Annotated in this window: 57 protein-coding genes, 4 tRNA genes and 1 pseudogene (1 of these 62 only partly in view); 12 read left to right on the top strand and 50 right to left on the bottom strand. The window is 68.7% G+C overall.

What is annotated here, in order from left to right; genetic code table 11:
- The 35 genes from rplP to KBX37_RS08975 all read right to left on the bottom strand — a co-directional run.
- Positions 1 to 310 carry the 5' portion of a 50S ribosomal protein L16 gene (gene rplP, locus KBX37_RS09145; protein WP_073834927.1) on the bottom strand. It extends 116 nt beyond the left edge of the window, so the window shows 310 of its 426 coding nt (coding positions 1-310); its start codon is at positions 308 to 310; its stop codon lies beyond the left edge, outside the window.
- A 3-nt stretch (positions 311 to 313) separates the two neighbouring features.
- Complete coding sequence (rpsC, locus tag KBX37_RS09140) at positions 314 to 1,198, bottom strand: 30S ribosomal protein S3 (protein ID WP_210775465.1); 885 nt, start codon at positions 1,196 to 1,198, stop codon at positions 314 to 316.
- Positions 1,198 to 1,656 carry a 50S ribosomal protein L22 gene (rplV, locus tag KBX37_RS09135; RefSeq protein ID WP_210775464.1) on the bottom strand — a complete coding sequence of 153 codons (459 nt, stop codon included), beginning with the start codon at positions 1,654 to 1,656 and terminating at the stop codon, positions 1,198 to 1,200. Before rplV ends, rpsC begins: the two co-directional genes overlap by 1 nt.
- A 40-nt stretch (positions 1,657 to 1,696) precedes the next feature.
- Positions 1,697 to 1,978 (bottom strand): 30S ribosomal protein S19, encoded by a 282-nt coding sequence (gene rpsS, locus KBX37_RS09130; RefSeq protein WP_200206245.1) that lies wholly within the window; start codon positions 1,976 to 1,978, stop codon positions 1,697 to 1,699.
- 12 nt (positions 1,979 to 1,990) lie between these two features.
- The gene (gene rplB / locus KBX37_RS09125) at positions 1,991 to 2,830 is read right to left on the bottom strand and encodes a 50S ribosomal protein L2 (RefSeq protein ID WP_088960254.1); all 840 of its coding nucleotides are present in this window, start codon (positions 2,828 to 2,830) and stop codon (positions 1,991 to 1,993) included.
- Positions 2,831 to 2,842: 12 nt separating this feature from the next.
- The gene (gene rplW / locus KBX37_RS09120; protein ID WP_073834931.1) at positions 2,843 to 3,145 is read right to left on the bottom strand and encodes a 50S ribosomal protein L23; all 303 of its coding nucleotides are present in this window, start codon (positions 3,143 to 3,145) and stop codon (positions 2,843 to 2,845) included.
- Positions 3,142 to 3,792 carry a 50S ribosomal protein L4 gene (rplD, locus tag KBX37_RS09115; protein ID WP_154941819.1) on the bottom strand — a complete coding sequence of 217 codons (651 nt, stop codon included), beginning with the start codon at positions 3,790 to 3,792 and terminating at the stop codon, positions 3,142 to 3,144. Before rplD ends, rplW begins: the two co-directional genes overlap by 4 nt.
- The gene (rplC, locus tag KBX37_RS09110; RefSeq protein ID WP_210775463.1) at positions 3,789 to 4,454 is read right to left on the bottom strand and encodes a 50S ribosomal protein L3; all 666 of its coding nucleotides are present in this window, start codon (positions 4,452 to 4,454) and stop codon (positions 3,789 to 3,791) included. Before rplC ends, rplD begins: the two co-directional genes overlap by 4 nt.
- 11 nt (positions 4,455 to 4,465) lie before the next feature.
- On the bottom strand, positions 4,466 to 4,774 hold the full coding sequence (rpsJ, locus tag KBX37_RS09105) for a 30S ribosomal protein S10 (protein WP_007073037.1): 309 nt from the start codon (positions 4,772 to 4,774) through the stop codon (positions 4,466 to 4,468).
- A 353-nt stretch (positions 4,775 to 5,127) separates the two neighbouring features.
- Positions 5,128 to 6,321 carry an elongation factor Tu gene (gene tuf, locus KBX37_RS09100; RefSeq protein WP_210775462.1) on the bottom strand — a complete coding sequence of 398 codons (1,194 nt, stop codon included), beginning with the start codon at positions 6,319 to 6,321 and terminating at the stop codon, positions 5,128 to 5,130.
- Between the two features lie 214 nt (positions 6,322 to 6,535).
- Positions 6,536 to 8,632, bottom strand: a complete 2,097-nt coding sequence (fusA, locus tag KBX37_RS09095; protein ID WP_210775461.1) for an elongation factor G — start codon at positions 8,630 to 8,632, stop codon at positions 6,536 to 6,538.
- 75 nt (positions 8,633 to 8,707) lie between these two features.
- A complete protein-coding gene (rpsG, locus tag KBX37_RS09090; protein ID WP_088647009.1) occupies positions 8,708 to 9,178 on the bottom strand; it encodes a 30S ribosomal protein S7 in 471 nt (156 codons plus the stop codon).
- Between the two features lies 1 nt (position 9,179).
- Positions 9,180 to 9,554 carry a 30S ribosomal protein S12 gene (gene rpsL, locus KBX37_RS09085; RefSeq protein WP_007465318.1) on the bottom strand — a complete coding sequence of 125 codons (375 nt, stop codon included), beginning with the start codon at positions 9,552 to 9,554 and terminating at the stop codon, positions 9,180 to 9,182.
- Positions 9,555 to 10,024: 470 nt separating this feature from the next.
- A complete protein-coding gene (locus KBX37_RS09080) occupies positions 10,025 to 10,447 on the bottom strand; it encodes a hypothetical protein (protein WP_210775481.1) in 423 nt (140 codons plus the stop codon).
- A gap of 523 nt (positions 10,448 to 10,970) precedes the next feature.
- Positions 10,971 to 11,339 (bottom strand): hypothetical protein, encoded by a 369-nt coding sequence (locus tag KBX37_RS09075; RefSeq protein WP_210775460.1) that lies wholly within the window; start codon positions 11,337 to 11,339, stop codon positions 10,971 to 10,973.
- 118 nt (positions 11,340 to 11,457) lie between these two features.
- A complete protein-coding gene (locus tag KBX37_RS09070; protein WP_210775459.1) occupies positions 11,458 to 15,345 on the bottom strand; it encodes a DNA-directed RNA polymerase subunit beta' in 3,888 nt (1,295 codons plus the stop codon).
- An 80-nt stretch (positions 15,346 to 15,425) separates the two neighbouring features.
- Positions 15,426 to 18,857 (bottom strand): DNA-directed RNA polymerase subunit beta, encoded by a 3,432-nt coding sequence (locus KBX37_RS09065; protein ID WP_210775458.1) that lies wholly within the window; start codon positions 18,855 to 18,857, stop codon positions 15,426 to 15,428.
- Between the two features lie 573 nt (positions 18,858 to 19,430).
- Positions 19,431 to 19,814 carry a 50S ribosomal protein L7/L12 gene (rplL, locus tag KBX37_RS09060; RefSeq protein ID WP_088960246.1) on the bottom strand — a complete coding sequence of 128 codons (384 nt, stop codon included), beginning with the start codon at positions 19,812 to 19,814 and terminating at the stop codon, positions 19,431 to 19,433.
- A 54-nt stretch (positions 19,815 to 19,868) separates the two neighbouring features.
- Positions 19,869 to 20,414 carry a 50S ribosomal protein L10 gene (gene rplJ / locus KBX37_RS09055; RefSeq protein ID WP_210775457.1) on the bottom strand — a complete coding sequence of 182 codons (546 nt, stop codon included), beginning with the start codon at positions 20,412 to 20,414 and terminating at the stop codon, positions 19,869 to 19,871.
- A gap of 392 nt (positions 20,415 to 20,806) precedes the next feature.
- Complete coding sequence (locus KBX37_RS09050) at positions 20,807 to 21,496, bottom strand: hypothetical protein (RefSeq protein ID WP_210775456.1); 690 nt, start codon at positions 21,494 to 21,496, stop codon at positions 20,807 to 20,809.
- Entirely contained in the window at positions 21,493 to 22,308 is an 816-nt protein-coding gene (locus tag KBX37_RS09045) for an ATP-binding cassette domain-containing protein (protein ID WP_210775455.1), read from the bottom strand. Before KBX37_RS09045 ends, KBX37_RS09050 begins: the two co-directional genes overlap by 4 nt.
- An 80-nt stretch (positions 22,309 to 22,388) precedes the next feature.
- Positions 22,389 to 23,105: a 50S ribosomal protein L1 gene (rplA, locus tag KBX37_RS09040; protein ID WP_210775454.1), complete on the bottom strand. Its 717-nt coding sequence runs from the start codon at positions 23,103 to 23,105 to the stop codon at positions 22,389 to 22,391.
- A gap of 83 nt (positions 23,106 to 23,188) precedes the next feature.
- Positions 23,189 to 23,620, bottom strand: coding sequence for a 50S ribosomal protein L11 (gene rplK, locus KBX37_RS09035; RefSeq protein WP_210775453.1), 432 nt, complete (start codon positions 23,618 to 23,620; stop codon positions 23,189 to 23,191).
- Positions 23,621 to 23,804: 184 nt separating this feature from the next.
- Entirely contained in the window at positions 23,805 to 24,527 is a 723-nt protein-coding gene (nusG, locus tag KBX37_RS09030; protein ID WP_210775452.1) for a transcription termination/antitermination protein NusG, read from the bottom strand.
- A 38-nt stretch (positions 24,528 to 24,565) separates the two neighbouring features.
- A complete protein-coding gene (secE, locus tag KBX37_RS09025) occupies positions 24,566 to 24,982 on the bottom strand; it encodes a preprotein translocase subunit SecE (RefSeq protein WP_210775451.1) in 417 nt (138 codons plus the stop codon).
- Positions 24,983 to 25,194: 212 nt separating this feature from the next.
- Positions 25,195 to 25,267 (bottom strand) — tRNA-Trp (locus tag KBX37_RS09020).
- A 127-nt stretch (positions 25,268 to 25,394) separates the two neighbouring features.
- Positions 25,395 to 25,787: a MaoC family dehydratase gene (locus KBX37_RS09015; RefSeq protein WP_210775450.1), complete on the bottom strand. Its 393-nt coding sequence runs from the start codon at positions 25,785 to 25,787 to the stop codon at positions 25,395 to 25,397.
- A gap of 1 nt (position 25,788) precedes the next feature.
- Positions 25,789 to 26,235, bottom strand: a complete 447-nt coding sequence (locus KBX37_RS09010) for a MaoC family dehydratase N-terminal domain-containing protein (protein WP_210775449.1) — start codon at positions 26,233 to 26,235, stop codon at positions 25,789 to 25,791.
- Positions 26,236 to 26,363: 128 nt separating this feature from the next.
- Positions 26,364 to 26,531: a 50S ribosomal protein L33 gene (rpmG, locus tag KBX37_RS09005; RefSeq protein WP_013288652.1), complete on the bottom strand. Its 168-nt coding sequence runs from the start codon at positions 26,529 to 26,531 to the stop codon at positions 26,364 to 26,366.
- Positions 26,532 to 26,663: 132 nt separating this feature from the next.
- A tRNA-Met gene (locus tag KBX37_RS09000) sits at positions 26,664 to 26,736 on the bottom strand.
- Positions 26,737 to 26,762: 26 nt separating this feature from the next.
- Positions 26,763 to 26,835, bottom strand: a tRNA-Thr gene (locus KBX37_RS08995).
- A gap of 96 nt (positions 26,836 to 26,931) precedes the next feature.
- Complete coding sequence (locus tag KBX37_RS08990) at positions 26,932 to 29,478, bottom strand: bifunctional diguanylate cyclase/phosphodiesterase (RefSeq protein ID WP_210775448.1); 2,547 nt, start codon at positions 29,476 to 29,478, stop codon at positions 26,932 to 26,934.
- Positions 29,479 to 29,567: 89 nt separating this feature from the next.
- A complete protein-coding gene (locus KBX37_RS08985; protein ID WP_210775447.1) occupies positions 29,568 to 29,714 on the bottom strand; it encodes a hypothetical protein in 147 nt (48 codons plus the stop codon).
- Positions 29,715 to 30,355: 641 nt separating this feature from the next.
- Positions 30,356 to 30,643, bottom strand: coding sequence for a DUF1905 domain-containing protein (locus tag KBX37_RS08980; RefSeq protein WP_210775446.1), 288 nt, complete (start codon positions 30,641 to 30,643; stop codon positions 30,356 to 30,358).
- Positions 30,644 to 30,734: 91 nt separating this feature from the next.
- Positions 30,735 to 31,931: an epoxide hydrolase family protein gene (locus tag KBX37_RS08975; RefSeq protein WP_210775445.1), complete on the bottom strand. Its 1,197-nt coding sequence runs from the start codon at positions 31,929 to 31,931 to the stop codon at positions 30,735 to 30,737.
- Between the two features lie 676 nt (positions 31,932 to 32,607).
- Between KBX37_RS08975 and KBX37_RS08970 the strand changes: the two genes are divergently transcribed.
- Together KBX37_RS08970 and KBX37_RS08965 are read left to right on the top strand one after the other, a co-directional pair.
- Entirely contained in the window at positions 32,608 to 33,252 is a 645-nt protein-coding gene (locus KBX37_RS08970) for a dihydrofolate reductase family protein (RefSeq protein WP_210775444.1), read from the top strand.
- A gap of 305 nt (positions 33,253 to 33,557) precedes the next feature.
- The gene (locus KBX37_RS08965) at positions 33,558 to 34,076 is read left to right on the top strand and encodes a hypothetical protein (RefSeq protein ID WP_210775443.1); all 519 of its coding nucleotides are present in this window, start codon (positions 33,558 to 33,560) and stop codon (positions 34,074 to 34,076) included.
- A 507-nt stretch (positions 34,077 to 34,583) separates the two neighbouring features.
- Here KBX37_RS08965 and KBX37_RS08960 read toward each other — a convergent pair.
- The 6 genes from KBX37_RS08960 to KBX37_RS08935 are packed head-to-tail and all read right to left on the bottom strand — an operon-like array spanning position 34,584 to position 39,309.
- Entirely contained in the window at positions 34,584 to 35,189 is a 606-nt protein-coding gene (locus KBX37_RS08960) for a GNAT family N-acetyltransferase (RefSeq protein WP_210775442.1), read from the bottom strand.
- Positions 35,190 to 35,215: 26 nt separating this feature from the next.
- Complete coding sequence (locus tag KBX37_RS35585; protein WP_210775441.1) at positions 35,216 to 36,652, bottom strand: tyrosine-type recombinase/integrase; 1,437 nt, start codon at positions 36,650 to 36,652, stop codon at positions 35,216 to 35,218.
- Positions 36,649 to 36,834, bottom strand: a complete 186-nt coding sequence (locus KBX37_RS08950) for an AlpA family transcriptional regulator (protein ID WP_030329852.1) — start codon at positions 36,832 to 36,834, stop codon at positions 36,649 to 36,651. The genes KBX37_RS35585 and KBX37_RS08950 overlap by 4 nt, the downstream gene beginning before the upstream one ends.
- Positions 36,831 to 38,585: a replication initiator gene (locus KBX37_RS08945; RefSeq protein ID WP_210775440.1), complete on the bottom strand. Its 1,755-nt coding sequence runs from the start codon at positions 38,583 to 38,585 to the stop codon at positions 36,831 to 36,833. The genes KBX37_RS08950 and KBX37_RS08945 overlap by 4 nt, the downstream gene beginning before the upstream one ends.
- Positions 38,582 to 39,124: a DUF2637 domain-containing protein gene (locus KBX37_RS08940; RefSeq protein WP_210775439.1), complete on the bottom strand. Its 543-nt coding sequence runs from the start codon at positions 39,122 to 39,124 to the stop codon at positions 38,582 to 38,584. The genes KBX37_RS08945 and KBX37_RS08940 overlap by 4 nt, the downstream gene beginning before the upstream one ends.
- The gene (locus tag KBX37_RS08935) at positions 39,121 to 39,309 is read right to left on the bottom strand and encodes a hypothetical protein (RefSeq protein ID WP_210775438.1); all 189 of its coding nucleotides are present in this window, start codon (positions 39,307 to 39,309) and stop codon (positions 39,121 to 39,123) included. Before KBX37_RS08935 ends, KBX37_RS08940 begins: the two co-directional genes overlap by 4 nt.
- Here KBX37_RS08935 and KBX37_RS08930 point away from each other — a divergent pair.
- From KBX37_RS08930 to KBX37_RS08920, 3 genes are all read left to right on the top strand, one after another.
- Positions 39,299 to 39,625, top strand: coding sequence for a hypothetical protein (locus tag KBX37_RS08930; protein ID WP_247657471.1), 327 nt, complete (start codon positions 39,299 to 39,301; stop codon positions 39,623 to 39,625). The two genes, KBX37_RS08935 and KBX37_RS08930, sit on opposite strands and share 11 nt — an antisense overlap.
- 57 nt (positions 39,626 to 39,682) lie before the next feature.
- Positions 39,683 to 40,072, top strand: coding sequence for a PIN domain-containing protein (locus tag KBX37_RS08925; protein ID WP_307849009.1), 390 nt, complete (start codon positions 39,683 to 39,685; stop codon positions 40,070 to 40,072).
- 112 nt (positions 40,073 to 40,184) lie between these two features.
- Positions 40,185 to 40,634, top strand: coding sequence for a hypothetical protein (locus KBX37_RS08920; RefSeq protein WP_210775437.1), 450 nt, complete (start codon positions 40,185 to 40,187; stop codon positions 40,632 to 40,634).
- 697 nt (positions 40,635 to 41,331) lie between these two features.
- Here KBX37_RS08920 and KBX37_RS08910 read toward each other — a convergent pair.
- Positions 41,332 to 42,111 carry an SDR family NAD(P)-dependent oxidoreductase gene (locus KBX37_RS08910; RefSeq protein WP_247657470.1) on the bottom strand — a complete coding sequence of 260 codons (780 nt, stop codon included), beginning with the start codon at positions 42,109 to 42,111 and terminating at the stop codon, positions 41,332 to 41,334.
- 471 nt (positions 42,112 to 42,582) lie between these two features.
- On the opposite strand from KBX37_RS08910, the gene KBX37_RS08905 reads away from it, so the two are divergent.
- Complete coding sequence (locus tag KBX37_RS08905) at positions 42,583 to 43,023, top strand: hypothetical protein (RefSeq protein ID WP_210775435.1); 441 nt, start codon at positions 42,583 to 42,585, stop codon at positions 43,021 to 43,023.
- On the opposite strand, the gene KBX37_RS34305 is transcribed toward KBX37_RS08905, so the two are convergent.
- The 5 genes and pseudogenes from KBX37_RS34305 to KBX37_RS08885 form a co-directional block, all read right to left on the bottom strand.
- Positions 43,013 to 43,306 (bottom strand): hypothetical protein, encoded by a 294-nt coding sequence (locus KBX37_RS34305; RefSeq protein ID WP_247657486.1) that lies wholly within the window; start codon positions 43,304 to 43,306, stop codon positions 43,013 to 43,015. The genes KBX37_RS08905 and KBX37_RS34305 overlap by 11 nt on opposite strands.
- A gap of 200 nt (positions 43,307 to 43,506) precedes the next feature.
- A pseudogene (locus KBX37_RS34300) lies at positions 43,507 to 43,791 on the bottom strand (glycosyltransferase); the annotation flags it as partial.
- Positions 43,779 to 44,411, bottom strand: a complete 633-nt coding sequence (locus KBX37_RS08895) for a GntR family transcriptional regulator (protein WP_247657469.1) — start codon at positions 44,409 to 44,411, stop codon at positions 43,779 to 43,781. The pseudogene KBX37_RS34300 and the gene KBX37_RS08895, both read right to left, overlap by 13 nt.
- Before the next feature lie 662 nt (positions 44,412 to 45,073).
- Positions 45,074 to 45,847: a DUF6338 family protein gene (locus KBX37_RS08890; RefSeq protein WP_307849008.1), complete on the bottom strand. Its 774-nt coding sequence runs from the start codon at positions 45,845 to 45,847 to the stop codon at positions 45,074 to 45,076.
- A gap of 312 nt (positions 45,848 to 46,159) precedes the next feature.
- Positions 46,160 to 46,243 (bottom strand) — tRNA-Tyr (locus KBX37_RS08885).
- A 148-nt stretch (positions 46,244 to 46,391) separates the two neighbouring features.
- On the opposite strand from KBX37_RS08885, the gene KBX37_RS08880 reads away from it, so the two are divergent.
- Positions 46,392 to 46,886 (top strand): YajQ family cyclic di-GMP-binding protein, encoded by a 495-nt coding sequence (locus KBX37_RS08880; protein ID WP_210775433.1) that lies wholly within the window; start codon positions 46,392 to 46,394, stop codon positions 46,884 to 46,886.
- A gap of 111 nt (positions 46,887 to 46,997) precedes the next feature.
- On the opposite strand, the gene KBX37_RS08875 is transcribed toward KBX37_RS08880, so the two are convergent.
- Together KBX37_RS08875 and KBX37_RS08870 are read right to left on the bottom strand one after the other, a co-directional pair.
- The gene (locus KBX37_RS08875; protein WP_210775432.1) at positions 46,998 to 48,278 is read right to left on the bottom strand and encodes an MFS transporter; all 1,281 of its coding nucleotides are present in this window, start codon (positions 48,276 to 48,278) and stop codon (positions 46,998 to 47,000) included.
- Positions 48,275 to 48,871: a helix-turn-helix transcriptional regulator gene (locus tag KBX37_RS08870; protein WP_210775431.1), complete on the bottom strand. Its 597-nt coding sequence runs from the start codon at positions 48,869 to 48,871 to the stop codon at positions 48,275 to 48,277. The genes KBX37_RS08875 and KBX37_RS08870 overlap by 4 nt, the downstream gene beginning before the upstream one ends.
- A gap of 903 nt (positions 48,872 to 49,774) precedes the next feature.
- Between KBX37_RS08870 and KBX37_RS08865 the strand changes: the two genes are divergently transcribed.
- Positions 49,775 to 50,953: a low temperature requirement protein A gene (locus KBX37_RS08865; protein ID WP_247657468.1), complete on the top strand. Its 1,179-nt coding sequence runs from the start codon at positions 49,775 to 49,777 to the stop codon at positions 50,951 to 50,953.
- 110 nt (positions 50,954 to 51,063) lie between these two features.
- Here KBX37_RS08865 and KBX37_RS35915 read toward each other — a convergent pair whose 3' ends face one another.
- On the bottom strand, positions 51,064 to 51,519 hold the full coding sequence (locus KBX37_RS35915; protein WP_374103709.1) for a hypothetical protein: 456 nt from the start codon (positions 51,517 to 51,519) through the stop codon (positions 51,064 to 51,066).
- Here KBX37_RS35915 and KBX37_RS08855 point away from each other — a divergent pair.
- The 4 genes from KBX37_RS08855 (at position 51,412) to KBX37_RS08840 (ending at position 55,070) form a co-directional block, all read left to right on the top strand.
- Positions 51,412 to 51,822 (top strand): tyrosine-type recombinase/integrase, encoded by a 411-nt coding sequence (locus tag KBX37_RS08855; RefSeq protein WP_374103708.1) that lies wholly within the window; start codon positions 51,412 to 51,414, stop codon positions 51,820 to 51,822. The genes KBX37_RS35915 and KBX37_RS08855 overlap by 108 nt on opposite strands.
- Positions 51,823 to 52,045: 223 nt before the next feature.
- Positions 52,046 to 52,402 (top strand): hypothetical protein, encoded by a 357-nt coding sequence (locus KBX37_RS08850; RefSeq protein WP_210775428.1) that lies wholly within the window; start codon positions 52,046 to 52,048, stop codon positions 52,400 to 52,402.
- The gene (locus tag KBX37_RS08845) at positions 52,359 to 52,847 is read left to right on the top strand and encodes a MerR family DNA-binding protein (protein ID WP_247657467.1); all 489 of its coding nucleotides are present in this window, start codon (positions 52,359 to 52,361) and stop codon (positions 52,845 to 52,847) included. Before KBX37_RS08850 ends, KBX37_RS08845 begins: the two co-directional genes overlap by 44 nt.
- Positions 52,848 to 53,486: 639 nt before the next feature.
- Complete coding sequence (locus KBX37_RS08840; RefSeq protein ID WP_210775427.1) at positions 53,487 to 55,070, top strand: serine/threonine-protein kinase; 1,584 nt, start codon at positions 53,487 to 53,489, stop codon at positions 55,068 to 55,070.
- Positions 55,071 to 55,194 lie beyond the last annotated feature (124 nt).

The raw sequence follows: 55,194 nt of genomic DNA, 5'->3' as shown, positions 1-55,194 counted from the left end.
CCCGCCCCGGCTTGACGTTGGCGACCCACCACTCGGGCGAGCCCTTACCGGAACCCATGCGGGTTTCCGCCGGCTTCTTGGTGAGGGCCTGGTCCGGGAAGATCGTGATCCAGACCTTGCCACCACGCTTGATGTGGCGGGTCATCGCGATACGGGCCGACTCGATCTGGCGGTTGGTCACGTACGCCGGCTCGAGAGCCTGGATCCCGAACTCGCCGAACACCACCCGGTTACCACCCTTGGACGCGCCGTGGCGGTCCGGGTGGTGCGGCTTGCGGAAGCCCTTCGGGGGCTTGCGCGGCATCAGCATCTGTCAGCCCTCCTGCTGCGTTTCTGCCGGCTGAGTAGCGGCGGGAGCGGACGCGGCCGACGCGACAGCGCCTGCGTCCACTGGCTCGCCGCTCGGCGTCTCGGCCTGCTGAGCGATGGTGGTCGCAGCAGCCCGGCCGGCCTCGGTGCCACCGGCGGTCGTGCCGGACGAACCCGACCGGCCACGGCGCGGCCGCTCGGGGCGGTCGCCGCGGTCACGGCGCGGGCGGGACGGACCGGCCTCGGCCGGAGCCTCCCGGCCCGGGACGGCGTCGCCCTTGTAGATCCAGACCTTCACGCCGATCCGGCCGAAGGTGGTACGGGCCTCGAAGAAGCCGTACTCGATGTTGGCCCGCAGCGTGTGCAGCGGAACGCGACCCTCGCGGTAGAACTCGGTCCGGCTCATCTCGGCACCGCCGAGACGACCCGACACCTGGACCCGGATGCCCTTGCAGACCGGGTTCTTCATCGCCGACTGCATCGCCTTGCGCATCGCCCGACGGAAGCTGACCCGGCTGGAGAGCTGCTCGGCGACGCCCTGGGCGACCAGCTGCGCGTCCGACTCGGGGTTCTTCACCTCGATGATGTTCAGCTGCACCTGCTTGCCGGTGAGCTTCTCCAGCTCGCCGCGGATCCGGTCGGCCTCCGCACCCTTGCGGCCGATGACGATGCCCGGCCGGGCGGTGTGGATGTCCACGCGGACCCGGTCACGGGTGCGCTCGATGTCGACCTTGGAAATGCCGGCACGCTCGAGGCCCTTGGACATCATCCGGCGGATCTTGACATCCTCGCCGATGTAGTCCTTGTAGAGCTTGTCCGCGAACCAGCGGGACTTCCAGTCGGTCGAGATGCCGAGCCGGAACCCAGTGGGGTGAACCTTCTGACCCATTACTCGGCGCCCTCCGTCTTGCTCTCCGTCTCAGCGGCCTCGGCCTGCTTCGCCGGGGCGGCCTTCTTCGCGGCGGCCTTCTTCGGCGCAGCCGGCGCGACCGCCTCGACCGCCAAGGTGATGTGGCAGGTGCGCTTGCGGATCCGGTACGCCCGGCCCTGCGCCCGCGGCCGGAACCGCTTCATGGTCGGGCCCTCGTCGACGAACGCCTCGCTGACGAGCAGCGCGTCGGGGTCCAGCCGCTCGTTGTTCTCCGCGTTGGCGATCGCGCTCGCGAGCACCTTGTACACCTGCTCGCTCGCAGCCTGCGGCGCGAACTGCAGCACCGTGAGCGCCTCCTTCGCGGGCAGGCCGCGGACGAGGTTGACCACCCGGCGCGCCTTCATCGGCGAGATGCGCACGTGCCGCGCAACCGCCCGCGCGCCCGGAAGCACCGGAGCGTCGCCCTTTCCTGGCATCGCTGTAACCCCTTGTTCCTCTATCCGTATGCCCGCGGCGTCAGCGCCGACGGCTCTTCCGGTCGTCCTTCTCGTGACCCTTGAACGTGCGGGTCAGCGCGAACTCGCCGAGCTTGTGCCCGACCATCGCCTCGGTCACGAACACCGGGACGTGCTTGCGTCCGTCGTGCACGGCGATCGTGTGACCCAGCATCTCCGGGATGATCGTCGAGCGCCGCGACCAGGTCTTAATGACGTTCTTCGAGCCCTTGTCGTTCTGCGTCTCCACCTTCTTGAGCAGGTGGTCGTCGACGAACGGGCCCTTCTTCACGCTGCGAGGCATGTCTTATCTCCCTCAGCCGCGCTTACGCGTGGCGTAGCGACGGCGGACGATCAGCCGGTCACTCGGCTGGCCCTTACGACGGGTGCGGCCCTCGGGCTTACCCTGCGGGTTGACCGGGTGGCGACCGCCGGAGGTCTTACCCTCACCACCACCGTGCGGGTGGTCGACCGGGTTCATCGCCACACCACGGACGGTCGGGCGCCTGCCCTTCCACCGCATGCGGCCGGCCTTGCCCCAGTTGATGTTCGACTGGTCGGCGTTGCCGATCTCGCCGATGCTGGCGCGGCAGCGCACGTCCACCCGCCGGATCTCACCGGACGGCATGCGGAGGGTCGCGTACACACCCTCGCGGCCGAGCAGCTGGATGCCGACGCCGGCCGAGCGGGCCAGCTTGGCGCCGCCGCCCGGACGAAGCTCCACGTTGTGGATCGTCGTACCGACCGGGATGTTGCGCAGCGGCAGGTTGTTGCCCGGCTTGATGTCGGCACCCGGACCGGACTCGACGCGGTCGCCCTGCTTCAGGTCCTTCGGCGCGATGATGTACCGCTTCTCGCCGTCGGCGTAGTGCAGCAGCGCGATGCGCGCGGTGCGGTTCGGGTCGTACTCGATGTGCGCGACCTTCGCCGGCACGCCGTCCTTGTCGACCCGCTTGAAGTCGATCAGACGGTACTGCCGCTTGTGGCCGCCACCGTGGTGCCGGGTGGTGATCCGGCCGTGGGCGTTGCGTCCGCCCTTCTTCGGCAGCGGAGCCAGCAGCGACTTCTCGGGCGTCGACCGGGTGATCTCGGCGAAGTCGGCGACGCTGGAGCCACGCCGGCCCGGCGTCGTCGGCTTGTACTTACGGATAGCCATTGTCTACACCCCTCAGCTGACCGGGCCGCCGAAGGCCTCGATACGGTCACCGTCAGCCAGCTTCACGATCGCCCGCTTGGTCGCCTTGCGCTGACCGAAGCCGGTCTTGGTGCGCTTGCGCTTGCCCTCGCGGTTGAGCGTGTTGACCGTCAGGACGCGGACGTTGAAGATCTGCTGGATAGCGATCTTGATCTCGGTCTTGTTGGCGTCCGGGTGCACCAGGAAGGTGTACCAGTTCCGGTTCAGCTCGCTGTAGCTCTTCTCCGAGACGACCGGCGCGACGATGATGTCGCGCGGATCGGCGATCGTGCTCACTTGCCACCCTCCTCGGTGGTCTCGGCGGGAACGCCCAGGAACTCGTCCAGGGCCTCCTTGGTGAAGACCACGTCGTCGGCCACCAGCACGTCGTACGTGTTGAGCTGGCCGGCCTCGATCAGGTGCACCCGCGGCTCGTTGCGCAGCGACACCCAGTTCAGCTCGTCGGCGCTGCTCAGCACGACCAGGACCCGACGGGCCTCGGTCAGCTTCGCCAGCGTGGCCAGAGCGGCCTTGGTCGACGGCTTCTCGCCCGAGACGAAGGCCTCGACGACGTGCACCTGGCCGGCGCGCGCCCGGTCGGAGAGGGCGCCACGCAGGGCGGCAGCCTTCATCTTCTTGGGGGTGCGCTGGCTGTAGTCACGCGGGACCGGGCCGTGCACCACGCCACCGCCGGCGAACTGCGGCGCGCGGATCGAGCCCTGCCGGGCACGACCGGTGCCCTTCTGCTTGTACGGCTTCTTGCCGCCACCGGCGACCTCGCCGCGGGTCTTGACCTTGTGCGTGCCCTGCCGGGCCGCCGCGAGCTGGGCCACCACGACCTGGTGCATCAGCGCGAGGTTGGCCTGGACGTCGAAGATGTCGGCCGGCAGCTCGACGGAGCCGCTCTTGGCGCCCTCGACGTTGCGGACGTCAACGGTGGTCACTTGGCCGCACCGCCCTTCTTCACCTTGGTCTTGGCCGCGGTACGGACCAGGACCAGCGCGCCCTTGGGGCCGGGGATGGCACCACGGACGAGCAGGAGGTTGTTCTCGGTGTCGACCGCCTGGACGGTCAGGTTCTGGACGGTGTAGCGCACGCCACCCATCCGGCCGGCCATCCGGGTGCCCTTGAAGACGCGACCCGGGGTGGCGCAGGCGCCGATGGAGCCCGGCGAGCGGTGCTTGCGCTCCACACCGTGGCTGGCGCGCAGACCGTGGAAGCCGTGCCGCTTCATCGGGCCGGCGTAGCCCTTGCCCTTGGTCTTGCCGGTGACGTCGATGGCGACGCCGGCCGGGAACTCCTCGACCGTGACCTCCTGGCCCGGCGAGTAGTCCGCGGCGTCCGAGGTGCGCAGCTCGACGATGTGCCGGCGCGGCGCCACGTCCGCCTTCGCGTAGTGCCCGCCCAGCGGCTTCTTGACCTTGCGCGGGTCGATCGTGCCGTAGGCGAGCTGGACCGCGGAGTAACCGTCCTTCTCGGCGCTACGAACCTGGCTGACGACGCACGGGCCGGCCTGAACCACGGTCACCGGGACAACGCGGTTGTTGTCCCAGACCTGGGTCATGCCGAGCTTTGCGCCCAGGATCCCCTTGACTTGCCTGTCCATTTGTCCGGTCCCTACAGCTTGATCTCGATGTCGACGCCAGCCGGCAGGTCGAGGCGCATGAGCGAGTCGACCGTCTTCGGGGTCGGGTCGATGATGTCGATCAGCCGCTTGTGCGTGCGCATCTCGAAGTGCTCGCGCGAGTCCTTGTACTTGTGCGGCGAGCGGATAACGCAGAAACGGTTGATCTCCGTGGGCAGCGGCACCGGGCCTGCGACCTGCGCCCCGGTACGCGTCACCGTCTCGACGATCTTCCGAGCCGAGGAGTCGACGACCTCGTGGTCATAGGCCTTGAGCCGGATGCGGATCTTCTGTCCCGCCATGGTGGCTTCTGTTCCTTCTCTCGATGCCGCTGTGTTGCGGGCGCCTGTACCGGCTGGTACAGGCCCACTTCGCCGACCCCCGCGGTCGGGCGTGTCGCGCCCTCGGGCCAGGCTCCGCCCCGGGACTCCGGAGCGATTCTCAGACCACACGGTGGGTCAAGGCGCCGATCGCATCACAGCGATCTGGACGCCGTGCGAGGGTGGTTGACCGCCAGGGGCGATCAACCACCCTACGCGCGACTGCTGGTCTCCCGGAGGTCCAGCTTTCACCGGACGCAGGTGACTAACCGTCGTTACGCAACCTGACTAGTATGCCGCACGACCGGCGGCCACGCTAATCGGGGTTACCCAGCTCACTTGAGGATGTTGGTGACGCGACCAGCGCCGACCGTACGACCACCCTCGCGGATCGCGAACTTGAGGTTCTCCTCCATGGCGATCGGCTGGATCAGCTTCACGGTCATGGTGGTGTTGTCGCCCGGCATGACCATCTCGGTGCCCTCGGGCAGCGTGACGACGCCGGTGACGTCCGTGGTCCGGAAGTAGAACTGCGGACGGTAGTTCTGGAAGAACGGGGTGTGCCGGCCGCCCTCCTCCTTGGAGAGGATGTAGACCGTCGCCTCGAACTCGGTGTGCGGGGTGCTGGTGCCCGGCTTGATGACGACCATGCCGCGCTCGACGTCCTCGCGCTTGATGCCGCGCAGCAGCAGACCGACGTTCTCACCCGCACGGGCCTCGTCGAGCAGCTTGCGGAACATCTCGATGCCGGTGCAGACCGTCTTCTGCGACTTCTCGCGGATGCCGACGATCTCCACCTCCTCGTTCGGCTTGAGGATGCCGCGCTCGGCGCGACCGGTGACGACGGTGCCACGACCGGTGATCGTGAAGACGTCCTCGATCGGCATGAGGAACGGCTTCTCGGTCTCGCGCTCCGGCTGCGGAATCGCGGTGTCGACAGCGTTCATCAGGTCCAGGAGCTTGCCGGTCCACTCGGGGTCACCCTCGAGGGCCTTCAGCGCCGAGACCCGGACGACCGGCAGGTCGTCACCCGGGTACTCCTGCGCCGACAGCAGCTCGCGGACCTCGAGCTCGACGAGCTCCAGGAGCTCCTCGTCGTCGACCATGTCGCTCTTGTTGAGCGCCACGACGATGTACGGCACACCGACCTGACGGGCCAGCAGCACGTGCTCGCGGGTCTGCGGCATCGGGCCGTCGGTCGCCGCCACCACCAGGATCGCGCCGTCCATCTGCGCGGCACCGGTGATCATGTTCTTGATGTAGTCGGCGTGACCCGGGCAGTCGACGTGCGCGTAGTGCCGCGCCTCGGTCTGGTACTCGACGTGCGCGATCGAGATCGTGATGCCGCGGGCCTTCTCCTCCGGCGCCTTGTCGATCTCGTCGAACGGCGTGTACGGGTTCAGGTCCGGGAACTGGTCGTGCAGGACCTTGGTGATGGCCGCCGTCAGCGTCGTCTTACCGTGGTCGATGTGACCAATGGTGCCGATGTTGACGTGCGGCTTAGTCCGCTCGAACTTCGCCTTCGCCACTGGTGTCCTCCTGTGGACTTCTTGGTTCGTTCGCCCCGGCGCGCCGATTGGCGCTTAGGACTCTGTCGACAGCCTTTCCGGCCTGGCGGCCGGAGAGCTTTGGTGGGTTCTGCGGCGATGAAGCCTACAGGCCCGGTCTCACGCAACCCGATCGTGGTGGCCGCGGGCGGGTGAAACCTCCCGCGACCGACCACGAATCACCTGCTCGGGGACGTTACTCGCCCGTTGCCTTCGCGATGATCTCCTTCGCGACGCTCTGCGGAACCTCGGCGTAGGAGTCGAACTGCATGCTGTAGCTAGCCCGGCCCTGGGTCTTCGACCGCAGGTCGCCGACGTAGCCGAACATCTCCGACAACGGCACCAGAGCCTTGACGATGCGGGCGCCACTGCGCTCCTCCATCGCCTGGATCAGGCCGCGGCGGGAGTTGAGGTCGCCGATGACGTCACCCATGTTCTCCTCAGGAGTGGTGACCTCAACGGCCATCATCGGCTCGAGCAATGCCGGGTCGGCCTTGCGGGCCGCGTCCTTCATCACCATCGAGCCGGCGATCTTGAATGCCATTTCCGACGAGTCGACCTCGTGGTACTGGCCGTCCAGCAGGGTCAGCTTGACACCGACCAGCGGGAAGCCGGCGAGGATGCCGTACTGCATCGCGTCCTGCGCACCCGCGTCCACCGATGGGATGAACTCCCGGGGGATACGGCCACCGGTGACGGCGTTGGCGAACTCGTAGGTCGGCGAGTCGTTGTCCAGCGGCAGCGGCTCGACGCTCACGATGACGCGGGCGTACTGGCCGGAACCACCGGTCTGCTTCTTGTGGGTGTACTCGACCTTGTCCACCTTGCGGCGGATGGTCTCGCGGTACGCCACCTGCGGCTTACCGATGTTGGCCTCGACGTTGAACTCGCGGCGCATCCGGTCGACCAGGATGTCCAGGTGCAGCTCGCCCATGCCGGAGATGACCGTCTGACCGGTCTCCTCGTCCAGCTTGACGCGGAAGGTCGGGTCCTCCTCGGCCAGCCGCTGGATGGCGGTGCTGAGCTTCTCCTGGTCGGCCTTGGTCTTCGGCTCGATGGCCACCTCGATGACCGGCTCGGGGAAGGTCATCGACTCGAGGATGACCGGGTTCGCCGGGTCGGACAGGGTGTCACCGGTGGTGGTCTGCTTGAGACCCTGCACCGCGATGATGTCGCCAGCCTGGGCCGAGCTGCGCTCTTCCCGCTTGTTGGCGTGCATCTGGTAGATCTTGCCGATCCGCTCCTTGCGGTCCTTGGTGGAGTTGACCACCTGGGTACCGGTCTCGACCACGCCGGAGTAGACCCGGACGTAGGTGAGCTTGCCGAGGTGCTTGTCGGTCTGGATCTTGAAGGCCAGGCCGGAGAAGGGCTCCGACTTGGACGGCTTCCGCTGCAACGGGGTCTCGCCGTCGGTGGCCGTACCCTCGATCGCCGGAACGTCCAGCGGCGACGGCAGGAAGTCGACGACGGCGTCAAGCATGGGCTGCACGCCCTTGTTCTTGAACGCCGAGCCGCAGAGCACCGGGTTGGCCTTGCTGGCGATGGTGGCCCGACGAATGGCGGCCTTGATCTCCTCGACGGAGATCTCCTCGCCCTCCAGGTACTTCTCCATCACCGAGTCGTCGACGTCGGCCAGGGTCTCCATCAGCTTCTCGCGCCACTCCGCCGCGGAGTCGGCCAGCTCGGCCGGGATCTCCTCGATGGCGTAGTCCTCACCCTTCTGGGTCTCCCCGCGCCAGGTGAGGGCGCGCATGCCGATCAGGTCGACGACACCGATGTGGTCGCCCTCGAGGCCGATCGGGATCTGGAGCACCAGCGGGGTGGCGTTGAGCCGGTCGATCATCATCTGCACGCAGCGGAAGAAGTCGGCGCCGGTCCGGTCGAGCTTGTTGACGAAGCACATCCGCGGGACGTGGTACTTGTCGGCCTGACGCCAGACGTTCTCCGTCTGCGGCTCCACGCCGGCGACACCGTCGTAGACCGCGACCGCACCATCCAGCACCCGCAGCGACCGCTCGACCTCGACCGTGAAGTCGACGTGACCGGGCGTGTCGATGATCTGGATCGTGTGGCCCTTCCACTCACACTTGGTGGCAGCGGAGGTGATGGTGATACCACGCTCCTGCTCCTGCTCCATCCAGTCCATGACGGCAGCGCCCTCGTGGACCTCACCGATCTTGTACGTGATACCGGTGTAGAACAGGATCCGCTCGGTGGTCGTGGTCTTACCGGCATCGATGTGCGCCATGATGCCGATGTTGCGTACGTTGGCGAGCGCGTCTGCGGCGGCCACTTCAATCCCTACTTATCGTCGTCTCGACTCAACTGGTGGCGGTTCCGGCGCCGGTCCGGCGCCGGAACCAGGGTGTTACCAGCGGTAGTGCGCGAAGGCCTTGTTCGACTCGGCCATCTTGTGCGTGTCCTCGCGCCGCTTGACGGCGGCACCCAGACCGTTGCTCGCGTCCAGCAGCTCGTTCATCAGCCGCTCGACCATGGTCTTCTCGCGACGGGCCTTGGAGTAGGTGACCAGCCAGCGCAGACCGAGGGTGGTCGCGCGGGCCGGACGCACCTCGACCGGCACCTGGTAGGTCGCGCCACCGACGCGGCGGCTGCGGACCTCGAGGGTCGGCTTGACGTTGTCCATCGCGCGCTTGAGCGTGACGACCGGGTCGGTGCCGCTCTTCTCGCGGCAGCCCTCCAGTGCGGCGTAGACGATGCGCTCGGCGAGCTGACGCTTGCCCCGCATCAGGATCTTGTTCACCAGCTGGGTGACCAACGGCGAGTTGTACACCGGGTCAGCGACCAGCGGCTTCCGCGGAGCGGGTCCCTTACGCGGCATGTCAGCTCTTCTCCTTCTTCGCGCCGTAACGGCTGCGCGCCTGCTTGCGGTTACGGACACCCTGGGTGTCCAGCGAACCGCGGACGATCTTGTAACGCACGCCGGGGAGGTCCTTCACCCGGCCGCCGCGGACGAGCACGATGGAGTGCTCCTGCAGGTTGTGACCGACGCCCGGGATGTAGGCGGTCACCTCGATCTGGCTGCTGAGCTTGACGCGAGCGACCTTGCGGAGCGCCGAGTTCGGCTTCTTGGGGGTGGTGGTGTACACGCGGGTGCACACACCGCGCCGCTGAGGACTGCCCTTCAGCGCCGGGGTCTTGGTCTTGGTCGTCTTGGCCTGGCGGCCCTTTCGGACCAGCTGCTGGATGGTGGGCACCGGGTTTCTCCGCTCCCTTCGGCCGCTCACGCGGCCGCGCCGTCTGCTCGTTAGCCGACCTGATGGACGGCTCTCCTACATTCCGACCAGGGCCACCTCACGGAGGTCCCGGCACCCGCGGTCGGGCGTGTCGCCCAGCTCACGGTCCCGGTGCCGTCGCTCGCGCGTCGCACCGGGTTCTGTTCGCCGGCACGCGGTGGACCGTGCGCCGGGTCTTGGACTGTGTCGTACGGCCGCTCGATCGCCGGATGAACCGCGACCCGCGCACGCACGAGTTGCCCGGGCGCGCCCGGGCACAAGGGGAAAGAGTACCTACCACAGCCTCGCAGGTCAAAACGGAATGGTCCGGCGGATCTCAAACCCCGCCGGTCGCCCGCCCCGTGGCGCCTGCTCGCCCGTGCTGGGCACCTACGGCTCCAAGTGTACCGGCTGCCCTCGGAAGCGGCCCGTCGCCCCCGCCGCGACCGCCGTCACGCGAACTGCAGCAGCAACGCCAGCCCCAGGCCCGCCAGGCAGAGCAGCAGACCCGTCGCCCCGCAGCTGATCCCGGCCGTGGCCAGCCCCCGCCCGGTGAACCGGACCGCCGGCGGCGGCGCCGCCCGCCCGATCTGCCGCCGGGCCAGCAGCCCGGCCACGATCGCGGCCGCCCCGGCCAGCGCGCCCGGCACGGTGAACGCGCCGGCCGCCCAGGCCCCGCCGTACCGCGCCGCCCCGACACCGAAGCAGACCACCAGCACCGACACCAGGATCGACACCACCCCGGCCACCAGCGAGCCCACCGCCGGACCGGAGGTCACCGCCGGCACGTCGAGATGGACCACCCCGAAAGGGGTACCCGGTACAGCATCGACCCGCTTGGGCGGTTTGGGCGCCTCCCGCGGCGGCGGGGGCAGCCAACCCGGACCGGCCGGCCAGCCGCTGCCCGGCACCCCACCGAGGTACGCACCCGCCGAAGACGGCCCCGGGTACGGCCCGGACCCCGGCGACAACTGCCCAGGGTGACCACCGGACACCTGACCCGGCTGCCCCGGCGACAACTGCCCGGGGTGACCACCGAAGGGCTGACCCGGCGACAACTGCCCGGGGTGCGCCGGCGCCGGCGGCGACGCGTACCCGATGGGGGTGGCCTCCGGCGGCGTGCCGGCGCCCGGGGTCGACCGGTCGCCCTCGGCGGCCCCCTGCGCCGACCAGGGCGACACGGGCACGGCGGTCGCGGGCGGGGCCGCACCGGCGGAACCGGGCGCGCCCGTCTCCGGGGGCCCGGCGGGCTGGCCGCCCGGGTCGGCTCCCGACGGCGGCGCCGGTTCCGTCACGTGGTCCTCCTGTCGACAAGCCAGATCCCTCGCCGCGCGACGGACACCGGCCAGGCTACCGCCGGCGCGCACCGCCCCGCAGGGCCCGCACGAGCACCGGCGCTCAGTCCACGTTCGGGGCGTAGTCCTGCCCGAACGGGGCGTCGGCCAGCCGGACCACGCCGATCACCACCAGCGTCACCACGGCGACCGCGACCAGCACCAGACCCGCCCAGGCCAGCCGCTCCCCCTGCCGCAGCCAGGCCGCGCCGGTGAGGTACCCGCCGGAGGCGTACGCCTCGCGCCGGGCCTGCCGGGCGAGCTGGAGTGCCACCGTCGCGGGCACCACCCCGCCGATGAACAGCCCGGTCAGCGCCCCGATCAGGCCCAGCGCGAAGACGGCGCGGGCCTTCGTCGCGGGCGCCGGGTCGGGGTCGAGCGGGTGGCGTGGCGGCTGGTGCGCCACGGGCAGCTGCCCGGGAGCGGTCGTCATACCCCCATCATGCCCGCCGGCGCACGCCGAAACCGGCCACCTCGGCCCCGAAGGCCGGCCCACCCCGGAACACGACGAGGCCCCCGGCGGTCACGCCGGGGGCCTCGTCGGTCGCTGCTTAGCGGTACGACCCGAAGTCGAAGTCGTCCAGCGGCACAGCCTGCCCGCTGGCCGGCCCGAAGCCGTAGTCGGTCTCCGGGTAGCCGGTCATCGAGTAGACCTTGGCCTTCGCCTCCTCGGTCGGCTCGACCCGGACGTTGCGGTACTTGCTGATGCCGGTACCGGCCGGGATGAGCTTACCGATGATCACGTTCTCCTTGAGGCCGACCAGCGAGTCGCTGCGCGAGTTGATCGCCGCGTCGGTCAGCACCCGGGTGGTCTCCTGGAAGGAGGCCGCCGAGAGCCAGGAGTCGGTGGCCAGCGAGGCCTTGGTGATACCCATCAGCACCGGGCGACCGGCGGCGGGCTCGCCACCCTCGCCGACGAGCCGGCGGTTCTCCGACTCGAACAGCGCCCGGTCGACCAGCACACCCGGCAGGAACTCGGTCGAGCCGGAGTCGATGACCGTCACCCGCTTGAGCATCTGGCGGATGATGATCTCGATGTGCTTGTCGTGGATGAGCACACCCTGCGAGCGGTAGACCTCCTGGACCTCCTGGGTCAGGTGGACCTGGACCGCACGCGGGCCGAGGATGCGCAGCAGCTCGTGCGGGTCAATGGTGCCCTCGGTGAGCTTCTCGCCGACCTCGACGTGGTCCCCGTCGTGGGTCCGCAGCTTGACCCGCTTGGAGATCTTGTCGTAGACGATCTCTTCGCTGCCGTCGTCCGGCACCACGATGATCTTCCGGGACCGCTCGCCGTCCTCGATCCGGACCCGGCCCGGGGTGTCGGCGATGGGCGCCTTGCCCTTCGGGATCCGGGCCTCGAAGATCTCCTGGACACGCGGCAGACCCTGGGTGATGTCCTCACCCGCGACACCACCGGTGTGGAAGGTACGCATCGTCAGCTGCGTACCCGGCTCACCGATCGACTGGGCGGCGATGATGCCGACCGCCTCGCCGATGTCGACCGACTTGCCGGTCGGCAGCGAGCGGCCGTAGCAGGCCGCGCAGACGCCCAGCTTCGACTCGCAGGTGAGCACGCTGCGCACCCGGACCGTCTCCACCCCGGCGGCGACGATCTTGTCGACCAGGATCGAGTTGAGGTCCTGACCGCGCTGCGCCACCACGGTGCCGTCCGGCCCCTTGATGTCGTCGGCCAGGGTCCGGGCGTGCACGCTGGTCTCGGCGTGCGTGTGCACGACCAGCTTGCTGTCCAGCCGCTCGCCGATCTGCATCGGGATCGCCCGGTCGGTGCCGCAGTCCTCCTCGCGGATGATCACGTCCTGCGAGACGTCCACCAGACGACGGGTCAGGTAACCCGAGTCGGCGGTCCGCAGCGCGGTGTCGGCGAGACCCTTACGGGCACCGTGCGTGGAGATGAAGTACTCCAGCACGGACAGACCCTCCCGGTAGCTGGCCTTGATCGGCCGCGGGATGATCTCGCCCTTCGGGTTGGCCACCAGACCACGGATCGCCGCGATCTGCCGGAGCTGGAGCAGGTTACCGCGGGCACCCGAGTGGATCATCTTCCACAGCGGGTTCTCCTGCGGCAGCGCGGTGTCCATCTCCTTGGCGACCTCGTTGGTCGCCTTGGTCCAGATCTCGATGAGCTCGCCGCGACGCTCCTCGGCGGTCATCAGACCACGCTGGTACTGCTTGTCGATCTGGTCGGCGTCCTTCTCGTACCGCGCCAGGATCTCCCGCTTGCGCGGCGGCGCGATGACGTCCTCCATGCCGATGGTGACCCCGGACCAGGTGGCCCAGTGGAAGCCAGCCTCCTTGAGCCCGTCCAGGGTGGCCGCGAGAGCCACCTTCGGGAAGCGCTCGGCGAGGTCGTTGACGATCGCGGAGAGCTGGCCCTTGCGGATCTCGTAGTTCACGAAGCGGTAGCCCTGCGGCAGCGTCTCGTTGAACAGGACCCGGCCCAGCGTGGTCTCCACGGTCAGCGGCTCACCCTCGACCCAGCCCTCGGGCGCGGCCCACGGCTCGGCGCCGGCGCCGTTGTCGACACCGACCACACCGCGCAGCCGGATCTTGACCGGGGTCTGCAGGTGCAGCTCGTTGGCGTCGAACGCCATCCGTGCCTCGGCGTCCGAGCTGAACGCCCGACCCTCGCCCTTGCCACCCGGAGTGAGGTGGGTGAGGTGGTAGAGACCGATGACCATGTCCTGGGTGGGCATGGTGACCGGCTTGCCGTCGGCCGGCTTGAGGATGTTGTTCGACGACAGCATCAGGATCCGCGCCTCGGCCTGGGCCTCGGCGGACAGCGGCACGTGCACCGCCATCTGGTCACCGTCGAAGTCCGCGTTGAACGCGGTGCAGACGAGCGGGTGGATCTGGATCGCCTTGCCCTCGACCAGCTGCGGCTCGAAGGCCTGGATGCCCAGGCGGTGCAGGGTCGGCGCGCGGTTCAGCAGCACCGGGTGCTCGCCGATGACCTCTTCCAGCACGTCCCACACGACCGGCCGCTGCCGCTCGACCATCCGCTTGGCGGACTTGATGTTCTGCGCGTGGTTGAGGTCCACCAGCCGCTTCATCACGAACGGCTTGAACAACTCCAGCGCCATCTGCTTGGGCAGGCCGCACTGGTGCAGCTTCAGCTTCGGGCCGACCACGATGACCGAACGGCCGGAATAGTCGACGCGCTTGCCGAGCAGGTTCTGGCGGAACCGGCCCTGCTTGCCCTTGAGCATGTCCGACAGCGACTTGAGCGGGCGGTTACCCGGACCGGTGACCGGCCGGCCGCGACGGCCGTTGTCGAACAGCGCGTCGACGGCCTCCTGGAGCATCCGCTTCTCGTTGTTGACGATGATCTCGGGCGCGCCGAGGTCGATCAGCCGCTTGAGGCGGTTGTTCCGGTTGATCACGCGGCGGTACAGGTCGTTCAGGTCGGAGGTCGCAAAGCGGCCACCGTCGAGCTGCACCATCGGGCGCAGGTCCGGCGGGATGACCGGGACGCAGTCCAGCACCATGCCGAGCGGCGAGTTGCGGGTGTTCAGGAACGCCGCGACGACCTTGAGCCGCTTGAGCGCCCGGATCTTCCGCTGGCCCTTGCCGGAGCGGATGGTCTCGCGCAGGCTCTCGGCCTCGGCGTCGAGGTCCATGTTCTGGACCAGCGCCTTGATGGCCTCGGCGCCCATGCCGCCGGTGAAGTACTCGCCGAACCGGTCGCGCAGCTCGCGGTAGAGCAGCTCGTCGGTGACCAGCTGCTTCGGCTCCAGCTTGCGGAAGGTGTCCAGCACCTCGTCGAGGCGGTCGATCTCGCGCTGGGCCCGGTCGCGGATCTGGCGCATCTCGCGCTCTCCGCCCTCCTTGACCTTGCGCCGGACGTCCGCCTTGGCACCCTCAGCCTCCAGCTCGGCCAGGTCGGCCTCGAGCTTGGCGGCCCGCTTCTCGATCTCCGAGTCGCGGCTGTTCTCGGACTGCCGCTTCTCGGCCAGGATCTCGTTCTCGATGGTCGAGAGGTCACGGTGACGCGACTCGGCGTCCACGCTCGTCACGACGTACGAGGCGAAGTAAATGATCTTCTCGAGGTCCTTGGGGGCGAGGTCCAGCAGGTAGCCCAGCCGGCTCGGCACGCCCTTGAAGTACCAGATGTGGGTCACCGGAGCGGCGAGCTCGATGTGCCCCATCCGCTCACGACGCACCTTGGAACGGGTCACCTCGACGCCGCAGCGCTCGCAGATGATGCCCTTGAAGCGGACCCGCTTGTACTTACCGCAGTAGCACTCCCAGTCTCGCTGCGGACCAAAGATCTTCTCGCAGAAGAGCCCGTCCTTTTCCGGCTTCAGGGTGCGGTAGTTGATCGTCTCAGGCTTCTTGACCTCACCGTGCGACCACTGACGGATGTCGTCGGCGGTGGCGAGGCCGATGCGCAGCTCGTCGAAGAAGTTGACGTCGAGCACTATGTCCCCTATGTCGTCGTCTGTACTGCTAGCTAGTGGGTGGGGTCGGGAGCCGGCGCGCCGGCTCCCGACCGCTCACCTCAGACCTCTTCGACCGAGCTCGGCTCGCGCCGGGACAGGTCGATGCCCAGCTCCTCCGCGGCCCGGAACACCTCGTCGTCGGTCTCGCGCATCTCCAGGGCCACACCGTCGCTGGAGAGCACCTCGACGTTGAGGCACAGCGACTGCAGCTCCTTGAGCAGCACCTTGAACGACTCCGGGATGCCCGGCTCGGGGATGTTCTCGCCCTTGACGATCGCCTCGTAGACCTTGACCCGGCCCAGGACGTCGTCGGACTTGATGGTCAGCAGCTCCTGCAGGGCGTAGGCGGCGCCGTACGCCTGCATGGCCCAGCACTCCATCTCACCGAAGCGCTGGCCACCGAACTGCGCCTTACCACCCAGCGGCTGCTGCGTGATCATCGAGTACGGGCCGGTCGACCGGGCGTGGATCTTGTCGTCGACCAGGTGGTTGAGCTTCAGGATGTAGATGTAGCCGACCGCGATCGGGTCCGGCAGCGGCTCGCCGGAACGACCGTCGAACAGCTGCGCCTTGCCGGAGGACCCGATCAGCTGCTTGCCGTCCCGGTTGGGCAGGGTCGACGCGAGCAGACCGGAGATCTCCGCCTCGCGGGCACCGTCGAAGACCGGCGTGGCCACGTTGGTGTCCGGCTCGGACTCGTGGGCGTCGATCGAGCGCAGCGCCTTCTTCCACTCCGCGTCGTCACCGTCCACGCTCCAGCCGGTCTTGGCGACCCAGCCGAGGTGGGTCTCCAGCACCTGACCGATGTTCATCCGGCTCGGCACACCGAGCGGGTTGAGCACGATGTCGACCGGGGTCCCGTCCTCCAGGAACGGCATGTCCTCGACCGGCAGGATCTTGGAGATGACGCCCTTGTTGCCGTGCCGGCCGGCGAGCTTGTCGCCGTCCTGGATCTTGCGCTTCTGGGCGACGTAGACCCGCACCAGCTCGTTGACGCCCGGCGGCAGCTCGTCGCCGTCCTCGCGGGAGAAGGTACGCACGCCGATGACCGTGCCGGTCTCGCCGTGCGGCACCTTCAGCGAGGTGTCCCGGACCTCGCGCGCCTTCTCACCGAAGATCGCGCGGAGCAGCCGCTCCTCCGGGGTCAGCTCGGTCTCGCCCTTGGGCGTGACCTTGCCGACCAGGATGTCGCCGGGGACGACCTCGGCGCCGATCCGGATGATGCCGCGCTCGTCGAGGTCCGCGAGCATTTCCTCGCTGACGTTCGGGATGTCGCGGGTGATCTCCTCCGGGCCGAGCTTGGTGTCCCGGGCGTCGACCTCGTGCTCCTCGATGTGGATCGAGGTGAGCACGTCCTGCTGCACGAGGCGCTGCGACAGGATGATCGCGTCCTCGTAGTTGTGGCCCTCCCAGCACATGAACGCCACCAGCAGGTTGCGCCCGAGCGCCATCTCGCCCTCGTCGGTGCACGGACCGTCGGCGATGACCTGACCGGCCTCGACGCGGTCGCCCTCGAAGACGACCGGCTTCTGGTTGACGCAGGAGCCGGCGTTGGAGCGGCGGAACTTGTGCAGCAGGTACGTCCGGCGGTGGCCGTCGTCCTGGTGGATGGTGATGTAGTCGGCGCAGAGGTCCTCGATCACACCACCGACCTCGGCGACGACGACGTCACCGGCGTCGACGGCCGCGCGGTACTCCATGCCGGTGCCGACCAGCGGCGCCTCGGCCCTGACCAGCGGCACCGCCTGACGCTGCATGTTCGCGCCCATCAGGGCGCGGTTGGCGTCGTCGTGCTCGAGGAACGGAATCATCGCGGTCGCGACCGAGACCATCTGCCGCGGCGAGACGTCCATGTAGTCGACGGCGCCGGGAACCACGTCCTCGGTCTCGCCGCCCTTACGGCGGCAGAGGACCCGGTCCTCGGCGAACGTGCCGTCGGCCTTCAGCGGCGCGTTGGCCTGGGCCTTGACGTACCGGTCCTCCTCGTCCGCGGTCAGGTAGTCGATCTGGTCGGTGACCCGACCCTCGACGACCTTCCGGTACGGCGTCTCGATGAAGCCGAACGGGTTGACCCGGGCGAAGGTGGACAGGGCGCCGATCAGGCCGATGTTCGGGCCTTCCGGCGTCTCGATCGGGCACATCCGGCCGTAGTGGGACGGGTGCACGTCACGGACCTCGAAGCCGGCCCGCTCCCGGGACAGACCACCCGGGCCGAGCGCGCTCAGCCGGCGCCGGTGGGTCAGGCCCGCCAGCGGGTTGGTCTGGTCCATGAACTGGGACAGCTGCGACGTACCGAAGAACTCCTTGATCGCCGCCACCACCGGGCGGATGTTGATCAGGGTCTGCGGCGTGATCGCCTCGACGTCCTGCGTGGTCATCCGCTCGCGGACGACCCGCTCCATCCGGGACAGGCCGACCCGGACCTGGTTCTGGATCAGCTCGCCGACCGTACGCAGGCGCCGGTTGCCGAAGTGGTCGATGTCGTCGGCCTCGTAGCCGTCCTCACCGGCGTGCAGCCGGCAGAGGTACTCCACGGTGGCGACGATGTCGTCCTCGGTCAGCGTGCCCGTGGTGATCGGCACGCCCACTTCGAGCTTCTTGTTGAACTTGTAACGACCGACCTTGGCGACGTCGTACCGCTTCGGGTTGAAGAAGAGGTTGTCGAGCAGGGTCTGGGCGTTCTCACGGGTCGGCGGCTCGCCAGGGCGGAGCTTCCGGTAGATGTCGAGCAGCGCCTCGTCCTGGCCGGCGATGTGGTCCTTCTCGAGCGTGGTCATCATCAGCTCGGACCAGCCGAACCGCTCACGGATCTGCTCGGCCGACCATCCGATGGCCTTGAGCAGGACCGTGACGGCCTGCCGACGCTTGCGGTCGATGCGGACGCCGACCGTGTCGCGCTTGTCGATGTCAAACTCCAGCCAGGCACCCCGGCTCGGGATGACCTTGACGCTGGAGAGGTCGCGGTCGGAGGTCTTGTCCGGCTGCTTGTCGAAGTAGACGCCCGGGGACCGGACGAGCTGGCTGACCACGACGCGCTCGGTGCCGTTGATGATGAAGGTGCCCTTCGGCGTCATCATCGGGAAGTCACCCATGAACACCGTCTGGCTCTTGATCTCGCCAGTGGTGTTGTTGGTGAACTCCGCGGTCACGAACAGCGGCGCGCAGTAGGTCAGGTCCTTCTCCTTGCACTCCTCGATCGAGGCCTTGACCTCGTCGAAGCGCGGAGCCGAGAAGGAGAGCGACATGGTGCCGGAGAAGTCCTCAATGGGACTGATCTCTTCGAGGATCTCCGCGAGACCCGATCGTGCGTGCGGGTCGTCCGCCGACCGGCCCTGCCAAGCCTCGTTGCCGACGAGCCAGTCGAAGGACTCGTTCTGAATGGCGAGGAGGTTGGGGACCTCGAGGTGTTCGGTGATCCTGCCGAAAGAAACTCGGCGGGGAGCGAAAGCGCTCGACGTACGACTGGTCTTCGCAGGGCGGGAAGCTGCCAAGATGCGTCCTTCCGAGGACCGGTGCTGCAGAACGGCTGGTACGCGTGCACTCCAATGACCCCACCAGAAATATCCGTAAACGGACATTTCCGAGCAGGGGTCAAGTCGGAAGGCAGCGCAAACTAGCAGTGTAGCCGAGAGGCTAACCGCTGTCCAGTCCACCCCGCAGGTCGTCGCGGAACGTGCCTCGGGACCCCGGGAAACCGGGTCTGCCGGGCCGCTCGGAACGCGGCGTTCCTGCGGGCCGCTCGGGTGTCGCGGCGGGTGGTACTGCCGCTGCCATTACCCAAGTGGTGGCCGTCGCAAGCGCGGAAGGTCTTGCTGGTGTCAGCGTGCCTGGGAGTCAGGTGCCGCGTCAAGGGCCGGTGTCGGGTCGCCGCCGTCTTTCCGCTCCGGGAACTCCGCCGGGCACCGCCGTGATGCCGTACGCCGGGTGCCGGACGTCCTGCTCACGCCGCTGCCACCGGTAGTCACCAACCACAGCGGGCGGTGACCCGTTCCCGGATCACCGCCCGCCACGATGCGGTGTGCCCCGGCTCACGTGAGCCGGACGCGCGCCTGGTCGTACCTCAATTACTTGAGGGTGACCTTGGCGCCCTCGCCCTCGAGCTTGGCCTTGGCCTTCTCGGCGGTCTCCTTGTTGACCTTCTCCAGGATGGCCTTCGGCGCGGACTCGACCGCGTCCTTGGCCTCCTTGAGGCCCAGGCCGGTCAGCTCACGCACGACCTTGATGACCTGGATCTTCTTGCCACCGTCACCCTCGAGGACGACGTCGAACTCGTCCTTCTCCGGCTCGGCCTCGGCCGGGGCAGCAGCGCCACCGGCAGCGGCGACCGCGACCGGAGCGGCGGCGGTGACCTCGAAGGTCTCCTCGAACTGCTTCACGAACTCGGAGAGCTCGATCAGCGTCATCTCCTTGAACGCGTCGAGCAGCTCGTCGGTGCTGAGCTTCGCCATGTCTGGCGTCCTTTCCTGAATCTGTTAGGTAAGAACTGGGTGCGCCGGGAGGCCTCAGGCCGCCTCGGCGCCCTCCTTCTCGCGCTTGTCCTGCAGGGCGGCCGCCAGACGGGCGGTCTTGGAGAGCGGAGCCTGGAACAGGGCCGCGGCCTTGCTCAGGTTGCCCTTCATCGCGCCGGCCAGCTTGGCCAGCAGCACCTCACGGGACTCCAGGTCGGCGAGCTTCGTGACCTCGGCCGCGGAAATGGCCTTGCCCTCGAAGACACCGCCCTTGATGACGAGCTTCGGGTTGGCCTTCGCGAAGTCGCGAAGCCCCTTCGCCGCCTCGACGACGTCGCCCGAAACGAAAGTCAGCGCGGTAGGACCGGTGAACAGCTCGTCGAGGCCGGAGATGCCCGCCTCGGTCGCGGCACGCTTGGCCAGCGTGTTCTTCGCGACCGTGTAGGTGGTCTCCTTGCCGAGCGAGCGCCGCAGCTGGGTGAGCTGGGAAACCGTCAGACCACGGTATTCGGTGAGCACCGCAGCTCCCGCGTTACGGAAGCTCTCGGTCAGCTCAGCGACGGCCGAGGCCTTGTCGGCCCGGATCGGCTTGTCCGCCATGTCCCTCCTCTCTCGTTGCTCGAGGCTGGTCGCCGTCGGCAGGCCGGAGGGCCTTCCGACAGCGGCGGAGGATCACGACAACGAGAAAAGCCCCGGCGCAGGGCGCACGGGGCGAGGGCCGGCACGATCACCATGGTCAGCGGACCACGGGAAGAGCCGATTTTCGCTTGCCGCCCTGCGCGGGTCGCCCGTCATCGCGGGGCCTTCGACCGTGCCGGAGCACGGTGACCAGCGGTCTCTGGGTGGAACTCTGTCACCAGGTTACGGCACGCGACGGTGCGCACCAAATCGCCCCCACGTGCGCCCGGTCACTCCGGCGCGGCACCTCCGGCGCCGGCGCCGCTGGCGGGCCGGCCCCGCTCAGGGCCGGCCCCGCTCAGGGGCGGACCCGCTCAGGGGCGGACCCGGCGCCGCCAGACGTAGCCGGCCAGGGCCACCGCCGCCCAGGCCAGCGCACCAGCGGTGAGCAGGAGCGCCGTCGAGCCGGCCAGCGGGCCGGTCACCGCCCGGGCGGTCGCCATCACCGGCGGCGCCAGCCAGGGCGCCACCGAGCCGCTCAGGCCGAGGACCAGGGCGCCGACCGCACCCAGGGCCAGCACCGCCACGCCGTTGCCCGCGCTGCCGGTGACCGCCCGGCTGGCCAGGGCGCCGAGCGCCACCGCCGCCGGCAGGGCCAGCAGGTGGGCCCAGAGCCCGAGGGCGAGGCCCACCGGCAACGACCGGTCCCCCGGCCCCACCGGGCCGGTCACCCCGCCGACCAGCCACGGGAAGATCATCGCGACGGCCACCGTGCCGAGCGCGGCCACCGTCGCCGCCAGCAGGCCGGCCGCGCGCTCCCGGGCCGGGCCGACCACGACCAGGGCCAACCGCCGCTGCACGTCCGGCTCCACGTCCAGCAGGATCCTGGTCTGCCAGGCCAGCACCGGGAAGAGCACCACCGCGGAGACGCCGTACGCCGCCGCCGGCTGGGCCCGGCCGCCGCCGTACAGGACGCCGAGGGCGAGCAGGCCGGCCAGCAGCGGCGCCAGCGCCCGCCCGGTACGCAGGAAGCCGGCCAGCCGCAGCCGCACCAGCGCGCTCACCGGGACACCTCCCGCGCCGGGCCGTCCGCTCCGACGCCTTCTCCCGCCGCCGGCTCGGGTGACCCGACGTCCGGCGGGGCGGCGTCGGGGCGTACCCGCAGGACGTGGTGGCCCTCGGCGCGCAACCGGGCGACGGCGCCGGCCACCCGCGCGGCCGGCACGGCGACCTCGACCACGGCCATCGGCTCCGCCCCGGCGAACGTCTCCTCGGTCACCACGCCGTCCGCGACGGTCCAGCGGCGGGCGCCCGGCAGCCGGACGGTCTCCCCCCGGTGGTCGCTGACCAGCACCGAACCGCCGGCCGCCAGCACCTCGTCGACGAGGGCGGGGACCAGCTCGCGGGCGGCGGAGTCAAGGCCCTCCCAGGGCTCGTCGAGCACCAGCAGGCCGGGCCGGCGGAGCATCGCCTGGGCGAGTCCGACCTTCTGCGCGGTGCCCTTGGACAGCTCGGGCAGCTTCACGCCCCGGAACCGGGTCAGGCCCAGCCGCTCGGTCCACCGGTCGGTCTCCCGCGCCGCGCCGGACCGGGACAGCCCGGCGATCCGGCCCATCGCGGTGAGGTAGGCCTGGACGGTGAAGGGCTGGTCGGCGGGGAACCGCTCCGGCACCCAGCCGACATGGCGGGGCCGGTCGACGACCCGGCCCCGGTCCGGCCGGAGCACCCCGGCCGCGAGCTGGAGCAGGGTGGACTTGCCCACGCCGTTGCGGCCGAGCACGACCGCCACCTCACCCGGCTCGATCCGGGCCTGCGCCGCCCTCAGCACCCACGGGCCGCGCCGGTGGTACCGGAGCCAGACGTCCTCCAGCAACATGCCGCGAGCCTGCCACAGCCCGGACGAACGGCAGGGGCCCCACCACGAGTCGTGGCGGGGCCCCTGCGCGGAAGTCGTGCTCAGCCCTCGGTCGGGGCCTCGTGGAGGTTCTTCACCAGCTTCGGGTCGACCGGAACGCCCGGGCCCATGGTGGTGGTGAGGACGACCTTCCTGAGGTACGTGCCCTTGGCCGCGGACGGCTTGGCGCGGAGCACCTCGTCGAGGACGGCGGCGTAGTTGTCCACCAGCTGGGTCTCGGAGAACGAGGCCTTGCCGATGATCAGGTGCAGGTTGGAGTGCTTGTCCACCCGGAAGGTGATCTTGCCGCCCTTGATGTCCTGAACGGCCTTGGTGACGTCCATGGTCACCGTGCCCGTCTTCGGGTTCGGCATCAGGCCGCGCGGGCCCAGGATCCGCGCGATCCGGCCGATCTTGGCCATCTGGTCGGGGGTGGCGATCGCGGCGTCGAAGTCCAGCCAGCCGCCCTGGATCCGGGCGACGAGCTCGTCCGTGCCCACCTCGTCGGCACCGGCGGCGGCGGCCTCCTCGGCCTTCGCGCCGGCGGCGAACACGATCACGCGGGCGGTCTTACCGGTGCCGTGCGGCAGGTTGACCGTGCCGCGGACCATCTGGTCCGCCTTGCGGGGGTCGACGCCGAGGCGCATGGCGACCTCGACCGTGGCGTCGAACTTGACGTTGGTAGTCTCCTTGGCCAGCTTCACGGCCTCGGCGGGGGTGTAGAGCTTCGACCGGTCGATGACGTCGGCGGCCTTGCGGTAGCTCTTGCTGCGCTGCATTTCTGGTTACTCCTGTGGTCTCTGGCGGGCCGCGGTCATCGCGCGCCCTCCCACGAACTGATCGGGTGAGTGCTCAGGCGACGTCAGTCGCTGACGGTGATGCCCATCGACCGGGCGGTGCCGGCGATGATCTTCGCAGCCTGGTCGATGTCGTTGGCGTTGAGGTCGACCATCTTCTTCTCGGCGATCTCACGCACCTGGGCCTGCGACACGGAGCCGACCTTGTCCTTCTGCGGGACGCCGGAGCCCTTCTCCACGCCGGCGGCCTTGAGCAGCAGCCGGGCGGCGGGCGGGGTCTTCAGGACGAAGGTGAAGGACCGGTCCTCGTACACGCTGATCTCGGCGGGGACGATGTCGCCCCGCTGGGACTCGGTCTGCGCGTTGTAGGACTTGCAGAACTCCATGATGTTCACGCCGTGCTGACCGAGCGCGGGGCCCACCGGCGGCGCCGGCGTGGCCTGGCCCGCCTTCAGCTGAAGCGTGAACGTCTTGACGAGCTTCTTCTTCGGAGGCATGTCACTTCCTGGGGCTTGGAACTGGGAAAGGTGCCGGGCCGCGGGCGCGCACGGTCAGCGCGATGCGACAGCGACGACGTTCTAGGGTAGCGCAGCGTTGCACCGCCCCGTCCGTCGAGGTCCAACGGAGGGGCGGAACGGGTACGCCGGCGGCGGGCGATGCCCACCGCCGGCAACCCGGACGTCAGATCTTGGCGACCTGGTTGAAGTTCAGCTCGACCGGAGTCTCCCGGCCGAAGATCGACACCAGCACCTTGAGCTTCTGCTGGTCGGCGTTGATCTCACTGATCGTCGCCGGCAGCGAGGCGAACGCGCCGTCGGTGACGGTGACGGAGTCGCCGACCTCGAAGTCGAGGACCCTGACCTCGGGCTTGGCCTTCTTCTCCACCGCCTCGACCGCCGGGGCCAGCCACTTCAGCACCTCGTCGAGGCTCAGCGGCGCCGGCCGGTCGGCCCGGTCGGTGGCACCGACGAAGCCGGTGACCCCCGGCGTGTTGCGCACGCAGGAGTACGACTCGGCGGTCAGCTCCATCCGGACCAGGATGTAGCCCGGGAAGACCTTGGCCTGGACCTGGGACCGCTTGCCGTTCTTGACCTCGACCTCTTCCCGGGTCGGCACCTCGACCTGGAAGATGAAGTCCTCCATGTCGAGGGAGGTGATCCGGGTCTCGAGGTTGGTCTTGACCTTGTTCTCGTAGCCGGCGTAGGAGTGCACCACGTACCAGTCGCCCGGGGCGTAGCGCAGCTTCTGGCGCAGCTCGGCGACCGGGTCGTACTCCTCGTCCGGGGCCGGCTCGGTGGTCGGGAATTCCGGCTCGCTGGCGGCCTCGACCGACTCGTCGCTCGCCGCCGTCGCCACCGTGGACTGGTCGTCCGTGGTCTCGGCGGTCTCGTCGTACTCAGGCACGCTCGCTCACTTCCGTCACTATCGGCTCAGTCGGCCGGTCAGCTGGGGTTGCCGAAGACCCACAGCACGCCCTTCGCGAAGGCGAAGTCGAGAAGGCCGACGATCGTCAGCACCACCGCGACGAACGTCACCACCACGGCCGTGTAGGTCAGCAACTCCTTGCGGGTCGGCCAGATGACCTTACGCAGTTCGGCGACCACCTCGCGGAAGAAACGCGCGATGCGGGCGAACAGCCCGATCCGGTCGGTGTCGGTACGGGTCTTCGGCTTGCTGTCGGCCGAACCGGCACGGGCCCGCGAACGGGTCGCGGTGCCGCCCCGGGAGACCGGCTCCTCGGCCGGCTCGTCCGCGCCGGTGGCGTCGTCGTCGGCGGCCACGTCGTCGACGAGCTCGTCGCGCTCGTCGCGCAGACCCTCGTCGCCGGCGTCCTCGCCGCGCCGCTTGCTCTCGGCCACTTCGCCCTCCGTCGCGGGATGTCGGTCGTACGCCTCACGGGCGTACGCGGCGTTTGGTCACGCCGGCCGGACCAGCCGTCCCGCGACGGGCCGCGGCCGGCGGACCGGACGAAGGGGCCCGATGCCTCGGAACCACCCCGCCGATGCCACCACCACGGGCCGGACGCCGCCAGTCGGCGGCGCGACCCACGGGAACGGTCAGGCCTGAGGCGCAGGGGTGACAGGACTTGAACCTGCAGCCTGCGGTTTTGGAGACCGCTGCTCTGCCAATTGAGCTACACCCCTGTGCGGCAACGCTCGCCCCGCTCGGCCACGACGGCCGGGCACGGGTCACTTGCCCCACGGCGGACCAGTGTACGGGTAGTGCCCCGACTTTCCCAACCGGTACCGCCCATCACCTGTCCTGCACCGGTCAGCGGGTGGTCCGGACGATCGCCCGGGCCTGCGAGAGGACCTTCTCCCCCAGGCAGGTGGCGGTCACGTCGAGCCTGGTCAGGCCCTCCTCGGTGACCTCCTTCACCACCGCGTTGACCTCGATCTCGGTGCCCTCGTCGTCGTCCGGGACCACCACCGGCCGGGTGAACCGGACGCCGATGTCGACCACCGCGTCGGGCGCCCCCGCCCAGGTGGTGACGGCCCGACCGACCAGCGCCATGGTGAACATGCCGTGCGCGATCACCCCGGGCAGGCCCACCTTGGTGGCGGTCCGGTCGTTCCAGTGGATCGGGTTGAAGTCGCCGGAGGCGCCCGCGTAGCGAACCAGGTCCGCCCGGGTGATCCGGAACGTCTGAGTCGGCAGCTCCATCTCAGCCCTCCCCGCGTACGACGAGCTTGGACCAGACCGCGACCACCGGCTCGCCGGCGACGGTGCGCACGTCGGTGCGGGTGGTCAGAAAGCCGTGCCCGCCCCGGTTGGTGACCTCCTCGATGGTGTTCACACAGACCAGCTCGTCCCCGGCCACCACCGGACGGGTGTACGCGAAGCGCTGGTCGCCGTGCACCACCCGGCTGTAGTCGACGCCCAGCGCCGGGTCCTCGACGATCTGGCGGTTCGCGGCCATGGTGATCACGAAGGGGAAGGTCGGCGGGGCGACCACGTCCGGGTGGCCCAGCGCCCGGGCCGCCGCCGGGTCGTGGTGGGCCGGGTCGGTGGCGCCGATGGCGGCGGCGAACTCGCGGATCTTTTCTCGGCCCACCTGATAGGGGGCGGTCGGCGGATAGGTCCGGCCGACGAAGGACGGGTCCAGGGACATGCCGCCGAACCTACACGCAAAGCACGAACGCCGATCCGTACGGGAGGGGCGGCGAAAATGCCGCGCCATCCGTGCGGATCGGCGTTCGGGAAGTGCTCAGGGACTGGGCCGGCGATGCCGGCCGCAGCTCAGCGGGTCTCGCGGTGGACCGTGTGCTTGCCGTCCCGGGGGCAGAACTTCTTCAGCTCGATGCGGTCCGGGTCGTTACGACGGTTCTTGCGCGTGATGTAGTTGCGCTCCTTGCACTCCACACACGCCAAAGTGATCTTCGGCCGGACATCGGTCGCCTTCGCCACGGCGGAGTGCCTTCCTCGCTGGGGTATCAACTACGACGCATCAGCCTACGCGGTCGATGCGCGGACATGCAAAGTGGGCGCCAGTGGCGCCCGTTCCATCGGCCGCCGGGAACCAGGCCCGGAGGACGAGAGTAGCGGTGGCCGGACTTGAACCGGCGACACAGCGATTATGAGCCGCTTGCTCTGCCATCTGAGCTACACCGCCGCAGGCGGGTCCAGCCGGACCCTCTGAGCCCCCTTACGGAATCGAACCGTAGACCTTCTCCTTACCATGGAGACGCTCTGCCGACTGAGCTAAGGGGGCCTGCCCGATCACCCCGGAGGGCGTCGCGCAGGGGTAACAGTACATGACCCCGCCGCCGGGGTGAAATCGGATCCCCCTGCCCCGCGTTTCCACAGATCAGGGCACAACCCGCAGCCTCGGCGACTCACCCGAGGAGATCGTCTCCGGGTCCACCTGGGCGCCGAACCAGGCCTCCAGGCGCTCGTACGGCAGCGGGCGGCTGAACAGGAAGCCCTGGCCGATCTCACAGCCGATGTCCTGGAGCAGCTCCAGGGTCAGCTCGCTCTCCACGCCCTCGGCAACCACGGCGAGACCGAACTGCTGGGAGAGCGTGACCACGGCGTTGACGATCGCCAGGTCGCCCGGATCCGTCGCCATGCCCTGCACGAACGAGCGGTCGACCTTGACCTCGTGCACCGGCAGCCGGCGCAGATGGGCCAGCGACGAGTCACCGGTGCCGAAGTCGTCCACCGAGAGCCGCACGCCCAGGTCCCGCAGCCGGCGCAGGGTCGGGATCGGTCGGTCGGTGCCGTCCAGCACCCCGGACTCGCGGATCTCGAGAGTGAGCCGCTGCGGCGGGACGCCGTACTCGGTCAGCAGCTCGCCTACCCGGTCGGGGAAGTGCTGGTCGGTGAGCGTACGCGCGGCGAGGTTGACCGCGACGGCGAGCGGCTGGCCGGTGTGGCTCCAGTCTCGGCTGCGCCGCAGCCCCTCCCGCAGCACCACCTCGGTGAGCCGGCCCAGCTGGCCGGTGTGCTCGGCCACCGCGACGAAGTCCTCCGGACTCACCGTGCCATGCGTCGGGTGCTCCCACCGGGCCAGGCACTCGACCCCGACCAACCGCCGGTCGCGCAGCGTCACCTTCGGCTGGAAGTAGACCTCCAGCGCGCCCTCGTCCAGCGCCCGACGCAGATCGCCGGCGAGGCCGAGCCGGCGCAGCGACCGCGACTCCAACGCCGGATTGAACAGCTGCACGCTGCCCGGGACGGACTTGGCCGCCGTCGCGGCCAGGTCCACCCGTTGCAGCAGCGACGCGGCGTCACTGCCGTGGTCCGGGTGCACGGCCACCCCGACCGCGGTGTCGACGTCGAGAGTGAGGGCGTCGAAGACCATCTCGTCGCGGATCTGCTCGCGCAGCTGGGCGGCCAGCTCCAGCGCCGCCTCGGCGTTCTCCAGCCGGAGGGTGACCAGGAACTCGTCGCCGCCGGCGCGGCCCACCAGGGCCGAGGAGGGCGCGCAGGCGCGCAGCCGCTCGGCCACCTCGACGAGGACCTTGTCGCCCGCGGCGTGACCGAGGGACTCGTTGACCTGGCGCAGGCCGTCCACATCGAAGAGCAGGACCGCCACCACCTCGCCCGGTGCGCGGATCTTGACCGCCTCATCGAGCGCGCCGGTGATCCGGCGGCGGTTGGGCAGCTTGGTGAGCGTGTCGTGGTACGCGTCGTGGCGCAGCCGGTCGACCAGGCGGGAATTCTCCAGGGCGACCGCGGCATGTGCCGCGACGGTCTCGAAGATGGGGATGTCGCTGTCGGTGAAGTGGCCGACGTCGCTGAGCCGGTTGGCCACCTCCAGGGTGCCGATGACGGCCTGCCCGGAGCGGAGCGGTACGGCGATGACGTCCTTGACGCCGGTCGTACGCAGCGACGCCCGCAGCTCCTCGTCCCCGCCGAGCCGTACGCCGAGCGCCAGGCTCCGCTGCTGCCGTCGGGTCTCCTCGCGGATCACCTCGGGAGTGGGCGCGACGTCGAGCAGACCCGAGTCGTCCACCCGGGCGGTCAACATGACCTCCGGGTGCCGCCCCTGGGCGGGCAGCCAGAGGGTCGCGTACTCGGCCTGCATCAGCGCCCGGATCCGGCCGAGCAGGACGTCCACCAGATTGCCGCTCTGCCCCTCCGCGGTCATCGCCTTGGTCAGGTCGTACATGTCGCCGAGGGTCCGGTGCTGGCGGAAGAACCGGGCGTAGGAGCGGTAGACCGCGGCACCGGCGGCCGCCAGCGCGGCGATGAGGATCGCCGACCACCAGGTGGTGTCCAGGGCGATGAGCACGACCAGACCGAGCACCACGTTGATCGCCAAGGTCAGCAGCGGCGGCGGCGCGTTCCGCAGCACCCCGGCGCCGGCCTGCCAGCCGTGCATGACCGTGATGACTCCCGCAACGCCGACCAGGGTGGCCAGCGTGAAGGTGCTGACCGAGGCGAACAGCACGCCCCAGGTGCCGGGCCCCACGCCACGGATCGGCGGCAACGCCAGCAGCACCAGCGCGGCGAAGGACGCCGCGGCGGAGGCGTTGGCCACGTTGAACGCGATCTTCGCGAACCCGAACCGGTACCGCAGGTGATTGACCAGGGTGGCCAGCGTGTACGCCAGCACGACCATCAGCGGCGGCAGGAAATAGAAGGCCAGGACCAGCGGGATCTCGGTGAGCCGCACCCCGAAGGACTGCCGGCCGATCACGAAGTTGAGCATCGGCAGGCCCGCCACCACCATGACGGTGAGCAGGACGGCGGTGAGGCCCCACGCCCCGAACGGGTGCGTCGTGACCAGACCGATCGCGGTGGAGAAGACGACTGCGACGAGGGCCAGCGGCCCGGTGACCAACCAGGCGTGCTCAGCGGGACGCCGAGGGGACGCCGCTCCTGCCGTAGACGACCGGCGGTCGGCCATAACACTCCTCATCGGTCACTGGCCGGGGCCGTGGACGGATCGGCGCGCCACCACGCCGTCGGCAGCACCCGGGGCGCCCGCCGACAGAGCTAGTTGGCCGGCGGCGCCGTCCAGACGAAGTCGAGGGTCCGGACCTCGCCGACCCCGTCGCCGACCAGCCCCGTGCCGAAACCAGCGGCGAGGGCGACCAGCATGAGCATCACGCTGACCCGCCGGGCCAGCCTTCGACCAGACATTCGCGTGCTCCTGTCGGCAGGGTTGTCGGAGGTGAAGATTCCACGATCGTGCCACAAGCGGGTCGACCCGCAAAGCCGACGGACGGCCCATCGGAGTGGTCCGTACCGGCCGGTTCGGACGGCTGACGACAAGTCACCAGCCGGGGCGACCTGCGGGCGTGAGCAGCGCACAGATGACGCGTCTTCCGTCTTTAGCCGCGATTCCCATCGTCCTCTGGCGAGTGGGACCTTTGCCCCGAGAGCCGGCCAGTCAGAAGATCCGGTCAGAAGCGACGGAGGCGGTGGTACGCCCCGGACCGGTCTCAGCTCTCCCCGGGAGCCCGCGGCCTCCGGCCGCCGCAGCCGGGCGGGTGAAGCCGGGCGAGGAATCGGTCGACCGGCGCTCCACCGACCGCCGACACATCCACGACCGTCAGAATGCTCTACGCGACGCAGAAGCGCCAGCCCTTAGCCGACAGTAAGCGACGTGAATACGCTCACCCGTCGGCGTCGGCGGACAGGACGAGGGCCACCAACCCGCTTCTTCGCAGATCAGGCCCCTCGGGCGCCGCTGCGGGTCAGCCACCTCGGGCCGATCAGTCCGCTGAATGTGCGGGGCGTGCCGCGCAGGGCCGGCGGCCGGCAAGCGGGGTGCCGCCTGCTCACCCGTCGACCACGAGCTGGACCGTCACCAGGTCTCCGACGTTGAGCCGCTCGGCCGCTCGGACGCCCGCCTTCACCGGCACGACGTACCGTCCGTCCTTGGGGAACAGCGACGTCGTCCACCGGGTCCGCCCGATCCGGGCCGTGACCGGCACCATGCCCCAGCCGTAGCTCACGGACGCGGCGGTCACGCTCAGCTCCAGGCAGTCCTCGTCCGGAACGGTGACGAAGTGCCAGGGCGCCGGGCCCTTCCAGAACCACACCTCGCCGCTGAACTCCAGCTCCATCTGGCCAGGATAGGAGCGCGCCTGCCGGAGTGGGCTGACGAAAGGGCCCGGTGGCCCACTGACCAGGAGGGTCACGCGAACCAGAGCGGGCTCAGGATTTCCGCAGCGGCCGGAACGCGGCCCGCACCTCGGTGGAGAAGAGCTCCGGCTCCGTCCAGGCGGGGAAGTGGCCGCCGCTGTCCACCTCGTTGAAGTAGGCGACGCCGGGGTAGACCGTCTCGACCCAGCTGCGCGGGGCAGCCCAGAGCTCGCCGGGGAACGTCGTGAAGCCGACCGGAACCGAGACCGGCGGAGGAGCCTGGCCGGCCGCACTGGCTGCGGCCCGGAACCGGCCAAATTCCCAGTACCACCGGGCGGCCGAGGCGCCGGTGCCCGTCAGCCAGTACAGCGTGATGTTGTCGACGATAGTGTCCCGGGTGAGGCCGCCCACGGGCTCGCCGTTGACAAACGCGCGGGAGATCTTGTAGTAGCTGTCCGTGTCGTGGTCGAGCATCCAGGCCGCCAGCCCGACGGGTGAATCCAGCAGGGAGTAGCCGATCGTCTGCGGCCGGGTGGACTGCTCCAGGAAGTAGCCGAAGCCGTCCGTCGTGAACGTATTGAGCGCGTCGAGCGCCGCGCGTTCCTGCGCGGACTCCGTCGGCAGTCGGTCCTTGAGAGCGATCGCCCCGGATAGCAAGTTGATGTGGATGCCGAGCAGCCCCTCCGGTCCTTGGCGGCCCATCGCGTCCGTGACGTTGGCGCCCACGTCGCCTCCTTGGGCGACGTAGCGCGGGTAGCCGAGGCGGTCCATCAGCACCGCCCACGCCCGTGCGATGCGACCGGACTCCCAGCCGAGCTCGGTCGGCTCGCCCGAGAAGCCGTAGCCAGGCAGGGACGGCAGCACGAGGTGGAATGCGTCCTCGGGGGTGCCGCCGTGAGCGGTCGGGTCGGTCAGCGGGCCGACGGTCCCCAGCAGCTCGACGACCGAGCCGGGCCAGCCATGGGTCATGATCAGCGGCAGCGCATTCTCATGCCGTGACCGGACGTGGATGAAGTGGATCTCGATCCCGTCGATCTCGGTCGTGAACTGGGGCAGCGCGTTCAGTCTCGCCTCGCACTTGCGCCAGTCGTACTCGTTCGTCCAGTAGCGGGCCAGCTCCTGGACCGTCGCCAGCTGCACGCCCTGGGAGCGATCGGTGACCAGCTCTCGGGTGGGCCAGCGCGTGGCCGCGATCCGGCGACGCAGGTCGGCGATCGCTTCTTCCGGCGTGTCGAGCCGGAAGGGGCGGATCTCGTTGTCGTTGGACATGTTCTCCACCTGCCGGGTCGGGTCGACCGGCGCCGGGGCGCCGGCTGGGTGACACGCGCCCAGTCTCACACCGGCCCGGCGACCGGCGGACCCGAAAAGCGATTTCGCGCTCGGGTCCGGCCCGGACCTGCTCACTCAGGGGAGCCGGCCGTCGGCCTGTTGCGCAGCCACGGCCTGCGGGCGACTCGACGTACATCGCGAACGACGTCGGCGGGCAGGAGCCGCAGCCGCAGCGGGGACGGCGACTCGACGCGGACCTGACCGGCGAGCCCGGCTTCCGGGTCGTGCAGCGCCGTCAGGCCGAGGGTCAACGGCACCATCACGAGCTGGCGGCAGGAACTGGTCCGAGGCCAGCGGACGGGCAACGCTCGCAAGATCCGCGTTCCCGCCATGTTCCCGTAGAGGGCCATGTAGCGCCGGATCGGCCTGGACTCCCGTGGACTCGACGAGAAGACTTCGAGGAATTGGAGGTGCGGGCCTGGATCAAGGCGCACGGCATACCTGCCGAGCCCTGCTGCCGGGCGTCGCAACGACGCTGACCGCGGGACGGGGTGGTGACCGATGCACCGGGCAAGGCGGTGGACAAGTACGAAGCTGGGTGCCGTCGCAGCGATGAATCTGCCGGCGCCCACAGGTCTACCTCCGACCGAGACAACCAACTTATCGGGAGTAAGGCATGGGCCTCATCCACATCGAGCTGTTCGCAACCCTCGACCTCGTCGGGCAGGCGCCCGGCGGCCCCGACGAGGACCCGGCGGGGTTCCCGTTCGGCGGCTGGCAGGCCCCCCTGCTGGACGAGGTCGCCGGGGCGCAGGTCGGTGCCGCGTACGAGGGCACGGACGCCCTCCTGCTCGGCCGGCGGACGTATGACATCTTCGCCGCCTACTGGCCGTACCAGGAGGGCGGCGAGGACAACGAGATCGCCACGCTCTTCAACAGCGTCCCGAAGTACGTGGCCTCCCGCGGCAGGCCCGACCTCTCGTGGGCCGGGTCCACGCAGCTCGGCCCCGATCTGGCCGGCGCGGTGCGCGAGATCCGTGACCGGCACGAACACGTGAAGGTCGTCGGAAGCCTGAACCTGGTGCAGACCCTCCTGCGCAAGAAGCTCTTCGACCATCTCGACCTCTGGGTGCACCCGATCGTGCTCGGCGTCGGGAAGAAGGTGTTCGACGGTGGCGCGGTGCCCACGAACGTCACACTCCTCGAACCGCCGGTAGCCGGTCCGAGGGGCACCGTGTACCTGCGCTACGGGCTCGCCGATGGCACGCCCAGGACGGGGGACATGAGCGCACCCGATCGCGGTGCCGGACGCGACGACTGAAGCCGCCCCGCGCCAGGTGGGTCCGTGTCGTCGGCGATGAATCCGCCAGGTCGGCATTCCGTCACGGCGTCGGCAGTTCGAGGTGCCGACGCCCGTGACGAAGTGCCTCGCCAGAGAGTCGCCGCCGTCACGCAATGGTCTGGCAGGCCCCGTCGCCCTAGCTAGCGCGTTGCGGCGAGGAGTCGCGGCCTGGCGCTCCACCTTGTCCCGGTCCGGGGAAGGCTGGACGGTCTACGACTGCCCGACGAGGAGATCCACTCCCACCGCAAGAGGATGGCGAATGCGTGATGCAGTCAAATGGCCGGGTGACCAAATCGCGAGACCCGGTTTCGAAGCTTCACGACGCTGCCGTGCTCTGGGCGGTCGGCTACGGGAGCGCCCTGGACGTGGTGCGCGCCGCCTGTGATGCCCTGGTCGCCGGAGCGGATGGACCCTCGGTGGCAATGCTTGCTGGTGTATCGGTGCGCCAGGCCGACACCGAGCTGCGTGACCTCCTGCCGGCGGCGTTGGACGAACTCGGTTCGCCGCTCTACGCCGAGAACAGCGAGGAAGCCGAGGTAGCTGCCTTGAAGGTGCTCGCCTCGCGTGCGCTTGCGGGTGATCTCAGCTCTCGGGAACTGGCCGACTGGGCGCACCGTACATTCGGCCACGATCGGCTGCCTCTTGCTGAGCCGTTGGCAGCCCTCGACGATCAGTACGACATGCTGGGATATGGCCCAGTCGGCCCTAGCACGGCGGCGATGGCAGCGCTCGATATCGAGGTCTTGACAGAGGCGCGCCGGATCCTGGAATCCGCCGGCTCCGACCGTGGCGGCAAGGATTGACGGCGCCGGATCGCCCAGGTCGGCACGGCGGGCAACTTGACCTCATGATCCTTCGGTCGCCACGCCGACCCTTGACGACCGACATTCAGACTCGTCCGGCGCGGCGCTCCGGTCCACGACCGCCCGAGCAGGAGATCCACAGGCTTGCCAACGTCCGCACCTCCGACGCCCGGTGCGGCTCGGCCAAGGCTTTGAACGTGGGAGCCAGCTGCGCCGCCATCCCCAACCTCAGGTCCTCCGACGCACGAGCCAGCCTTGCCAGCGTCCGAACGTCCTCTGGCGCCTGAGGCTCACCGGCAGGGTCACCGGTCGAAGTAGCAGCCACAGCAGCCTTCCCCCAGGTGCGCGTGCCAGTTCCGTGCCCGATCGCCCAGTCAGCCGGGAGCAATGGCGGCAAACAGCCGCGCGGAACCACAAAAGCCCCCAACCTGCGAGAACGCAGGTTGGGGGCTTTGTCGTTCCCTGGTGGCGGGTAGAGGACGAACCTCTGAAGCTTTCGCGACGGATTTACAGGGCGTCCGCGATCTTGCACCGATCACCTGCGCTGAGCTGCGGCTTCTCGCCGTCGCCCGACGCTTTCGCGTCCCGGTGCCCACCATCTGCCCACGCCCCGGACGCTGCCCACGGGCGGTCGATCGCGTACATCACCTGACGCGCGTCGAACTCCTCGAACGCGTCTACCCGGACCATGCCGAGGGCCTCCAGGAGGCGAACCGATCGAAGGTTCGCCTCCTGGGTGACAGCGATCAGACGGACGTCGTCCGGGAACCGGTCGAAGGCCAGACCGATGGCCGCCACACACGCTTCCCGGGCGTACCCGCGTCCCCACCACTCCGGCAGGAAGACGTACGACAGCTCCAGGTCCCCCGTCCGGCACCGGCCGAGGTGGCACCAGCCGACGATCTCCCCGGAACACCTCGCCACCATCAGCCCGCCCGTGTGGTCACTCACCCGCCGTTCGGCCACCACCTCGTCAGACACCGGGCCGCCGAGGTAACGCCGCATCACCGGGTCCCGCCACATTCGCTCAAGCACCGGCAGGTCGGACGATCGGACCTCCCGCAGGACGAGACGTTCCGTTCTGGCCAGCGCCTCACCCCGCTTGGTGCTCATCGAGTCATCCTCCACCAGTCCCCCGCTCACCCGAGCGCGCCGCTGATCTTGTCGTTCAAGGTGTCGTCTCCCCCGTCGATGCAGTTGGCGTAGACGCGGAGCAGGACGGCGACGCCGTGGCCCAGGCGCCGGGCGACCTCGGTCGGCGGGACGCCGGCATTCAGCCATAGCGAGGCCGCCGCGTGACGCAGGTCATAGGGACGGCGTACGAGGGGTGCGGCGACCTGCGCCTCGGTGAGCGCCTTTTCTCGCGCGAGCTTCCACCACCGGTCATAGACCGACTCGGAGAGCGGTCCGCCGTGCAGGCCCCGGAAGAACCGGCCGTCCGGGCCGACGCCATGATTCTCGATATGCGCGCACAGCAGCTCGACCTGCCGGGGCGGGATCGAGGCGGTGCGGGTTTCCTGCCGCGCCCGGTGCTTGAGCCCGCGCCGCTCATGCGACCCGCCGTCATCCGTCCAGTGCGAGCCGGCGCGCGGGGCGGTCCCCGCGAGCACCAGGCGGCCCCAGCGGTATTCGATCTTCTCGTGATCGCAGGACGCGGACGACTTGACCGCCGCCAGGTCGTCGAAGTCCGTTCCGCAGTCCAGGCAGCGCCCCGGAAGGTCGCAGTCCTCCCGCCGCAGGTCCGCCGCTTCCGAGGGCCGCATCCCGGCGTAGTAGAGGCAGCCGAAGAAGGCCGTCACCTTGTAGGCGCGTTTGCCGAGAGATTTCACCGCCTCCAGCAGCATGGCGACCTGGGCTGGGTTCGCCACCACCCGACGGTCAATGGACTGCGCGACCTCGGGGGCCGTCCACTGCACCCGGTCGACCGGGTTGGAGTCGATCAGCTCCAGCTCGACCGCGTACCCGAGCGCGTTGTAGAAGGTGGCCCGCTTGCGCTGCACGGTGGAGGCAGCCGCGGGCTTGCCGTCGAGACGTACGCAGAGGCTGTCGAGGACCCGGCGGACCATTGCGGGCGAGTCCAGCTCAACGACCGGGAGCGACGCGGATTCCAGCCAGGCCAGTGCTGCCGCGTGCTCCCCCGGGATCTCGTCGGACCAGCGGCGTGGGTTGAGGCCGTAGAGGTACAGCGCCTCACGGAGCAGGGCGTCAGTCGGTCGGCCCCGCTTTGTCGGCCGGGTCAGGGTGACCGTGATCGAGGTCAGCGCCTCGACGATCGAGCGCCGGGTCTTGGCCGCTGCCCGGGGCCACTTCATCTCGACGTACGCGCGGCTGTGCGCGTACCAGGTGGTGGGGTTCTTGGTTCTGGCCTCGGAGACCGGGCCGCCGGTGGCCGGGTCGAAGGGCTCCCCCGCGTTGGCCGCCTGGACCAGTTCGGCGCGGAACGAGTGCGCCAGCGCCTTGGTACGGAACATGTCCTCGAAGCGTTGGCCGCTCACCGCCCAGCGGACGCGCCACGGCCGAGCTTTCCGGTCAGCGCGTTTACCAATCTCCCAGATCTGGACCTCGTAGCTCTTCACGCGGCGTCCTGCTCCAGGTCGCCGAGCCACCGTCCGAGCGCCGACCGACGGACCCGGAGCTGTCCGTTCGGGAGCTTGATCACCCGTGGCCCCTTGCCGGTCTGCCGCCAGTAGAACCAGGTCGAGCGCGGTACGCGCAGTTCGGCGAGCACTTCCGGCACGGTCAACAACTCCTCGTTCACTGCGTTTCCTCCCCGTCGTGCTGTGCGCTGTGCTGAGTTGCCGAAAGATCTGCGGACTCCTGCGCGGTCCGGTCTTTCGCGGCGAGCAGTTCGGATCGCCAGCGGGCGCGTTCGCTGATCGATCGCATGAGCCGGTGGGTCATCGGGCCGACGTCCGGGTCGTCGGGTCGGGCAAGCTCCCAGGCGTGCCGGACCCGTTCGGTGGTGTCGCCCTGGTCGTCGACGAGCTGGGCGCTGTCGGTGGTGGTGCCGAGCAGTGCCCGTACCCAGGCCCGCGCGTCGTGCTTGTGGTCGGCAAGGGTCTTGCCGGACCAGTCGCGGGAGATGAGGATGCGCCGGCCGCCGATGCCGAGGGTGCCGCGTTGGTGGACCTTGCCCTTGCAGCGGCCGGACTTGAGCTTGGCGTGTGCCTTGCGGGGCTGGACGCCGTAGAGCAGCCAGTTTGAGCACCGGTCGGTGCACGGGGTCAGCTGGAGTTGCTGCCAGAGCCGGTCGAGGTGCTTGCGTTGCCGGTCGGTGGTCGCCTTGTGGCAGTCGCCGGTGTGCTTGGTGATGTATTTCGTGACGTACCGGATGGTCCGTTCGGCGTCCTCGGTGCCGGGCATGACGCCGCGGGCGTCGACCTGGGCGCCGAAGCGGACGACGTGCACAGGCTCGGCGTCCGGGTCGTCGTCGATGGCGTCGAGGGCTGCCGTCCAGGTGGTCAACGGCTCGCGGGAGTCGGGGTCGACCCATGTCGCCGCCTGCTCGTCCCAGACCGGGAGCCGGTCGAGGGTGTAGCGCTGGACGTCGACCGAGGGCCACCACACCTGGTGATAGGTCGCCGCCGCCACGGTGCGGAGCACGTCCCGAGGGATGGTGCCCCGGATGGCGAAGTGGGCGTGCGGGGCGAGACGGCGTTGCGGCTCGACGCAGCCGGCGTACTGGACGTTCCAGCCCTCGCACCGCCGAAGGTTCTGCCAGAACCGGTCGAGAAGCCGGGGGAAGTGCACGGCGTCCCAGGCTGCGCGGCGGTAGTCGTACCTGGCCGGGTTGACGGGGGTGCCGTCGGGGCGGACCGGGCCGTACGAGTCGAGTGTGAGGGTGAGCCACATCGACGGTTGGTAGGTGGAGCCGTCCGGGGCGGTGTAGGTCTTGCCGACGGTGCGGCCCTCGACCTTGCGCCGGGGCAGCTCGGGGGCATCTTGGCGCCGCTTGGTGGAGCGCTTGCGCCGTGGGCCGGGCTCCTCGTCCTGGTCCCCATCGTCGGTGACGTGGGGTGGCCCGACGCGTCCGCGCAGGCCCTCAGCGGCGATGGCTTCCTCGACCTCGCGGATCGCCTCGTCGAGGTCGGTCACCTGGTCCCACTGGGCAGCGCGTACGGCCTCGTCGCGGGAGAACTCCAGGTGTGCGCGGAAGAGGATCAGGGACTTCTGTGCTTCGGTCGCGGGTTCCGGGCCGGGTAGTGGCTCGTCGTCGCGGTGCCAGCCCTCGCGGATCTGGGCTTGCCGTAGCCGGCGGTTCTTCTTGGCGCACGGCGGGCACTTGTCCTCACGGGTCGCGCCGCAGGGCAGGTCAATGACCTCGGTAAGGCCGGTGTCCAGGTCGGTGCGGCGCATGGCGAGCGGGCGGACGCAGACGCCGTACTCGATGGCGATGTCTTTGAGGACGTCGATCGAGCGGGGTAGCGCCATGCGGGCCGCCCGTGACCCCGGCCGAGGAGCGACCGGGGCCGGGGCGGGTTCGAGGCTGGGCAGGGTCGGAGCCGTCATCGGATGATCCCGACGACCTGGGGCCGGTCGGGTCGGGCGGCGCCGATCGGAGGCAGCACCGCGGCTGATGCCGGCGGCATCACCGGAGCCGGCGGCGCGGGTTCGACGGGCTGCGGCTCGTCGTACCAACCGCTTTGCGGCTGATCGGGCTCCGGTGCCGGTGGGGTGGTGGGTTCGCTGGACAGGACGACCTTCACCAGGGCGAGGAACGCCAGCGACGGCACGGCCGCGACGATCCAGCCCCAGACGGAGGGTTCGGCTTCGGCGACCTGGGCGGCAAGGGAGAGCAGCGCGAACGCGATCAGGAGCACGCCGACCAGGCCGACGGGGCGATTGACACGGCGGCGGGCGCGGATCTCTAGGCCGAGGTAGATGGCCATCAGCTCGACCGCTACGGCGTTGGCCCAGCCGATCCAGTCGGGTTGGCCGTGGGCGACGGTCAGGTCGTGGACGTGGGTGAAGGCGGCGGCGCCGGCCATGGTGCCGATGGCGAGCAGGATCAGCACCCGAACGCCGGACTCGGCACGTTCGCGGATCATCGGCCGCCCCTGTTGTCGCGGACGGTCAGGGTGATGCAGATCTGCTGACCGTTGAGGTCACGGCGGCGGTTGACCATGTGCGCCAGGCCGTGCAGGGCACCGGCGAGTCGGTCCGGGGAGCCGTTGAGTTCGATGTGCAGCGGCTTGAGGCGGTGAGTGCCGAGGAAGAAGCTCTTGAGGGACATCGGTTACCTCCGGGCCGGGGCGACGCGGGTACGGATGTGCTCGGGTGGCTCGCCGAGGGAGGCCACCGCTTCGGAGAGGCAGCGCCACAGCGCCCACGCCTCGCAGACGGACGAGATCCGTGCGGCTCTCGGAAAGCGTGTCGAAGTCGGCGGCCGTCTCGCCCGCGACATCGAGGATCGGCCCGTCAGCGTCAAGATGCGGTCGCTGGAGGTGCTTCACGAAGCGCCCGTCACCGACCTGATCGGACTCGACCGCGACTTCACGGGCGGCGTGGACCCGATGGACTACCTGAGGGAGATCCGTGGCGCGTCCTGACAACCCCTCCTCGGTCTACCTCGACTCGGACACCATCATCTATGCCATCACCGAAAAATCCGGGTACGAACCCGTGGCCGCGGTGCTGCGCCTCGCAGAGGCGAAAAGCTTGAGGTATTCATCTCCGATCTGTCTTTCGTTGAAGCGCGGGGATGGAGCAATACCGATCCTTACCCGCCGGATCTCGACCGGAAATGCCGAAACGCGCTGGACAGCAACAGCTTGGTACGGATGGAATTCTCACGGCGGATCGCCCTTCGGGCTCGTGGGTACGCCCACACGTATCGATTGGGCAACTACGACGCGATCCACCTCGCATCGGCGGTGGAGGCCAGTGCCGATGTGCTGATGACTTGGGATAAGAAGCTCCTGCGCGCAAGGTACGTCGACGGGGTATGGATCGAGGAGCCGTACGAGATTGGCGCCCCAGGGCTTTTCCCAGCCTGAGCCGACCGAGCGTCTCACTCTTCCGAAACGAAGTGGGCCGGCTGGATCGTTGAACCAGTCAGAGGACAGGCAAGGCAAGGTGGCTACGCGGTAGCGAAGACCGACTCGGGGTATGTCGACGGCTATGCCAGGTCACGTTAGAGCAGTGGATGAGGAACACTCACGGCCGGCGGGTGTCGATGACACAACTGTCGAGGCGTTGGGCGAGTTGAGTAAGGCCCTGGAGACAATCCACCGGGTGCGCGGTCACCTGTACTCGGCGCACCAGCTAGTCGGTGGCGCGGATCTCACCCTTGACCGGGTGGTGAAGCTGCTCCGCGAGGCCGGGCACGACGAGATGGCCGACCGGGTCGAGCACGAGCTGTTGGGGCGCAACGTGCTACCCGGCCGGTGGACGTTCCAGATCGTGGAGGAGTTCGACGACGGCTACTACGCCGCGTTCCAGGAGATCGAGCGGGACGCGCGGGAGAAGCTAGCCGGCGGTCGGCGGCACATCTTCGAGGCGGAGATGAAGGAACGGCGCCGTACCCACGGGATGCCGGGGCACGAAGCTACGCCGTAGCGACCGCCGAAGCCGTTCGGAATCATCGAGGCCAAGGCGTTGGCTCGGGCGTCGATGATCCTCATCCGTGCCTGGTACTCGGCCGGTTCCCGGTGCGCGGCCTGGCTGGTCACCTGACCGGGCCACTTGCGGTAGAGCAAGCCGTACTCCCGGGTGAAGTAACCCGCAGTGACCGCGTTGGCGGCGAGCAGGAGGCCGGTGTCCTCGGAGGCGGGCAGCGCCATCCAGCCGCCTAGTGCGAAGACGAGATGACGAGGGCCGGTCCCTGACGGGGCCGGCCCTCCGTTTGTGCTGCTCAAGCGAGGGGAGGATACGAGATTCGAACGTAAACATTCACGGCCACTCCATTGGGTAGCCGTCGGTGACGTGGTGTGACTGGCGGGTTAGCCGGGTGTCCAGGCTGGTGGTGTCCAGGGCCGGCCGGTCAGGGCGTCACGGATGGCGGTCATGACATCAGCGTCGTGCTTCTTGGCGGTGGAGATGTAGCCGGCGGTGGCGTACCGGTCGGCGGTGACGTCTTCGCTGGTGAGCCGTCCGGAGATCTTCTGCTGGGTCTTGGCGGGCAGAGATCACGTTCGGCCTGGTTGGAGGTGGGTGGGATGCGCAGGTCGGTGACGAACCGCAGGATGTCGTCCTGTCGGTCGCGGAGGTCTTCCAGCAGCCCGGCACCTGCTGGACGATCGGGCAAGCACGTGCGTTACAACAGTTCCAGGCCGCCGTCGACGGTCAGGATTTGCCCGGTCACCCAGTCGGCGTCCGGTCCGGCTAGGTGGACGATCCACCGGGCGATGTCCTCTGGTGTGCCGCGCCGGCGCAGCGGAATCGTTTCGATCTGGGCGGCGGCGATCGCTTCTTTTTCTGCCGGTGTGAAACCGGCTGCAGTGATGACCTCGCTCTCGGTCGGTCCGGGGGCGACGGCGTTGACGCGGATTCCGTCCGGCGCTAGTTCGAGGGCCCATGATTGAGTCAGATGTTCCAGAGCCGCCTTCACCGCGCCGTAGTGTGATGATCCAGGGATAGGGCGGTGCCCGTAGGTGCTGGAGATGTTCACGACGCTTCCCCGGCTCGCCTTGAGCAGCGGAAGCGCTGCCCTCGTGAGGCGGGTCGGCGCGACGATGTGGATTGTGATGAGGTCGGAAACCGCGTCGTCGGAGACTTCCTGTAGTGGCGCCTGGAGGTAGGTCCCGGCGTTGTTTACTACCACGTCGAGCCGACCCCAGCGTTCAACCGCCGTACGGACGACTTCGTCCGGAGCGGTCGGTTCACGAAGGTCCGCGGTGACGTAGTCGATCAGGGAGTGCTGCTTCGCGGTGCGACGAAGCGCCTCCTCACGCCGGCCGACTCCCAGGACCCGAATTCCCGAAGACGCAAGTTCCAGAGCAGTGGCCGCACCAATTCCGGATCCTGCGCCGGTCACAATGGCGACTTTAGGTGACGATTGCGTCGACGTCATTGGTCCGCCGTCATTGACTGTCATTTTGATCTCCTTCTCAGAAGCTGCAACGTCGCAGCTCCGTCTCTTGCATCCTACCAGCATCCCGGCGACCGGCTTTACGATCCCGGAAAGATGTTCGCCGACCTTAAGGAACTCTTGGAGCTAGCTCACCACTCTGCTACGGGTGGCAGTTTCGAACCCTTGACCAGGGTAATTCAGTACTGCCCGCCACAGTGGGTCATCACCTCCACACACTTGATTTCAACAGATCCGGGATACGCTATTCCGATTCTCCGCATCAACGAGCCACGATGGCACGAACGCATGGCCGAAAAGTCGTGGCTAGAATACAATTCATTTGCCTCCGCCACCGCCAAGGCTCTATTCGAAGCCGGGAATCTTGAAGTAAGGCCGCCGAGATCAAAAGAAGATCCGCCCTTTTAGGCGCCTAATCGGCAGCAATCTCCATTGCCCGACGGTTAGCTCAACCCGCTAGGGGGTACTAACAACCCCATGGGGGTAAACTATCATGAAGGCCCTGACAAGCAGCACTCGCGGCCGAGTGGACTAGATGACATCACAGTTGAGGCTTTAGGGGAATTAAGCAAGGCGCTGGAGACGATCCACCGAGTGCGGGGGCACCTGTACTCGGCACACCAGCTCGTCGGCGGCGCGGATCTCACCCTTGACCGAGTGGTGAAGCTGCTCCGCGAGGCTGGGCACGACGAGACCGCCGACCGGGTAGAGCACGAGCTGTTGGGGCGCAATGTGCTACCCGGGCGATGGACGTTCCAGATCATGGAGGAGTTCGACGACGGCTACTACGCAGCGTTCCAGGAAGTCGAGCGGGACGCGCGGGAGAAGCTGGCCGGCGGGCGGCGGCACATCTACGAAGCGGAGATGAAGGAACGTCGGCGTACCCACGGGATGCCGGGGCACGAGGCTACGCCGTAGCGCTACCGGCGAGACCGTGCGGCAACATCGAGGCCAGGGCATTCGCTCTGGCCTCGATGATCCTAATCCGCGCCTGGTACTCGGCCGGTTCCCGGTGCGCGGCCTGGCTGGTGACCTGGCCGGGCCACTTGCGGTAGAGCAGGCCGTACTCCCGGGTGAAGTAGCCCTCGCTGACAGCGTTGGCGGCGAGCAGGAGGCCGGTGTCCTCGGAGGCGGGCAGCGCCATCCAGCCGCCCAGGGCGAAGACGACATCCCGCCGGAGGCACAGGGTGGCCGGGTGCACGCGGATGCCCGGTAGTCGTTCGCCTGCCAGAACGACAGGACCGCACCGCGGTCGATGACCCCGCCGGCGGGGTCCTTGTCCCACCCGGCGGTCGACCCGTCGGGCAGCAGATCGAGTACCCGTGAGGTGGTCCAGCCGATCTGCGGGTGCGCGTGGAACGCGGCGATGTCCCGGGCGAGCGCGCCGGGGGTCAGCTGGTCGTCGGCGTCCAGGACCTTGATGAGTTGCCCGGAGACTCGGGAAAGAGCGAGGGTACGGGCAACACCAGGCCCACCGGGACGGCCGGTGCCCAGACTGATCCGGGGATCATCGGGCAGCGCGTCAACCAGGGCGCCGGTCTGCCCGTCCTCCTGGACGAGCCATTCCCAGTCCCACCCGTCAGGCATCTCCTGCTTGGCCAACGATTCATAGGCGCCAGCCAGGTGCTCGATGCTGGGCGCGTGGACCGGGGTGATGACCGAGACGAGCTGCGTCAAGTTTTCCACCGCTGGAGTTTGTGGGAGTAGACAAGCTCGGTGCGGTCGCCCGGCATCACCACGTCGGCGACCTCGACGACTCGGCCAGTGGTGTCGGTCGAGGTCTTTCGCACGGTGAGCACGGAGACGCCCGGGTCGATGTCCAGCAGCTCGGCCTCATCGGGCGACGGCGGGCGAGCGCGAATCTCGTCGTCGATCCGGTCCAGCTCGATGCCAAGCGTGTAGAGCTGATGCTGCGTGCCGCCCGGCCACGGCTCCTTGCCCGCGTCGAGCAGGTCCGGATTCGCGGCCACGAGGTCGTACGGCAGGTAGGAGTACGACACGGTCAGCGGCGCGTTCTCGTGCCGCGAGGACGTCCAGTAGACCCGGCGAAGCAGCGACGTACCCGGCTCGACCTGCAAGGCCGCCGCCATCTCCGTATCAGCCTGCACCTGGGAGTACTCGGCGTGGAACTTCAGATCGTCGACGGTCAGGCCGGTGTCGTGCTCGGTGGCACCGGTCTTCACCCGCTCGTCCTCGTCGAGCAGGACGCGATCCTTCTCCCACTGGTACCGCTCGGTGTTGCGACGGCGTACCCGCTGGCGGGGTGCCCGCACGTAGGTGCCGCGCCCCTGCTCGGCGCGGACCAAGCCCCATTCCCAGAGAGCCCGGGCTTTCCTCGCAGCTGGCCACGCGTCTGCAGGCCGAGGCGATGCGGGTGGGCCACGAGTCGGTGGCGACCGCACTCACCTACTTGTTTGGTCGGATGAGCTGTGCCGTATGCGGTGCCACGTTCAGCGTTGCGGACGAGTTGACCGGCAATTCTCCCCGATGAACGCAGGCATCCTCATTTGTCGCGGACCGTGAGGGCCTCCGCGACTCCTCTTGAGGATCATGTCGGGCATCAGGTGGGACGCGAGCGCTGTCAAGCATGTCCCGCGACAGGACAACGGGCACGGTGAACCCACTGCCGAATTGGCCTCTTCTGAATCAAGGCGGCCCGCAAGCGGGCCGCGCCGGCCCGGCCCCGGCCTGCTGGCGACCTCCGGCCGGCATCGGCCGGGCCGGCCGGCCACGCTTGGGACGAACAGGACCTGGAAGACCCTCGGGGCTCCGCCCCGAACCCCGACCCTCCTCAGAGATGCCGCCACAGATCCCCTCGCCGGGCACCACAAGGGCTACCAGCCTCCCCGGACGGGGACCAGGTCGTTCCGTCCGGTAGGGCGCTCCACCTGGACCCCGTCCGGGGATGCTGGACGGTCTACGACTGCCCGACGAGGAGATCCGCTAGCCGAACCGGTAGCTCAGACTTTCATCGCCTGAACTGCCACCACCGGCGGGCGTTGTCGCCGTCCTTCGATTCAGGGCCCACCCATGCCTCATCCACTTCCTCGCCCTGCTCGAAGTGCTTCACGTCCAGGCGCACGATGCGACGAGCCGAGATCACCGAGAATTGGGCATCAACTCGACCTGTCACCCCCTCCTTGGAGGTTAAGGAGATTGGGGCGGACAGCAAGATCTCCCGGTCCTGAGTCTCCTCAGGCACTGGGCTGAAGGAATACAGCCTGCCTTGTACGTAGCTGCCGTCGTCCATGTGAGCACCCACGAAGATGCGCCCGGCGCCCTCCTCGTCGTACATATGCATGACCTTGTACCAGGCAGATCTGGTGTCGATACTGCCGCCGTTTGAGCCCGTCAACGAGCCCAACACCCGGCTGAACCCGAGCGTCTTGCTTAGTTCGAGGACGCGAGGGTGAGCAGCAGCCACGCCGATCACGACCGCGCTGGCAAGGAGAGCGAAGGACCACCAAGCAACGCTGACATGGTGCTCTCGGGCGTAGCTGGCCGGATCCCTGACCAGCTCGCGAACGTTCAGGGTGTGATTCGGAATTAACGCCCGTAGACCCGTATGGAACAGGGCGACGGCGGCCAGGCAGGCGACGCTGGCGAAAACCACCGTGAGCGACTCGCGGAAGGGCGAGAAGATACCCCTCGGGGTCGTCCGCTCTCGAAGCAGAACGTAGGCAAAGCCGGGTGCAAGCAGTGCGACGAACAGCACCAACCCGACGAGGCTGGACGGGACCACCCCGACTGCCTCCGCTACTTCGTCTTCTTCGACCCGGACTTACCGGACGCCTGCGCCTCAGGGCTCAGTTTTGTGGACCGCGGAGGCTTCTGGGCCGAAGACACCGTCTCCTGCCGAAACTCGCCGCTCGGCGTACTGACGTGCCGCTTGCCACTCGACTTGTCGCTGCCCTTTGCCATGTTGGTCCTCCAGGGACTCGTGCCCGCTGCGTGCCCGATGGACCGGGCAACCAAGGGCAACCAAGGTCAACTGCAACAAAGACAACGAAGGCCCCTAACTTGCGTTTCCGCAGGTCAGGGGCCTTGCCATCCCTGGTGGCGGGTAGAGGATTCGAACCTCTGAAGCTTTCGCGACGGATTTACAGTCCGCTCCCATTGGCCGCTCGGGCAACCCGCCAGGGCAGACCACCGCACTCGCGCGCGGCAGCGACGCCCAGGATAGCGGTTGCCCCCGGGGCCGTCGCAACCGGGTACGGTCAGGGGGTCGTGCCGCTGGTCAGCGGACGACGGTACGTGACAGACCGCCGGACAGCAGGAGCATGAGCATGGCAGCGAACCCGTCCTTCGACATCGTGAGCAAGGTCGATCGCCAGGAGGTCGACAACGCCCTCCGTCAGGCGGAGAAGGAGCTCGCGCAGCGGTTCGACTTCCGCGGCACCGGCGCGGAGATCTCCTGGTCGGGCGAGGAGGCGATCAGCCTCCAGGCGGAGACAGAGGAGCGGGTCAGCGCCGCGCTGGACGTCTTCAAGGAGAAGTTGATCAAGCGGAACATCTCGCTGAAGTCGCTGGACGCCGGCGACCCGCGCTCCTCGGGCAAGGTCTTCAAGATCGACTGCAAGGTGATCCAGGGCATCGACTCGGACAAGGCCAAGGCGATCAGCAAGAAGATCCGCGACGAGGGCCCGAAGGGCGTCCAGGCCCAGATCCAGGGTGACCAACTGCGCGTCACCGGCAAGAAGAAGGACGACCTGCAGGCCGTCATCGCGCTGCTCAAGGGCGAGGACTTCGGCGTGGCGCTGCAGTTCACCAACTACAGGTAAGGACTAGCCAGCTCGGCCGCTTAAACCCATCATCACCCTGTTTACTTGGGCATTTCGCGTCGCCAGTAGTCGTCCCACATCGACCTTTGACGGCCTGGCGACGGCTTGGACCTAGTGCTCGTTGACCATTTTCGGGGCCGGCGTGGGGTCGTCGATGGTCGCGATACGGCGTACTGGTGAGGCGAGCAGCCAGAGCGCTGCGAGAACTCCTCCAGCGCCGGCGATGATCAGGGTGGGGCGTAGGCCAATGGTCGTGCCGAGCCAGCCACCGACCACTGCACCGACCGGCCGGATGCCGTAGTTGACGGCGCTGTACGCGCCAGCTCTGCGCCCCCGAGCCTCGTCCGGAGTGACCTTTGCGATGAGCGCATTGAGGTTGACGTCCATGAGCATGACTCCGATGCCAGAGATCAGTTCAACGACGGCGAGCACCGCAATCTTGGCCCAGGTCGGTCCGCCGGCCAGGGCCATCAGGGCCAGTGGCGCGGGAAACAGGATGGCGCCGATGATCGCGGTACGTCCCACCCCGAACGCTCGCGAGACACGTGGCGCCAGGGCTGCGCCACCTAGTGCGCCGATGGCACCGACACCGAAGGCGAGGCCGATGGCGCCCGCCGACAGGTCAAGCTCGCGACTGGCGTACAACACCAGTAGCGCGTTGGCGATGAACGTGAAGAAGTTCACGGTGCTGGTGCAACCGAGCGCGGCGCGTAGCACCGGGTGATGCAGCACCAGCGCGAGGCCCTCACGGACCAGGGCAATGGTCGATGACCGGCTCGGCGGTGGTGGGACCTCGGTCACCGGGATACGGCCGATCACCAGCGCGGAACCCAGGAACGACACGGCGTCTACGATGACCGCGACCGGAGCGGTCAGCGCCTGCACGAGCGCGCCTCCGACGGCGGGGCCGGCAACGGATGAGCCGGCCCGGCTCAGGCTCAACCTGCTCGTCGCGTCGATGTAGGCCGACGGCGGCACGAGCACCACGAAGAACGACTGGTACGCCATGCCGAACAGCACCGCCCCGGCGCCGGTGAGCAGTGCAACGACGTAGAGCTGGGTCAGGGTAACCGCGTCGAGCAGGTAGGCCACGGGAAGACTGAGCAGCACAGCAGCCCGGGCCAGGTCAGCGGCGATGAGCAAGCGGCGTTTGTGGGTGCGCCGATCCACCCAGGCCCCGACGAACATCCCGAGTAGGTACGGCAACCAGATCAGCGCGGTGAGAACGCTGACCTGGCGGGGCGTCGCGGCCAGCACCGTGACAGCGATCAGCGGCAGGGCCAGTTCAGTGATCCGGTCCCCGAACTGCGAGATCGTTTCGCCGAGCCAGAATGCGCGGAACCGTCGGTTGCCCCGCAGGGACGACGTTGGCGCGGCGGTCGCGGCGGTCATGCCGGGGACGATTCATCAGCGCCGGGCTCAGGCATGACGTATCGCAGCGTCCGTACGCCACGAGCACCGGCAGGTGACTCGTGATCCTTGCGTTGGACGTACGGGGCGATGAGTTCCTCAACGGCGTCCTCAATCTGGCGGAGTTCCTCGGCGGTTACCACGATGCGGGTGTCGGCCATGCCGGCTAGCCGCCGCCACTGGGTATCTAGTCGGGGCTCGTCCTGTAACAGCCACTGCTGGGGAAGCTCGGCGTACTGCGCGAACCTCTCGCCTTGCAGTTGACGTGCTGCGCTCTGGCCCTCGGCATCGTCGGGCAGATTGAAGCGGAAGCCCTTCGCTGCGGCCTGCCACCAGCGCTCCCGTTTGCTGCTCGCACCATCCCAGCCCTTGATCAGGCCAAACGACGCGAGGTGCCGCAGATGCCAGCTCACGACTGAGGGTGTGGCGCCTACGTGGGGTGATAGCTGGGTCGCCGTGGAGGGGCCGTGCCGCTGGAGGTGGTCCAGGATGGCCAGCCGGACTGGGTGGGCCAGCGCCCGCAGCGCTTGCGGGTCGGTGATCTCGAAGTCCCCGTAGCGATTCGTGAGAGACATGTCTCGAAAGTACTCTCTCAGGTCTGGCATGGGCAACTGGGCATGCATGCCGTCCTCGCTCGACGGACGCATCGACCTTCTGCATCCCGTCTGCCATCGACCCGCCCTCCCGGGGAGCGGGCGGCCGCCCGGCCCGCCACGTCAAGCGGACCTTGACCGCTCGCTCGGACGCTGGCGGGTCGGGCGGCGGTCTGCTCGGCTTTGCCGGGTCGAGGGCAGGCGGGATGGCTACCGCAACCACCCACGGCCTCGCAGCCGCCGACGATCTTCGGCCATCCTGGAGCCGGAGCGCCCCCGCCGGAGGCGCAGTGACCACAACCCCGCGACCGTCGCAAGCTCGCCGACGCGGCCGGCGTCCGCTCCCCTACGCCGCGCGGGCTCGTGGCCGCGCGGCCCGGCCGGCTGCCGGCCCACCACTCGGTCAACGATCCGGTCGTCCTGCGGCGGCCCACCGGGCTACCCATTCCCGCGCCAGCCGCCGGGCATCACGCGTGACGGCCGCAGAGCGACAGCGGCAGCGGCCGGCGCGCGCCCAGGCGGCGGCGCATGCGGCCCGTCAAGGGCCGCCTTGAAGACGTACAGAAACTTTGCACAACATCGCCGGCAGCCCGCCGGCAGTCGACATCGCCGGCAGCCGGCTGTCGGGGCTCAGGACCTGCGTCACGGATCGGTATCAGGACCTGGGCTCCGCCACCTGTAGCAGCGGCCCGACGCCGTGGTCGACGAGCTGATCCGGACCGGCGGTGACGGGTAGAAGGAAGAGCTGGCCGCCTGGACCGAAAGCCGCCCGTGTAACGCGGGCCGCCCGTTTCCAGGCCAGGACCGCATATCCGAATTCACCGGCGCTGCCGCGTGGTACGAATGCTTCAAGCCTGGGACAAAGCGGGCAGAACGGGCGAGCTGATGACGACGACGAGCGGCGCCAAGATGCTGCGAACGCCCGAGGAGACGCGGACAAACTTTCTGGAGCTGTTCGTCGACCTGGTGTTTGTCGTCGCGCTCGTCCAGCTCTCGCACGGGCTGATCGAGGAACTTACGTGGAGCGGCGCCTTCCAGACGCTGGTGCTGCTGTTGGCCATGTGGTGGATCTGGACCACGACAGCGTGGACAACCAACTTGTACGACACGCAACGGCTGGCGATCCAGCTGCTGGTCACCGCGACCATGCTCGGCAGCCTGGTGATGGTGGTCGCGCTGCCCGATGCGTTCGGCGAGCGAGGTCTGGTCTTCGCAGGCGGGTACGTCGCCATCCACATCGGCCGCCAACTCTTCCTCGTCCTCGCCCTGCGTGGCCACGAGTTGCAGCGCAGGAGCGCCCGGGAGCTGTTCTGGTTCGGTGTGTCGGCGGTGCCGTGGATCGCTGGGGCGGCCGCGCACGGTGCGGCGCGTGGGGCGCTGTGGACGCTGGCGGTGGCCGTGGACTACGTGGCGCTCCCAATCCGCTGGCCCACACCGGGGCTGGGTCGCTCAACCAAGTCGGATCTCGGCATCCTGGGCGAGCACCTGGCCGACCGCTACCGGCAGTTCTTCATCATCGCGCTCGGCGAGTTGATCCTGGTCACCGCGTCCACCCTCAGTGGCAGCGGCTTCGCGGCTGATCGGACCGCGGCGCTCGTGGTGTCGTTCGCCACCACGGTGCTGTTCTGGCGGATCTACATCTACCGCGCCGGGGAACTGTTGGCCGCGGCTGTCTCCGCGGCCCCGGTCCCGAGCCGCGTCGCCTTGTCGGCGACATACTCCCACCCGATCATGGTGGCCGGCATCGTCGCCACCGCCGTCGGCGTCGAACTCGTCATCGCCCATCCACTCGGACACACGCAACCGGCCTGGGTCGCCGTCATCCTCGGCGGACCCGTGCTGTTCCTGGCCGGGCGCGCCTGGTTCGAACACACGGTATTCAACCGCGTGTCCCGGGATCGGCCGACCGGCGTGCTCGTGCTGGCCGCCCTGGCACCGGCGATGCTGTTCGTGCCGCCGCTGCTCGCCGCCCTCGCCGCCACCGCAGTCCTAGCAGCGATCGCCGTCACCGACGCGGCCCGCGCGCGAGGACGCCCACCCGAGCAGCCGTCACCACCCGGCTAGGCGGAATTGTCACCCACATCCTGAGACGGTCTGTCACGGACGTCCTGAGACCCGACATCGCCGGCAGTCCGGCCGGACTTCCGGGCGACGATCGCCGCCGGTTGCCCGGGTCAGGCGTTGGTCGAAAGAAAGAGGGCTCGTAGCGCAATCGCCCGGGACTCGATGAGCTGCATGCGGAGCTGCCACTCCTCGGTCGCAGTCCAGTCGGCTTGTGCGGTGATCTGGTCGGGGTGCTTCCGGTACAGCAACCCTGGTTCGTCAATGAAGTACCCGGCGGCGATTACTGAGGCTGCGAGCAGTAGTCCGGTGTCCTCGCCGCCGGGTAGCGCCATCCAGCCGCCGAGGGCAAGCGCGAGTTCTCGTCGGATGCACAGCGTTGCTGGGTGCACAGGTATAGCCGGCTCGTCTACGCGCTGCCCAAGGGCCGCAAGACGCGGGACATCCCGCTGCCCGGGTCGGTGGGTGCGGCTCTCACCCGCCACCTGGAGGACTTCCCCCCGGTTCCGGTGACACTGCCATGGGAGATGCCAGGCGGCCCTCCGGTCACCGTCAACCTTGTCGTCCACGGCCGGACCAACGTCGCCATGGACCGCCACACGTTCAACCGGGACTACTGGCACGTTGCCCTGGCGAGCGCGGGCATGCCGCCTTCCCGGGCCACCGGAACGCACGCCCTGCGGCACTTCTACGCCTCGGTCCTACTCGACGCCGGGGAGAGCGTCAAGGCGCTATCGGAGTACCTGGGCCACGCGGATCCCGGATTCACCCTGCGCACCTACACCCACCTCATGCCGACCAGCGAGGACCGCACGCGGCGGGCCGTGGACAAGGTGCTCGGGTCGGCGTCGGACGGCCTGGCGACGGCCTAGCGGCGATCATGGCGGCGTTTTGGCTGCTGGTGGGTGGTTTCTCTGCAGTTCACCAACTACCGGTAAGAGACTCTTCGCGCCGCAGGTCACGCTCTGGGCCACTTGCGCTACCTGCGCAAACCGTCGTCGCCAATGGTCATCATTGGTTGGCCTCTGTCCGACCTCTGACGGCCTGGCGACGGGGCTTGCATCCGGTACCCAGGTACAGGCTTACCGTCGGGGTATGAGCGACCCACATGTCACGACGGATGACTCCTGGGCGCCGGATGCGTGCACCCTGCCGACGCACGAACGGCCGCTGCGGCTCGCCGAGTTCGATCAGTTCTTCCGCGATGCGGTCCAGCGTGTCGACCGGCTGTCGGCACAGCATCTGCGACTGCACTTCGACGGCGCGGAGCAGGTGGAGGAGACAGCGCGGGATCTGACGGACCGTGAATCATCTTGCTGTTCGTTCTTCGCTTTCGACATCGTGCGACCCAGCCCGGACTCGCTGACCCTGGACGTCCGGGTACCGGCGGCACACGTCGACGTCCTCGATGCCCTCGCCGAGCGGGCGACGCCCGTCCGGGGCCGGAAATGACCGGATCGGGGCTCCGCAGCGGCCAACTGGCCGACGCGGCCGGCGTCAACTTGCAGACGCTGCGCTACTACGAGCGCCGGGACTACTTGCCCGTCCCCAGCGGTCGCCGGGCGGGCATCGGCTCTACCCGTCCGACACGGTCACCCTGCTGCGGGTCATCAAGACCGCACAGCGCCTCGGCTTCACCCTCAACGAGGTCGCCGACCTGCTCGGCGCGGGCCGACATCAGCACAGCGGCCACCCCGACGCCGGACTCCAGGCACGGGCGAAGGACAAGCTCGTCGAGGTGGAACGGAAGTTGGCAGACCTGGCCGTCATCCGCGACACCCTGCACGCCGCCATCTCGGCCGGCTGCGACGACCTGGTCGCCTGTGCCAGCAGCTCCTGCTGTCCCCTGCCCTTTGCGGAGCTCGCCGAAACGAACGAACGTGCCGAGACCTGCTGACCCGCTGCGCCGCCTTCTCCCCACCAGCATGACCGGACTCGCAGGAGCCGCCCGCGCCGCCTGCTGCATCCTGCCGCCGCTGCTGGCAGCCGGGATTCTCGACGTACGAAACGACTCAGGTGTAACGCCCGTCCCGTCTCCCACGCCGATGGGAAGGGTGGTGTAGGCGCGGCGCGGTGGAGGTCAGCGTCAGCGACCCGCCCAGACCAGCCTCGGACCCCCGGCCGGTACGCCCTAGGGAGTTGTCATGGCCCAGTCAGCACACCACACGTCGTCCGCTCGGTGGCCCCACGTCAACGTTTCCAATGCCACGCCCTCGACCTCGCACGGATGGAACTCGCCGACTCGCCCTGTCCCCGTCCTGTCGAGGCGCTGGGATCCGTGGTGGTCGTATGCCATGTTTGGGGGAATCATCCTTGTGGTCGGATCCATTGCTCTCGGCGTGGTGCTGTTGAGCCGATGAAGCGACACACTTCTCTCCTCAGAAGAGTCGACGCCGGTTACCAGACTCTCGCCGCTGGGCTGGCACAACTCGTGCAGGTCCTGCCCAGTCGCTGATCCGCCCTGCTGGTCGAGCCGGCGCCGCACGGACACGTCGGGTCTTGTTTCGTCCGGTGCCCGCCTGGGCACCGCTACGTCATGGACACCGGGCATCTGCTCAACGGCCGGTACCGGCTGGTGGACCGCCTGGGTGCGGGCGGCATGTCGGTCGTCTGGCGGGCCCACGACGAGGTGCTCGGACGGGACGTCGCGGTCAAGATGCTCTCGCCGGAGCTGGCCGCCGACCCGCAGCTACTGCAGCGTGTCCGGCTGGAAGCTCGTTCGGCGGCGCGGTTGCGCCACCCGAACATCGTGGAGGTCTACGACTACGGCGAGGCGGCCGACGGCGCCGGACGTCGGCTGCCCTATGTCGTCATGGAGGTCGTTGAGGGCCGCTCGCTGGCACAACTGCTGACCGGCGGTGCGCTGCCGTGGCGACTGGCCGTGCTGATCTGTGCCCAGGTCGCCGCCGCGCTGGCGGCCGCCCATGACCGCGGCGTCGTTCATCGGGATGTCAAACCCGGCAACGTGATGGTGACCGCGGCAGGGGCCAAGTTGGTGGACTTCGGGCTCTCGGCCGCTTCCGGCGACGCGGATGGTTCGGCCGGACCGTTGCTCGGTACACCGGCCTACCTGGCTCCCGAACGGCTGCAGAAAGGGTTGGTGCAGCCGGCGACGGACGTGTATGCGCTGGGTCTGTTGCTCTATCGGGCACTGGCCGGGAATCTGCCGTGGCACGCCTCCAGCACCACCCAGATGCTGGTCGCGCACCGCTATCAGGAGCCAGCCGCCTTGCCGCCCATCGAGGAACTCCCGCCCGAGGTGACGGAGTTGTGTCGGCGGTGCCTTGGCAAGGAGCCTGCCCAACGGCCAGACGCGGCCGAGGTTGCCATGGTCCTCAGCGACGTTGCTGGGCTCTCGGCCGCCACGCTCGTGCTGTCCCAACAGGAGGCCACGGCCGAGGCAGGTCCGCCGAAGGTCGCTGTACCGGGCCGGACGACCGGTGGTGCCGGCAACCTGACCAAGATCGCGGTCGGGCTGCTGACACCAGGCCCGTACGAGCAGCTTTTAGCCCGCTGGCGACAACTGTTGCCGAGCAGACGTCGCCAGATCGCGGCCACTGGCGCTGTCGCCCTGCTGTTCCCGGGCGTATTCGCTGCCGCTTGGCTGAATCACACAGCAGGTCAGGGAGAGGATCAGGGCGTGGTTGGCACGCCCAGTGCCGTCGCCGGGATGGGCGAGCGTAAACCGGAGTGCGGTGTCCGGTACACGGTCCGGCGGGCCGTCAACGGCCGTTTCTCCAGCACTGTCAGCATCTCGAACACCGGAACCACGGCCATCAACACCTGGCGGCTGACCTTCGACCTTCCAGGCGAGCAGCGGCTTCTGCGCGGCTCTCCAGGTGCATGGAAACAGAAGGGCCGTTCGGTGGAGGTACGGGGCGATGCACTGCCTGCGAAGAAGTCCTTCACCGCTCGCTTGGACGGGACTTACCGAGAGGTGAACTCCCTTCCCACCATCTTCACGATCAACGGGACCGTCTGCCGGTCGAATTTCTCCGTCGCCGGTCAGACCGTCCGGCCCGTCCCGCCCCCGAGTGAGGGTAACGACGACGAGAAGAAGGACGAGGAGAAGGACGAGGAGAAGGACGAGGAAAAAGACGAGGAAAAAGACGACCACTAGGGCCTGTGTCGAAGTCGGCTGCGGGTGCAGGAGTGAGGAAGTTTCGGCGTGGCGGTGACCGATAAATAGTGAGGTCTCCGGTAGATGGTTCATCGACGAAGAAGACCATCAGCACGGAGACCTC

The organism is Micromonospora sp. U56 (assembly GCF_018070095.1).
Classification (GTDB): Bacteria; Actinomycetota; Actinomycetes; order Mycobacteriales; family Micromonosporaceae; genus Micromonospora; species Micromonospora purpureochromogenes.
Note: the sequence above shows the minus strand (reverse complement) of the source record. Positions and strands in the feature narration are given on the sequence as shown.

What these genes read in the sequence shown, in the direction of transcription:
- rpsC (WP_210775465.1), bottom strand. Translation starts at nt 1,198, where the DNA reads ATGGGTCAGAAGGTTCACCCCACTGGGTTCCGGCTCGGCATCTCGACC.
- rplV (WP_210775464.1), bottom strand. Translation starts at nt 1,656, where the DNA reads ATGCCAGGAAAGGGCGACGCTCCGGTGCTTCCGGGCGCGCGGGCGGTT.
- rpsS (WP_200206245.1), bottom strand. Translation starts at nt 1,978, where the DNA reads ATGCCTCGCAGCGTGAAGAAGGGCCCGTTCGTCGACGACCACCTGCTC.
- rplB (WP_088960254.1), bottom strand. Translation starts at nt 2,830, where the DNA reads ATGGCTATCCGTAAGTACAAGCCGACGACGCCGGGCCGGCGTGGCTCC.
- rplC (WP_210775463.1), bottom strand. Translation starts at nt 4,454, where the DNA reads ATGGACAGGCAAGTCAAGGGGATCCTGGGCGCAAAGCTCGGCATGACC.
- rpsJ (WP_007073037.1), bottom strand. Translation starts at nt 4,774, where the DNA reads ATGGCGGGACAGAAGATCCGCATCCGGCTCAAGGCCTATGACCACGAG.
- rpsG (WP_088647009.1), bottom strand. Translation starts at nt 9,178, where the DNA reads ATGCCGCGTAAGGGACCCGCTCCGCGGAAGCCGCTGGTCGCTGACCCG.
- KBX37_RS09075 (WP_210775460.1), bottom strand. Translation starts at nt 11,339, where the DNA reads ATGACGACCGCTCCCGGGCAGCTGCCCGTGGCGCACCAGCCGCCACGC.
- rplL (WP_088960246.1), bottom strand. Translation starts at nt 19,814, where the DNA reads ATGGCGAAGCTCAGCACCGACGAGCTGCTCGACGCGTTCAAGGAGATG.
- rplJ (WP_210775457.1), bottom strand. Translation starts at nt 20,414, where the DNA reads ATGGCGGACAAGCCGATCCGGGCCGACAAGGCCTCGGCCGTCGCTGAG.
- KBX37_RS09045 (WP_210775455.1), bottom strand. Translation starts at nt 22,308, where the DNA reads ATGTTGCTGGAGGACGTCTGGCTCCGGTACCACCGGCGCGGCCCGTGG.
- rplA (WP_210775454.1), bottom strand. Translation starts at nt 23,105, where the DNA reads ATGCAGCGCAGCAAGAGCTACCGCAAGGCCGCCGACGTCATCGACCGG.
- rplK (WP_210775453.1), bottom strand. Translation starts at nt 23,620, where the DNA reads ATGCCTCCGAAGAAGAAGCTCGTCAAGACGTTCACGCTTCAGCTGAAG.
- KBX37_RS09015 (WP_210775450.1), bottom strand. Translation starts at nt 25,787, where the DNA reads ATGGAGCTGCCGACTCAGACGTTCCGGATCACCCGGGCGGACCTGGTT.
- KBX37_RS09010 (WP_210775449.1), bottom strand. Translation starts at nt 26,235, where the DNA reads ATGTCCCTGGACCCGTCCTTCGTCGGCCGGACCTATCCGCCGACCGCC.
- KBX37_RS08990 (WP_210775448.1), bottom strand. Translation starts at nt 29,478, where the DNA reads ATGGCCGACCGCCGGTCGTCTACGGCAGGAGCGGCGTCCCCTCGGCGT.
- KBX37_RS08985 (WP_210775447.1), bottom strand. Translation starts at nt 29,714, where the DNA reads ATGTCTGGTCGAAGGCTGGCCCGGCGGGTCAGCGTGATGCTCATGCTG.
- KBX37_RS08980 (WP_210775446.1), bottom strand. Translation starts at nt 30,643, where the DNA reads ATGGAGCTGGAGTTCAGCGGCGAGGTGTGGTTCTGGAAGGGCCCGGCG.
- KBX37_RS08975 (WP_210775445.1), bottom strand. Translation starts at nt 31,931, where the DNA reads ATGTCCAACGACAACGAGATCCGCCCCTTCCGGCTCGACACGCCGGAA.
- KBX37_RS08970 (WP_210775444.1), top strand. Translation starts at nt 32,608, where the DNA reads ATGGGCCTCATCCACATCGAGCTGTTCGCAACCCTCGACCTCGTCGGG.
- KBX37_RS08960 (WP_210775442.1), bottom strand. Translation starts at nt 35,189, where the DNA reads ATGAGCACCAAGCGGGGTGAGGCGCTGGCCAGAACGGAACGTCTCGTC.
- KBX37_RS08945 (WP_210775440.1), bottom strand. Translation starts at nt 38,585, where the DNA reads ATGACGGCTCCGACCCTGCCCAGCCTCGAACCCGCCCCGGCCCCGGTC.
- KBX37_RS08940 (WP_210775439.1), bottom strand. Translation starts at nt 39,124, where the DNA reads ATGATCCGCGAACGTGCCGAGTCCGGCGTTCGGGTGCTGATCCTGCTC.
- KBX37_RS08935 (WP_210775438.1), bottom strand. Translation starts at nt 39,309, where the DNA reads ATGTCCCTCAAGAGCTTCTTCCTCGGCACTCACCGCCTCAAGCCGCTG.
- KBX37_RS08920 (WP_210775437.1), top strand. Translation starts at nt 40,185, where the DNA reads ATGTCGACGGCTATGCCAGGTCACGTTAGAGCAGTGGATGAGGAACAC.
- KBX37_RS08910 (WP_247657470.1), bottom strand. Translation starts at nt 42,111, where the DNA reads ATGACAGTCAATGACGGCGGACCAATGACGTCGACGCAATCGTCACCT.
- KBX37_RS08905 (WP_210775435.1), top strand. Translation starts at nt 42,583, where the DNA reads ATGGGGGTAAACTATCATGAAGGCCCTGACAAGCAGCACTCGCGGCCG.
- KBX37_RS08880 (WP_210775433.1), top strand. Translation starts at nt 46,392, where the DNA reads ATGGCAGCGAACCCGTCCTTCGACATCGTGAGCAAGGTCGATCGCCAG.
- KBX37_RS08875 (WP_210775432.1), bottom strand. Translation starts at nt 48,278, where the DNA reads ATGACCGCCGCGACCGCCGCGCCAACGTCGTCCCTGCGGGGCAACCGA.
- KBX37_RS08870 (WP_210775431.1), bottom strand. Translation starts at nt 48,871, where the DNA reads ATGTCTCTCACGAATCGCTACGGGGACTTCGAGATCACCGACCCGCAA.
- KBX37_RS08865 (WP_247657468.1), top strand. Translation starts at nt 49,775, where the DNA reads ATGACGACGACGAGCGGCGCCAAGATGCTGCGAACGCCCGAGGAGACG.
- KBX37_RS08850 (WP_210775428.1), top strand. Translation starts at nt 52,046, where the DNA reads ATGAGCGACCCACATGTCACGACGGATGACTCCTGGGCGCCGGATGCG.
- KBX37_RS08845 (WP_247657467.1), top strand. Translation starts at nt 52,359, where the DNA reads ATGCCCTCGCCGAGCGGGCGACGCCCGTCCGGGGCCGGAAATGACCGG.
- KBX37_RS08840 (WP_210775427.1), top strand. Translation starts at nt 53,487, where the DNA reads ATGGACACCGGGCATCTGCTCAACGGCCGGTACCGGCTGGTGGACCGC.